The organism is Syntrophales bacterium, from assembly GCA_023228425.1.
Taxonomy (GTDB): domain Bacteria; phylum Desulfobacterota; class Syntrophia; order Syntrophales; family UBA2210; genus MLS-D.
In genome coordinates this window covers 57672-115342 of record JALOBE010000003.1, presented here as the reverse complement: position 1 = coordinate 115342, position 57671 = coordinate 57672, and the positions used below count along the sequence as shown (strand labels likewise).

Annotated in this window: 51 protein-coding genes and 2 tRNA genes (2 of these 53 cut by a window edge); 41 read left to right on the top strand and 12 right to left on the bottom strand. The window is 55.8% G+C overall.

Going from position 1 to position 57671, the window contains the following annotated elements; all coding sequences use genetic code 11:
• On the bottom strand, positions 1–589 hold the 5' portion of the coding sequence (locus tag M0Q23_02230; protein MCK9527466.1) for an insulinase family protein. It extends 2330 nt beyond the left edge of the window; the window shows 589 of its 2919 coding nt (coding positions 1–589); its start codon is at positions 587–589; its stop codon lies off the left edge, out of view.
• Between the two features lie 318 nt (positions 590–907).
• On the opposite strand from M0Q23_02230, the gene M0Q23_02225 reads away from it, so the two are divergent.
• Positions 908–1654 (top strand): hypothetical protein, encoded by a 747-nt coding sequence (locus M0Q23_02225; GenBank protein MCK9527465.1) that lies wholly within the window; start codon positions 908–910, stop codon positions 1652–1654.
• Between the two features lie 178 nt (positions 1655–1832).
• On the opposite strand, the gene M0Q23_02220 is transcribed toward M0Q23_02225, so the two are convergent.
• The gene (locus M0Q23_02220) at positions 1833–2384 is read right to left on the bottom strand and encodes an NUDIX hydrolase (protein ID MCK9527464.1); all 552 of its coding nucleotides are present in this window, start codon (positions 2382–2384) and stop codon (positions 1833–1835) included.
• 644 nt (positions 2385–3028) lie between these two features.
• On the opposite strand from M0Q23_02220, the gene M0Q23_02215 reads away from it, so the two are divergent.
• Both M0Q23_02215 and M0Q23_02210 read left to right on the top strand, forming a co-directional pair.
• Positions 3029–3676, top strand: coding sequence for an adenylate kinase (locus M0Q23_02215; protein ID MCK9527463.1), 648 nt, complete (start codon positions 3029–3031; stop codon positions 3674–3676).
• 16 nt (positions 3677–3692) lie between these two features.
• Positions 3693–5654: a UvrD-helicase domain-containing protein gene (locus M0Q23_02210; GenBank protein ID MCK9527462.1), complete on the top strand. Its 1962-nt coding sequence runs from the start codon at positions 3693–3695 to the stop codon at positions 5652–5654.
• Between the two features lie 9 nt (positions 5655–5663).
• On the opposite strand, the gene aspS is transcribed toward M0Q23_02210, so the two are convergent.
• The 4 genes from aspS to M0Q23_02190 all read right to left on the bottom strand — a co-directional run bounded on the left by aspS (position 5664) and on the right by M0Q23_02190 (position 11773).
• A complete protein-coding gene (gene aspS, locus M0Q23_02205) occupies positions 5664–7439 on the bottom strand; it encodes an aspartate--tRNA ligase (GenBank protein ID MCK9527461.1) in 1776 nt (591 codons plus the stop codon).
• Between the two features lie 98 nt (positions 7440–7537).
• Positions 7538–8863, bottom strand: a complete 1326-nt coding sequence (hisS, locus tag M0Q23_02200; protein MCK9527460.1) for a histidine--tRNA ligase — start codon at positions 8861–8863, stop codon at positions 7538–7540.
• Positions 8864–9002: 139 nt separating this feature from the next.
• Positions 9003–11498: a DNA internalization-related competence protein ComEC/Rec2 gene (locus tag M0Q23_02195; GenBank protein MCK9527459.1), complete on the bottom strand. Its 2496-nt coding sequence runs from the start codon at positions 11496–11498 to the stop codon at positions 9003–9005.
• Positions 11499–11605: 107 nt separating this feature from the next.
• A complete protein-coding gene (locus tag M0Q23_02190) occupies positions 11606–11773 on the bottom strand; it encodes a hypothetical protein (GenBank protein MCK9527458.1) in 168 nt (55 codons plus the stop codon).
• A 287-nt stretch (positions 11774–12060) separates the two neighbouring features.
• Here M0Q23_02190 and M0Q23_02185 point away from each other — a divergent pair, with 287 nt between their 5' ends.
• From M0Q23_02185 to rapZ, 15 genes are all read left to right on the top strand, one after another.
• The gene (locus tag M0Q23_02185) at positions 12061–13761 is read left to right on the top strand and encodes an ATP-binding protein (protein ID MCK9527457.1); all 1701 of its coding nucleotides are present in this window, start codon (positions 12061–12063) and stop codon (positions 13759–13761) included.
• Positions 13739–15109 (top strand): sigma-54 dependent transcriptional regulator, encoded by a 1371-nt coding sequence (locus M0Q23_02180; protein ID MCK9527456.1) that lies wholly within the window; start codon positions 13739–13741, stop codon positions 15107–15109. The genes M0Q23_02185 and M0Q23_02180 overlap by 23 nt, the downstream gene beginning before the upstream one ends.
• A gap of 44 nt (positions 15110–15153) precedes the next feature.
• Positions 15154–16167 carry a transposase gene (locus M0Q23_02175; protein MCK9527455.1) on the top strand — a complete coding sequence of 338 codons (1014 nt, stop codon included), beginning with the start codon at positions 15154–15156 and terminating at the stop codon, positions 16165–16167.
• Between the two features lie 18 nt (positions 16168–16185).
• The gene (gene xerD / locus M0Q23_02170; protein MCK9527454.1) at positions 16186–17073 is read left to right on the top strand and encodes a site-specific tyrosine recombinase XerD; all 888 of its coding nucleotides are present in this window, start codon (positions 16186–16188) and stop codon (positions 17071–17073) included.
• A gap of 304 nt (positions 17074–17377) precedes the next feature.
• Entirely contained in the window at positions 17378–19381 is a 2004-nt protein-coding gene (locus M0Q23_02165; protein ID MCK9527453.1) for a tetratricopeptide repeat protein, read from the top strand.
• A 101-nt stretch (positions 19382–19482) separates the two neighbouring features.
• Positions 19483–20310 carry a 3-deoxy-8-phosphooctulonate synthase gene (kdsA, locus tag M0Q23_02160; GenBank protein MCK9527452.1) on the top strand — a complete coding sequence of 276 codons (828 nt, stop codon included), beginning with the start codon at positions 19483–19485 and terminating at the stop codon, positions 20308–20310.
• Positions 20310–20849, top strand: coding sequence for an HAD hydrolase family protein (locus M0Q23_02155; protein MCK9527451.1), 540 nt, complete (start codon positions 20310–20312; stop codon positions 20847–20849). The genes kdsA and M0Q23_02155 overlap by 1 nt, the downstream gene beginning before the upstream one ends.
• 63 nt (positions 20850–20912) lie before the next feature.
• The gene (gene lptC / locus M0Q23_02150; protein ID MCK9527450.1) at positions 20913–21542 is read left to right on the top strand and encodes an LPS export ABC transporter periplasmic protein LptC; all 630 of its coding nucleotides are present in this window, start codon (positions 20913–20915) and stop codon (positions 21540–21542) included.
• Between the two features lie 22 nt (positions 21543–21564).
• Complete coding sequence (locus M0Q23_02145) at positions 21565–22068, top strand: hypothetical protein (GenBank protein MCK9527449.1); 504 nt, start codon at positions 21565–21567, stop codon at positions 22066–22068.
• Positions 22069–22109: 41 nt separating this feature from the next.
• On the top strand, positions 22110–22832 hold the full coding sequence (gene lptB, locus M0Q23_02140) for an LPS export ABC transporter ATP-binding protein (GenBank protein ID MCK9527448.1): 723 nt from the start codon (positions 22110–22112) through the stop codon (positions 22830–22832).
• A 36-nt stretch (positions 22833–22868) separates the two neighbouring features.
• On the top strand, positions 22869–24320 hold the full coding sequence (gene rpoN, locus M0Q23_02135; GenBank protein ID MCK9527447.1) for an RNA polymerase factor sigma-54: 1452 nt from the start codon (positions 22869–22871) through the stop codon (positions 24318–24320).
• Positions 24321–24417: 97 nt separating this feature from the next.
• Positions 24418–24960 (top strand): ribosome-associated translation inhibitor RaiA, encoded by a 543-nt coding sequence (raiA, locus tag M0Q23_02130; protein MCK9527446.1) that lies wholly within the window; start codon positions 24418–24420, stop codon positions 24958–24960.
• 18 nt (positions 24961–24978) lie between these two features.
• Positions 24979–25449 carry a PTS sugar transporter subunit IIA gene (locus tag M0Q23_02125; protein ID MCK9527445.1) on the top strand — a complete coding sequence of 157 codons (471 nt, stop codon included), beginning with the start codon at positions 24979–24981 and terminating at the stop codon, positions 25447–25449.
• A gap of 186 nt (positions 25450–25635) precedes the next feature.
• Positions 25636–26055 carry a hypothetical protein gene (locus M0Q23_02120; GenBank protein MCK9527444.1) on the top strand — a complete coding sequence of 140 codons (420 nt, stop codon included), beginning with the start codon at positions 25636–25638 and terminating at the stop codon, positions 26053–26055.
• On the top strand, positions 26052–26918 hold the full coding sequence (gene rapZ, locus M0Q23_02115) for an RNase adapter RapZ (GenBank protein MCK9527443.1): 867 nt from the start codon (positions 26052–26054) through the stop codon (positions 26916–26918). Before M0Q23_02120 ends, rapZ begins: the two co-directional genes overlap by 4 nt.
• Positions 26919–26942: 24 nt before the next feature.
• Here rapZ and M0Q23_02110 read toward each other — a convergent pair whose 3' ends face one another.
• Positions 26943–28271 (bottom strand): M23 family metallopeptidase, encoded by a 1329-nt coding sequence (locus tag M0Q23_02110; GenBank protein ID MCK9527442.1) that lies wholly within the window; start codon positions 28269–28271, stop codon positions 26943–26945.
• Between the two features lie 227 nt (positions 28272–28498).
• On the opposite strand from M0Q23_02110, the gene coaBC reads away from it, so the two are divergent.
• The 7 genes from coaBC (at position 28499) to M0Q23_02075 (ending at position 35303) form a co-directional block, all read left to right on the top strand.
• The gene (gene coaBC, locus M0Q23_02105) at positions 28499–29704 is read left to right on the top strand and encodes a bifunctional phosphopantothenoylcysteine decarboxylase/phosphopantothenate--cysteine ligase CoaBC (GenBank protein ID MCK9527441.1); all 1206 of its coding nucleotides are present in this window, start codon (positions 28499–28501) and stop codon (positions 29702–29704) included.
• Positions 29701–30471, top strand: coding sequence for a uracil-DNA glycosylase (locus M0Q23_02100; GenBank protein MCK9527440.1), 771 nt, complete (start codon positions 29701–29703; stop codon positions 30469–30471). Before coaBC ends, M0Q23_02100 begins: the two co-directional genes overlap by 4 nt.
• A 21-nt stretch (positions 30472–30492) precedes the next feature.
• Complete coding sequence (locus M0Q23_02095; protein ID MCK9527439.1) at positions 30493–31821, top strand: nodulation protein NfeD; 1329 nt, start codon at positions 30493–30495, stop codon at positions 31819–31821.
• Between the two features lie 27 nt (positions 31822–31848).
• Positions 31849–32601: a slipin family protein gene (locus tag M0Q23_02090; GenBank protein MCK9527438.1), complete on the top strand. Its 753-nt coding sequence runs from the start codon at positions 31849–31851 to the stop codon at positions 32599–32601.
• Positions 32602–32705: 104 nt separating this feature from the next.
• Positions 32706–33359: an MtnX-like HAD-IB family phosphatase gene (locus M0Q23_02085; protein ID MCK9527437.1), complete on the top strand. Its 654-nt coding sequence runs from the start codon at positions 32706–32708 to the stop codon at positions 33357–33359.
• Between the two features lie 64 nt (positions 33360–33423).
• On the top strand, positions 33424–35139 hold the full coding sequence (locus M0Q23_02080; GenBank protein ID MCK9527436.1) for an FG-GAP-like repeat-containing protein: 1716 nt from the start codon (positions 33424–33426) through the stop codon (positions 35137–35139).
• Positions 35140–35226: 87 nt separating this feature from the next.
• A tRNA-Met gene (locus M0Q23_02075) sits at positions 35227–35303 on the top strand.
• A gap of 223 nt (positions 35304–35526) precedes the next feature.
• Here the strand turns inward: M0Q23_02075 and M0Q23_02070 are convergent.
• Both M0Q23_02070 and M0Q23_02065 read right to left on the bottom strand, forming a co-directional pair.
• Positions 35527–36903: an HD domain-containing protein gene (locus M0Q23_02070; GenBank protein MCK9527435.1), complete on the bottom strand. Its 1377-nt coding sequence runs from the start codon at positions 36901–36903 to the stop codon at positions 35527–35529.
• Complete coding sequence (locus M0Q23_02065) at positions 36903–37637, bottom strand: hypothetical protein (protein MCK9527434.1); 735 nt, start codon at positions 37635–37637, stop codon at positions 36903–36905. Before M0Q23_02065 ends, M0Q23_02070 begins: the two co-directional genes overlap by 1 nt.
• Positions 37638–38372: 735 nt before the next feature.
• Here M0Q23_02065 and M0Q23_02060 point away from each other — a divergent pair.
• Positions 38373–38510 carry a hypothetical protein gene (locus tag M0Q23_02060; protein ID MCK9527433.1) on the top strand — a complete coding sequence of 46 codons (138 nt, stop codon included), beginning with the start codon at positions 38373–38375 and terminating at the stop codon, positions 38508–38510.
• A 128-nt stretch (positions 38511–38638) separates the two neighbouring features.
• On the opposite strand, the gene M0Q23_02055 is transcribed toward M0Q23_02060, so the two are convergent.
• Positions 38639–39037, bottom strand: coding sequence for a VOC family protein (locus M0Q23_02055; protein MCK9527432.1), 399 nt, complete (start codon positions 39035–39037; stop codon positions 38639–38641).
• Positions 39038–39700: 663 nt separating this feature from the next.
• Between M0Q23_02055 and M0Q23_02050 the strand changes: the two genes are divergently transcribed.
• A complete protein-coding gene (locus tag M0Q23_02050) occupies positions 39701–40120 on the top strand; it encodes a universal stress protein (protein MCK9527431.1) in 420 nt (139 codons plus the stop codon).
• Between the two features lie 33 nt (positions 40121–40153).
• The gene (locus tag M0Q23_02045) at positions 40154–40708 is read left to right on the top strand and encodes a DUF2062 domain-containing protein (GenBank protein MCK9527430.1); all 555 of its coding nucleotides are present in this window, start codon (positions 40154–40156) and stop codon (positions 40706–40708) included.
• A gap of 154 nt (positions 40709–40862) precedes the next feature.
• Here M0Q23_02045 and hrpA read toward each other — a convergent pair whose 3' ends face one another.
• Complete coding sequence (gene hrpA, locus M0Q23_02040; protein ID MCK9527429.1) at positions 40863–44639, bottom strand: ATP-dependent RNA helicase HrpA; 3777 nt, start codon at positions 44637–44639, stop codon at positions 40863–40865.
• 592 nt (positions 44640–45231) lie between these two features.
• Between hrpA and rpsF the strand changes: the two genes are divergently transcribed.
• The 5 genes from rpsF (at position 45232) to dnaB (ending at position 48927) form a co-directional block, all read left to right on the top strand.
• Positions 45232–45723: a 30S ribosomal protein S6 gene (rpsF, locus tag M0Q23_02035; protein ID MCK9527428.1), complete on the top strand. Its 492-nt coding sequence runs from the start codon at positions 45232–45234 to the stop codon at positions 45721–45723.
• A 2-nt stretch (positions 45724–45725) separates the two neighbouring features.
• Complete coding sequence (gene rpsR / locus M0Q23_02030; protein MCK9527427.1) at positions 45726–46001, top strand: 30S ribosomal protein S18; 276 nt, start codon at positions 45726–45728, stop codon at positions 45999–46001.
• Between the two features lie 56 nt (positions 46002–46057).
• The gene (locus tag M0Q23_02025) at positions 46058–47011 is read left to right on the top strand and encodes a YybS family protein (GenBank protein ID MCK9527426.1); all 954 of its coding nucleotides are present in this window, start codon (positions 46058–46060) and stop codon (positions 47009–47011) included.
• A gap of 84 nt (positions 47012–47095) precedes the next feature.
• Positions 47096–47542: a 50S ribosomal protein L9 gene (gene rplI / locus M0Q23_02020; protein ID MCK9527425.1), complete on the top strand. Its 447-nt coding sequence runs from the start codon at positions 47096–47098 to the stop codon at positions 47540–47542.
• A 20-nt stretch (positions 47543–47562) separates the two neighbouring features.
• Entirely contained in the window at positions 47563–48927 is a 1365-nt protein-coding gene (gene dnaB / locus M0Q23_02015; protein ID MCK9527424.1) for a replicative DNA helicase, read from the top strand.
• 45 nt (positions 48928–48972) lie between these two features.
• Here dnaB and M0Q23_02010 read toward each other — a convergent pair whose 3' ends face one another.
• Positions 48973–49836, bottom strand: coding sequence for an RNA polymerase factor sigma-32 (locus tag M0Q23_02010; protein MCK9527423.1), 864 nt, complete (start codon positions 49834–49836; stop codon positions 48973–48975).
• Between the two features lie 194 nt (positions 49837–50030).
• Between M0Q23_02010 and M0Q23_02005 the strand changes: the two genes are divergently transcribed.
• From M0Q23_02005 to M0Q23_01970, 8 genes are all read left to right on the top strand, one after another.
• Positions 50031–50909 (top strand): diadenylate cyclase, encoded by an 879-nt coding sequence (locus M0Q23_02005; protein MCK9527422.1) that lies wholly within the window; start codon positions 50031–50033, stop codon positions 50907–50909.
• 23 nt (positions 50910–50932) lie between these two features.
• On the top strand, positions 50933–53521 hold the full coding sequence (gene clpB, locus M0Q23_02000; GenBank protein MCK9527421.1) for an ATP-dependent chaperone ClpB: 2589 nt from the start codon (positions 50933–50935) through the stop codon (positions 53519–53521).
• Positions 53522–53821: 300 nt separating this feature from the next.
• Entirely contained in the window at positions 53822–54289 is a 468-nt protein-coding gene (locus M0Q23_01995; protein ID MCK9527420.1) for a DUF1844 domain-containing protein, read from the top strand.
• Complete coding sequence (gene ispE / locus M0Q23_01990; GenBank protein ID MCK9527419.1) at positions 54286–55137, top strand: 4-(cytidine 5'-diphospho)-2-C-methyl-D-erythritol kinase; 852 nt, start codon at positions 54286–54288, stop codon at positions 55135–55137. The genes M0Q23_01995 and ispE overlap by 4 nt, the downstream gene beginning before the upstream one ends.
• 27 nt (positions 55138–55164) lie before the next feature.
• A complete protein-coding gene (locus M0Q23_01985) occupies positions 55165–55920 on the top strand; it encodes a glucose 1-dehydrogenase (GenBank protein MCK9527418.1) in 756 nt (251 codons plus the stop codon).
• A gap of 46 nt (positions 55921–55966) precedes the next feature.
• Positions 55967–56041: transfer RNA gene (locus M0Q23_01980), tRNA-Gln, on the top strand.
• Between the two features lie 19 nt (positions 56042–56060).
• Complete coding sequence (locus tag M0Q23_01975; protein ID MCK9527417.1) at positions 56061–57005, top strand: ribose-phosphate pyrophosphokinase; 945 nt, start codon at positions 56061–56063, stop codon at positions 57003–57005.
• Between the two features lie 9 nt (positions 57006–57014).
• Positions 57015–57671, top strand: partial view of a 50S ribosomal protein L25 gene (locus M0Q23_01970; protein ID MCK9527416.1) — the 5' portion only. The gene runs 3 nt beyond the window's last position; 657 of the gene's 660 nt are visible here — the first part of the coding sequence; the start codon lies at positions 57015–57017; the stop codon falls past the right edge of the window.

The following is a 57671-nucleotide window of genomic DNA, read 5'->3' as shown; positions in this document are numbered from 1 at the left end:
GAATCACGTCGGGATCGCCGCCCGAATCAAAGCCGTAGGGAGTATCGGGAAACAACGAATGCTGGATGGTTTCACCCAGTATGGAATCGGGTGATGAATACACGCCTTTCATCTCGCTGAACACCACTCCCTGGTAGCGAAGAGGGTCAGCGGAGTCGGTGAGGGCGTAATGCCATCCCTCCTGTCGGAAAACGGCCGGCGTGATGCGGGGATGAAAAACGGCGTCCAGATAGACGTCGATGAGGTTGTAAAAATCCTGGAGGTTCTGACTTGCCACCGGATAGCAGGTCCTGTCGGGATAGGTGAAGGCGTTGAGAAACGTCTGAAGGGATCCCTTCAGAATTTCTACGAAAGGTTCCTTGATCGGATATTTCCGCGATCCGCAGAGGACCGAGTGCTCCAGGATATGCGCGACTCCCGTGGAGTCCTCAGGGGGAGTCCTGAAGGTGATGCCGAATACCTTGTTTTCGTCATCGTTGATCAGGGAAAGTAGCCGGGCCCCCGTTTTTTCATGCCTGTACAGCCGGGCCAGCGTCTTGAGCTCCTCCACGGGCCGTTCAAGGATGAGCTTGAAACCGTTTGTTTTCATTGTATTCTCCTTCTGTCAACGTCATTTCCACAGGTGACGAAATCGCAAAAAGCCGCCGGAACCGCAGCGTGCGGCGGCTTCGTGAAAGTCCGTGGACGCGGCAGGCGCATCCTGAAGAATGGACGTACTTCAGGGTACGACGCAGTGGCGGAAGATGCAACGCAGCGTTCGGACCTTTTACGAACTCGTCATACTTGATTCCGGCAACCCTTTCAATAGTTTCCGTCTATCCTGCCCTGTCTGTGTCACGTATTCCTTCTTGACACCATTCAAGCCGAGCCGCTATCATAGATAGACACCTTCCTCGAGGAGCCGGTGATGATCGATACCAGATATCGGGAAGCCCGTAAGATGGCCCTCGACATTGCCTCGAGCTTTGGCGACCCTCTTTTTTACCGCGAGCAGGAGGCGGCCTGTTCCCGCTCTTGCAGACACTTCGAAGAAAACGACACAGTGGGCTCCTGCCTGCGGCTCCTGGAGGGCAGGGAGACGTTTGGAGGGCATGGGGTGGTCCATGCAAAAAAGGTGGCCATTGACGCGGGGGCGATCATTATTGTAGAGGGGCAGAATAGACTCCCCGAGCCCGAACTGACCCGTCTCGTTTTTCTCGCGCACCTGGCAGGACTCCTTCATGATATCGCGCGGTCACAGAAAAACCACGCCCACAGGGGAGCCCTGGAGGCGCGAAATGTTCTTGCCGGCCTCGATCTTCCGGAGCATGAAATCCTCATCGTCACCGAAGCCATCAGAAATCACGAGGCTTTCAGGCCCTGCCGGTCTCTGGCGAATCCCGCGGCGCAGCTCCTATCGGATGCTCTGTACGATGCCGACAAGTTCCGGTGGGGTCCCGACAATTTCACCGAAATGCTGTGGGACATGTTGTCCCTTCGTCCCCTTTCCCTGCCGCGGGTGATGGAGCGCTTTCTGCCGGGGCTGGAAGGTGTCGAGAAGATCCGGGACACTTTCCGGTCCGCGACGGGTAAGACCTACGGCCCTGATTTTATCGACCGCGGCGTCGGAATCGGACGACGGCTGTACAAAGAACTGGCCCACATCCGGGATTGACGGCCTCGTACGGGCGTACCTCACAGTACGCTACGCCTCATTCTTCAGGGTGTGCGCGCCGTGCCTCAGGGAGCTTTTACAAAGCCGTCCTCTATCGGATGTTCTTCGACTTCGTACAAGTTCATCAGGATTGGCCATAGACAGAGTGGACTTCCTTCGCGCGTCCCGCGGAGACCCGTTACAAGAGTCCCCTGCTGATTGTCATGGACAGGTCAACCCAGCACTCCAGCCGTCCGGAATGAAGGGCCCTTTCAAGTTGCTTCAGAACCAGGCGGTCTGTGGGGAAGGCGAGGTTGTCCGGGATCGAATCCAGTGAAAAAAAAGCGGCCTCGCTTGCGTCGGAACCGGCTTTCAGCTCACCTCCCACAAGTTCCCCCCAGAACCAGATACCCGTGGTCTGACGGTCCCGGTCATGAAAATTTGAATGAGCGGCGAAAACCGGACCGGCCTTGACGATGAGCCCCGTTTCTTCGAGCACTTCCCGTTCAGCCGCGGCGCGTACGTCCTCATCCCATTCAAGGTGGCCGCAGGGTATACACCACATGCCGTCGTAAGAACCGACGCGTCGTACCAGCAGGATCTTCCCGTCCCTGACGACAACGACAGCCACGCCGACGGTGGGATTACGGTAAAACACCCGGCCGCACCGGGTGCAGGAGCGTCTGTTCCGATCCCGCCGCCCGCGCGCCTCGAGGTTTCCCCCGCATGAGGGGCAGTAATGAAAAAGCATCGATCGTCCTTCCTCTTGTGATGACAGGGCCTTTGAAAAACTGTCGATTGCGTCATGCCGGCCAGGGGGGGACATCGTGCGAAGTGACGGTAGTAAGGAACAATTTCCAGTCCCGATGTTTCCCGGAATGACACGATTCAAAAATCTGATGATGCCTGTAAAATATGCGTAATGTACGTGAAAATCCAGTTTTCTGCAAAAAATATTGAAAGTGAAATGTTCCGGTGGTACTTCCGGTGTGTGATGGCGAAAGAAGCGGTGCCGGACCATGGGAGCGAGACCACGGAAATAAAAAGCCGGTAGGACAGGTTAACACAGGAGGCCATCGAGCGGTACCGACAGGGAGATCACGAACGGGCGCTGGAGCCGGCTGACGACGCGTCGGCCTGTGCCGAAGACACCTTCGGCCCCGACCATGCCCCGGCAGCCGGGTTGTTGAGAAACCTGGCGGAGATCAGTGTAAAAACGGAACAGCACGGAGAGCCGATGAATATACTGTCCGGGCCGAGAGAATCGAAGGCGGTTAAAGAGCGGGAGGTCATTTTCCTTGACCGGCGGAAACCTTTGACCTATAAGCCTGACGCCCCCGTCTATTCTTTGATAATCTATTCCGGCACTGTTGCCGGCCACAGGAGGAACAAGCAATGAGAATCATATTACTGGGCGCGCCGGGAGCCGGCAAGGGGACCGTGGCGAAGCTGCTGGCGGACTATGACGGTTCTGTTCAGATTTCCACGGGAGATATTCTCCGGGCCGCCGTAAAAGCGGGAAGCGACCTTGGGAAGGAAGCCCGGGGTTACATGGAGCGGGGCGATCTGGTTCCCGACTCTCTGATCATGAAAATCATGGAAGCGCGCCTTCAGGAGCCGGACTGTGCCGGAGGCTTTATAATGGACGGCTTTCCCCGAACGATTCCCCAGGCGGAGGCGCTGAAGGAACTCCTGGAAAAGCTGTCGATCTCCCTCGACTTCGTTGCGAACCTTGAAGTTCCCCGGGATGTTGTCCTTGACCGCCTTACGACCCGCAGAACCTGTTCCAACCCCTCCTGCCAGGAGATCTACAATGTCAGGAGCAATCCCCCCGCCGAGGACGGCACCTGCAAAATATGCGGCAGCCCCGTGATTCAGAGAGACGACGAAACAGAAGAGGCGATTCTGAACCGGCTGGAAATCTATACGGCCAAGACGGCGCCCCTGATCGGTTTTTACGAGAAGGAAGGACTGCTCAGGAACTTCCGTTCTCTCAAGAGCGTGGACACGGTGGAAGATATCAAGAAAAGCCTGAGGGCATAGAATCGTCGCGTCGCCTATGATCGATTACAGGGAGGAACTCAACAGCGAGCAATACCGCGTGGTGACCGCCGATGCAGGACCGCTGCTTGTCATTGCCGGTGCCGGAAGCGGAAAGACCCGCGCGCTCACCTATCGAACGGCCTGGCTCATCGAGCAGGGTGTACGTCCCGACAGGATCCTGCTGGTCACCTTCACCAACAAGGCCGCCCGGTCAATGCTGACCCGGGTTGAGAGCCTGGTGGGGGACCGGGCCGGGATGGTCTGGGGCGGAACCTTCCATCACATCGGAAACCGGATTCTTCGACGGCATGCCCGTCGCGTCGGTTATGACGGCAATTATTCCATTCTCGACCGGGAGGACGCCCGGCAGTTGGTGGCCTCCGCCGTGGTTGAATCAGGTATTCCGTCCAGAGGTAAGCGCTTCCCCACGGCGGCGGTCCTGATGGACATGATTTCCCTGGCCGCCAACACGGACACATCTCTGGAAACCATCGTCCGGAAACGATATCCCGGAGCCTTCACATTCATGACCGACATCCTGAAGGTCGCCTTTCGATACCGTATCCGCAAGCAGGAGCTGAACGTCATGGATTTCGACGATCTCCTGCTCAAGTGGCGGGACCTCCTGGTGGAACATGAGGATGTCCACGCGGAATATGCCCGCACATTCGAACATATCCTCGTGGACGAATACCAGGACACGAATCGCATTCAGGCCGATATCCTGAACCTGACGGCCTCCCACCACGGGAACATCATGGTGGTGGGCGATGATTCACAGAGCATCTACTCATTTCGAGGCGCCGACTGTACGAACATAATGACCTTTCCTGAAATGTGGAAGAAGGCACGGGTCTTCAAACTCGAGACCAATTACCGGAGTACGCCCCCGATACTGAAGCTGGCGAACCTCTCCATCGTGAATAACCGGGAGCAGTATCAAAAAAAGCTGCGGGCAGTCAGAAAGGGGGGCGCGCGGCCTGTCTACGCGCCTCTTTCCGATGGAATGCACCAGGCCGATTTCGTGGCCCAGCGCATTCTGGAGATGGCCGATGAGGGAATTCCCCTGGATGAAATGGCCGTTCTCTATCGGGCGCATTTCCACTCCATGGAGCTGCAGATGGAGCTGGTGCGCAGGGACATTCCCTTCGTTGTCAGGTCGGGCATACGTTTTTTCGAACAGGCTCATGTCAAGGATGTAACGGCGTTCATGCGGATCGCCGTGAATCCCTTCGACGAACCGGCCTGGAAACGGCTCCTCGTCCTCTATGGGGGCATCGGAAAAGTCAGGGCCGACGCGATCTGGAGGCTGATTGCCGACAGCGACGATCCCCGGCGTCGTATTTTTTCCGATGATCTGGAGGCCGGCCTGTCAAAAGCCGTCGAGCCGGGACTGATGGAGTTCAGAACCATCCTGGATGACGTCTTCAAAACCGCCGGGTTCGATGATCCCCGACGGGTGATCGACCGTGTCCTGGCAGGGGGATATAGGAGATTTCTCAGGGAACGCTACGACAATTACCAGTCCCGGGAAGAGGACCTGAAACAACTTGCCGCTTTTTCACGACAGTTCGAGTCCCTGGAAGCCTTTTTGAGCGAACTCGCTCTCATGACCGGCCTCAACGAAGATGACGACGCGTCGCGTCGGCGGGAACAGGCGGAGCAGAAGGTGATCCTCAGTACCATCCACCAGGCCAAGGGCCTGGAATGGTCTGTTGTCTTCATGATCCGCTGTTCCGAGGGAGCCATGCCCCTGGAGCGGGCACTCAAGGAACCGGGCGGTGTGGACGAGGAAAGACGCCTCTTTTACGTGGCCGCCACCCGGGCCAAGGACCAGCTGTATCTCTGCCACACCCTTGTCGATTCAGGAAGGGGTGGCTGGGGCCGCCGCTTGAGCCCCTCGAGGTTCATCAACGAACTGGCACCCGCGAGACTTCCCGCGAAAGAACGACCCTTCGAACAATGGATTGTCGAGTAGGTTACCGGCCTACAGGACCCTAAGAGACAGTTCCATGAGCTGTTCAAGCGTCGCCGGTGACGGGGCGTCGGTGAGAAGGCACGTGGCTCTCTGCGTCTTGGGGAAAGCGATGACATCCCGTATGGATTCGGCGCCGGCCATGAGCATGATAATCCTGTCGAGGCCGAAGGCGATTCCTCCGTGTGGAGGGGTGCCGTATTCCAGGGCATCGATGAGGAACCCGAACTTGGTCCGCGTCTCTTCGTCGCTCAGTTGAAGGGCTTTGAATACCAGGGCCTGCACGTCACTCTTGTGAATTCGAATGCTTCCACCGCCTATTTCGGAGCCGTTGAGTACCAGGTCATAGGCGCGGGCGCGAACCCGTGCGGGGTCTTCAAGGAGCAGCGGCGTGTCGTCGGGGACGGGAGCCGTGAAGGGGTGATGGGTGGCCATGAACCGTTTCTCCGTGTCGCTGTACTCGAACATGGGGAACTCCGTTATCCAGGTGAAGGAAAAGCTGTCCGGCTCTATGAGACCGAGTTTCCGAGCCAGGTGGAGCCGCAGGTTGCCCAGGGCGTCGTTTGCCACACCTGCCGTGTCGGCCACGAAGAAGAGCAGGTCTCCCGGTGAGGCCTCCATCCGTTCATTGACGGCCGTTACTTCCCCGGGAGTCAGAAACTTGAAGATCGGAGAGGTCCAGTCGTTTTCATTCACCCGGGCCCAGGCAAGACCCCGGGCCCCGAAGTCACTCACGTAACCGGGAAGTTCATCCAGGTCCTTTCGGGAAAGGCGCCTGCCTTCCGCGAGACGCAGTGCCTTTATAACGCCTCCCCGGGCCGCCATGTCCGAGAAGACTTTGAATCCGCAGTGTTCAACCAGATCCGTTATAGTATGAAGCTCCAGGCCGAACCGGGTGTCCGGGTTGTCCCGGCCGTATCGATCCATGGCGTCGCTCCAGGTGAGACGTGGAAAGGGTGTGACCACGTCCAGACCGATACCGGCTTTGAACATGTGGGACATGAGGCCTTCCGTGACATTCATGATATCGTCTTCGGATATGAAGGACATCTCCATATCGATCTGGGTGAATTCAGGTTGCCGGTCAGCCCGGAGATCCTCGTCCCTGAAGCATTTGACGATCTGGTAGTAGCGGTCGAAGCCGGAGACCATAAGCAGCTGTTTGAACAATTGGGGTGACTGGGGCAGGGCGTAAAAGGAGCCGGGACTGATCCTGCTGGGGACAAGGTAATCCCGGGCTCCCTCGGGTGTGCTTTTGGTGAGAAAGGGCGTTTCCACGTCGATAAATCCCCGGTCATTGAGGTATGCACGGGCCGCCGCAGTGACGGTGCTCCTCAGGAGAAGGTTCTTCTGAACCTTCTCCCGGCGCAGGTCCAGGTAGCGGTACTTGAGACGGATCGTCTCAGAAATGTCGGCATCGTCATCGAGCACAAAGGGAGGCGTTTTTGATTCGTTGAGTATTTCAAGCTCTTCAGCCATTACCTCGATAGCGCCCGTTGGAAGGTTCGGGTTTTCCATTCCCGCGAGACGATTCCGCACTACCCCCTTTACGGCCAGAACGTATTCGCTTCGTATCTTGTGGGCTTCCTCGTGGGCCTCGGGGGACACTTCGGGGTTGAAAACGACCTGGGTGATGCCGTCACGGTCACGGAGATCGATAAAAATGACGCCTCCGTGATCCCGCCGCCGGTGTGCCCAGCCCATGAGTACCACCGTTTCTCCCGCCTGTGCGGTTCTCAGTTCACCGCAGTAGTGGGTTCTCTTTTCTTTCGTCATGAACGCTGTCACTGTCGTTACCTCGCGTTTTTTCAAGATTCCAGAACACCGGTTTGTCCCGCGCCCTGTGTGATAGCCTGTTTCCACTTCCGGGACGCGCCCTCGAGGCATCAGTTGGTGTCGGTAGTGGTGTCGGCGGCGCCGCCGATCCCGGAAGCGTCATTCGCCGCGACGGCGAAGCGGCCAAGCTCCCGGGCCGTGTCGACGGGGTTTTCCAGGGACAGAATCCGCTGTGTTCCTGTCTTCATGTCACGCAATTGAGCCTGTTTCCGGACCAGTTCGTCATCGCCGATAATGAGGGTGAAACGGCACCCGAGCCTGTCTGAACGCTTCATCTGGCCTTTCAGCCCCTTGCCGGAGAAATCCATTTCCGTAGTGATTCCGGCCTTCTTAAGAGACATGGAGAGAATGAAGGCAAAATCGTCTGCTTTCCGTCCCAGGGACGCTATGAAAAGCAGAGGGGTATCATTGCCGTTCCCGGGGCCGGCGGGCATGAGAGCAAGCAGTCGCTCCACGCCGATGGCAAAGCCGATGCCCGGGATGTCGGGTCCCCCGAGTTGCTCCGTCAACCCGTCATACCGCCCACCTCCGGCAACGGCATTCTGTGCGCCCAGTGAGGAGGAGATCACTTCAAAAGCCGTTCTGCGGTAGTAATCGAGACCGCGAACCATCCGGCCGTTGACGACGTAGGGCGCCCCGAGAGTTTCGAGGTATCGCTGGAGATCGTTGAAATGAAAAGAACACTCGTCACAGAGGGAATCGAGAATCAGCGGGGCTCCGTCGATCTGGGAGCGGCATTCTTCGCTTTTGCAGTCAAAAACGCGAAGGGGATTGGTGTCGAAGCGGCGGAGGCAGTCCTCGCAGAGCCCATCCTTTCCGGCGTCCAGAAATCCCCGGATGCGGTCCCTGAAGGCAGGCCTGCAGGCGGGGCATCCCAGCGAATTGATTTCCAGGTTGAGATTCGGAATGGCCAGTTCTTCAAGGAAATGAAGGAGCATGAAAATGAGTTCCCCATCGACCCGGGGATCTTCGGATCCGAGGAATTCAACATTGACCTGGTGAAACTGGCGGTAGCGACCCCTCTGGGGACGTTCCCGCCGGAACATGGGGCCCATGGTATAGAGCTTCAGGACCGTATCGGCCTGGTAGAGATGATGTTCCAGGTACGACCGGATGACGGACGCGGTGGCTTCCGGTCGAAGGGTAAGCGAGTCGCCGCCCCGATCGGTGAAGGTGTACATTTCTTTTTCGACAATGTCGGTGGTGTCTCCGATACCGCGCCTGAAGAGGTCCGTCTTTTCGAGGATGGGCACACGGATTTCCCGAAGACCGAAATCGGTGAAAATGCGCCTTGCCGTATCTTCCAGATGCCGCCAGGCACCCGTTTCATCAGGCAGAATGTCTTTGAACCCCCGGACGGAGGTGATCAGTGGCATGCTCCGGTGCTCCCTTGGAATTACAGGCAAAATCACATAGCACAGGTTATGGCGAAAGGCAATGCAAAGAATGACGAACTTGTACAAACCCGAAAACGTCCGATAGAGAACGGCTTCGTAAAATGGTGCCGGATGAAGGTCAGTCAAGATCGGCGGCCGGTGCGCAGGGGATAAAACAGGACACGTCAACGACATCCCCATCGGTGCCCACCGTGACGGCACCGTTGAGATCGGTCCGGTAGAGAGTGGTTCCCGCTTCACGGTACCGTTCGATGACTTCGGGGCGTGGGAAACCGAAGATGTTATCACGACCGGCGCTGACCACGGCAATGTCCGCCCCCAGGGTCTCGAGAAAATCGGCCCGGCTCGAAAGGGCGCTGCCGTGGTGGGGAACCTGCATGACCGTGCTTTTCAGCCCGGCACCATCTTTAATAAGGAAGATTTCCTGTTCCCCCGTGATGTCGCCCGTGAGAAGAAAGCTGACGGCACCCCAGGTGATTTTCAGGACGAGGCTGTAACGATTGTAATCGTAGCCCGCCGGGAAGTCTATTCTTTTGCGGCTTTTCTCCCGGGGGTTGATAACGGAGATCAGGGCGCCTCCCATCAGGCGATCCGGAGAGCCGCTCCAGAGTACGCGGTGCTGAATGCCCTTTTTTTCAATGGCCCGGGAAAAGCGCCGGTAGCTCTCAGAGTCCGCTTCGTCTCCGTTGGACCAGACTTCTCGCACCCTGAATGCTTCCAGTATGTAGGGAAGTCCCCCGATGTGATCATGGTCAGGGTGGGTCAGGACCACAACGTCGATGGTCCGGATTCTTCGGTGGTGCAGATAGGGAGCGACCACGTTTTTCCCCACATCGAAGGTGGAATCGAAAAAACCGCCGCCGTCAACGAGCATGACGGTCTTGTCGGGGAACGTGACCAGAGCGGAGTCACCCTGGCCTACGTCGAGGCAGGTCATTTCCAGCCTGTTCGAAGGAATCCCTGTCCGTACCAGGTGCAGCTCATGGCCAAGGCCGATAGCGGCTATGGTGATCATGGCCGCCATCGTCGGCAGGGACTGTCTCCCCGCGGACCTCCACGACGGGCCGGCCCGAACGGCGTCGAACAGTTTCAGGACCAGAAGAAGGACAGCGTAAAAGCAGACGACGGCGGGGATGCCCGGTGACGGGAGGTCCATGCTCGACCAGGGAAGCCCTTCGAGGAACCGGATGATCCACAGGAGGGGCGTAAGAAACAGGGAGGCTGCTTTGAACAGGGCCACAGAAAGCCACGGCAGGAACGGCGCCAGGAAAGCCGCCGCTATTCCGGGAGGAAGGACGGCAAAGCCGACCAGAGGGACCACCAAGGCGTTGGAGAGGAGTGTTACCAGGGACAGCCTGTTGAAATAAAGAACGATGAGAGGCGCTGTCCCGATGGTGGACGTAGTGGTGACGACAAGAGAGACAACGACGGCTTTCAGGAATCTTCGGTTGTCAAGCCTCCTGAAAGCGGGGAGGGCGCGAGGCATGACCAGAAGGATAGCCGCCACGGCGGCAAAGGAAAGCTGGAATGAAACATCAAAAAGGGCGGCCGGGGACAGGGTGAGGACGGCCAGGGCCGTCAGGGAGAGCGTGTTCAGGGGTGTCGCCGTTCGGGAGAACAGGAGTGAAACGGCGAGAAGACTTATCATGAGCGTTGCCCGGACGGTGGAGATGCTGAAGCCCGCTATGAAGGCGTAGTTTAGGACGAAGAGGAGAGAACCGCAGGCGCAGACTTTCAGAAGGTTGGCTTTCAGCAGGAGCGGGCTCCAGGAGGTCATGATGAGCCTGATGAGAACAAAGGCGAAGAAGGCCGCCATACCTATATGGAGTCCTGAAATGGCGAGGATATGGGCCACCCCGGTCCTGTTGAACCCCTCCCGCAGGGCCGGGGGTATTCGTTCCTTTTCACCCAGGATGAGCGCTCCCAGAAGTTCCCTTGCCGGGGGACCGGTCGCCCGGGCAATGAGGGTTCTCACGTCCCCCCTGATGTGTTCGATAGCCGCTTTCACCGGGTTTCCGCCGCCGCGTCTCAAAAGGACGATATCGGTGGCCCGGCTTACCGAGGCGACGATGGACATCCCTCTCAGGCTGAGATACCGCTGGTAATCGAATCCTCCGGGATTTCTGAAATTTTCCGGTTTTTTCAGACGAGCCGTAAACCGCAGGTAGTCACCGTAGGCAAAATCCTCCGGACTGTTTCGAACTGTCAAGAGGACGGTTCCCCGCTGGGGATGCCTGCCGTCTTCATCGACGCGGGCCGTCACCGAAAGGATGACCCTCGTCTTTCCGTCCATGACGTGCGGGGGGGCGGCGATGTACCCCTCCAGCGTGCTTTTCTTGTTCCCCCCTTGTTCCGTCAGGAGGAGCAGGGTCTTCGTGTCCGGTTTTTCCTCGGGATTCCTTATGCCCTGGCCGGCCAGAAACCCCGTGAAAAACCAGGCGAAGACGAGGCAAACCAGAATGATCCGATGGTTCCCTCTGCGCAGGGCGGCCAGGATGGCGACACAGGCGGCGAGTACCTGGACAAGCCCGAGGGTTTCCGGCAGGGGCAGACGGGAGCCCAGCGCAATGCCTGCCATAAACGGCACGCAGAGTGCCGCGAGGGGTATTTTCATGAGAGAGGCCCCTGTAGGGTGATGAGATCACATATCCCTCGTGACATGGCGGACGCCGGTGGTACGAGAGATCTTTTTAGTTCCGCCATGTCGAGGAGCGTTTCAGATCAAATCATGTCGAAGAGCGTTTTAAGCTCCGTCATGTCGAGATGCGTTTTAAGCTCCGTCATGTCGAAGAGCGCTTTAAGTCCCGTCATTTCGAGGAGCGTTTTAAGCTCCGTCATTTCGAGGAGCGAAGCGACGAGAAATCTTTCTTTAGGAGTGGGATCTCGCAAGATTTCTCCCTGCGGTCGAAATGACAGAGCGTGAGCGGATGAACGGGCAGATCCGGGTGGCCGAAATGACAGGCGTGAGCGGTCTAGATGAAAAAATGACGGGTATGCAAGGGTCTCGACTCAAGAAATCAGAGAGGGAATCGGAAGAAATAACTATCGTTTCTTTGTAGTGGTTTGGGAGGGCATTGTCAAACAGAAAACTTCACGATCTGGACAATCGGCGGATGAAAGTGTACAATCGCCGTCCTGCGAAAGCGAAGACGGACAGGCGGGAGAAAGGATCCATGATGACAGCGGCGGTACCCATGGTCGATCCTGTCGGGGAGGCGCGGTTTCGGAGGCTTATTTTCGTCCGGCTTTTCATTGTTTCCTTTCTTCTTGGAATCGCCGCCCTCATCCAGACCGGCGGTGATCTGGACATTCCGGGCCGTTCTCTCTATCTGGTTTTCGCCATTATCGGGACTATCTACGTTCTGTCCGTTTTTTACATGATCCTTGCCCGCTACTGGGACCGCCCTCTTTTTAACCTTTCGCTGCAGGCCATCATCGACGTGATCCTCATAACGGCCCTGGTCTATGTGACCGGGGCCGTGGAGAGCATCTATTCCATTCTGTATCCGCTTGTTATTATCTACGGCGCGCTGTGCATGGGCAGACGAGGCGCCATCATGATAGCCTCTTTGAGCGCCATCTGCTACGGCGGTCTTCTGGACCTGGAATATTTCGGTTACATCAATCCCGCCCCGGGAAATCCCTATCCCTCTTCCAGTGCGGGGTACGTGTTTTCACGCCTATTCATCCATATCGTTTCATTCTACATTACTGCCCTGCTGGCTTCCTATCTGGTAGAGCGGGAACGGCAGACAAAGTTCCTCCTCACCGAACAGGAGGATTCCTTCAAGAGGCTCGATCTGCTCCACAAAAGCATCATCGAATCCGTCAACGTTGGAATCATCACGGTGGACCAGAGCGGGATGGTCAGATCCTTCAACCGTGCCGCCGAGGAAATAACGGGCCAGCGGCGGTATCAGGCAGTGGGGAGAGACCTTGATGGTGTCATGCCCGGAATCTCATCAATCATGGCGGGTCGCAACGAGAGAAGAACGGTCGTGGAAGCAACGGTTGCCGCCGCGGACGGCCGTGACATGGTCCTGGGCTGCTCCCTTTCACCTCTTATCGACTCTTCCCTGACCCCCATGGGAAACATCATTATTTTCCAGGATCTGACGTTTCTGAAGGCCATGGAACGGGAAGTGGAAAGAAGTAAAAAAATGGCATTTCTCGGTGAGATGTCGGCGGTACTGGCCCATGAACTGCGGAACCCGCTGGCGTCGATCAGCGGTTCGATTCAGCTTCTCAGGCGTGATCTGCCCCTCGGCAAGGGAGACAGGAAACTGATGGACATCATCGAGCGGGGGCAAAACCAGCTCGAAACGCTGGTCCGGGATTTTCTTTTTCTGGCTCCGTCAAAAGGGGCTGTGCGGGTCGACGCCATCGACGCCATCGACGTTGTCGATATGATTAACGAGGTGCTGGAGTCGGTCCGGTTGAGTGAGGATTGGAACGGCGATGTTTGTGTAACGAGGCGGTTCAAATACCGGCGGCTGATTCGCGGGAACAGGAAAGAAGTGCGCCAGGCCATCCAAAATGTCATGACAAACGCCATGCAGGCCATGAATGAAGGCGGTGATCTCACGATAGAAACGCGTCCCGGTAAGGACGGGGACTGTGTTGAAATCGAAATTCGTGATACGGGATGCGGTATCGATCCGGGGAACATGGTGTATGTGCGAGACCCCTTTTTTACGACCAGGGAGGGAGGAACAGGGCTGGGGCTTGTCATTGTTGAAAAGGTCATGGAAAGCCACGGCGGCTATTGCCGTATCGACAGCAATGCCGGTGAAGGGACCCGCGTGGTGATGGGATTCCCCGCGGCGGAAGAGGTGCCGGAAGAGGAGAAAACTGATGGCGAACATCCTGGTAGTTGACGATGATCAGGGAATGCGGGATTTGCTGGAAATTATGCTTGCCCGGGAGGGACACACAGTGGCTACGGCGCCCGGGGGGAGGGAAGCCCTTCACATCTTTGAAAAGAAGCCCTTTGACCTGGTTATAACCGATCTGCGGATGCCCCGCGTTGACGGCATCGGGCTGCTCCGTTCCATCAAGGAACTGTCCCCCGAAACGGTGGTAGTACTCGTTACTGCCTATGCATCGGGGGAAACCGCCCTGGCCGCGATGAAAGAGGGGGCCTACGATTACCTGGAGAAAAACTTCAACATTGACCGTCTTACGAGCCTGGTGAATGATGCTCTTGAAAAGAAAGGCTCCCTCCAGGAGGAGGCTCGGTTCATGAAAACCCTTGAGCAGTCTCCCGGTTTCAGCGGCATGGTAGGGAAAAGCAAGGGAATGCTGAAACTGTATTCCATGGTCAGAAAGGTGGCCGATACGGGCGCCAATGTCCTCATACTCGGTGAAAGTGGAACGGGCAAAGAACTGGTGGCCCGGTCCATCCACGAGAACAGCCCGCGCAAGACCTGTTCCTTTGTCGTCATCAACTGCGGGGGCATTCCGGAGACGCTGCTGGAAAGCGAACTTTTCGGCTACATGAAGGGTTCCTTCAGCGGCGCCTACGGCGACAAGCCGGGTCTCTTCGAACACGCCCAGGGCGGTACGATTTTTCTGGATGAAATCGGCGAGCTTTCACCGTTCCTTCAGGTGAAACTTCTTCGGGTTGTCCAGGAGAAAACCTTCAGGAGAATAGGCGGGGCCGATGACATCACCGTGGATGCCCGTATTATTTCGGCAACCAACCAGGACTTGGAAGCGAAGGTGGCGGCTAAAGAATTCAGGGAGGACCTTTACTATCGTCTTAACGTGATCCCCCTGAGAATCCCGCCTCTTCGGGAGCGCCGTGAAGATATCCCCCTTCTGGTGAACTATTTTATCGAAAAATACGCCGGGGAACTGGGAAGAAGCGTTCAAAAAATATCGGATTACGCCCTGGAACTTCTGTTGACGTATCCCTTCCCGGGGAATGTGAGAGAGCTGGAAAACATTATCGAGCGCAGCGTGGCCATGGAGCGCTCAGCCATCATCCTCCCGGAGAGCCTGCTTCTTTCAGGGACCGGCCTGCCTGATTCCGCGGGTGATGCCCCCGAATCAATCCCCGCCGAGGGGGTCGACCTGAACCAACTCCTGGAACGGTACGAAGCCCGCCTGATTGAGGAGGCCCTGAAAAAAGCCGACGGGTCAAAAAGCAAAGCGGCCCGGCTCCTGAAGATTACCCCCGATTCCCTCCGCTACCGCATAGAAAACAAGGGGGGACGTACTTAACTTATTAACTTGACGGAACACGAACCCATCACTAGTATCAGGTCATGCCACGAAAACCTCGCATAGATGCCCCTGGGACGCTTCATCACGTTATTGCCCGGGGGATTGCCCGGGAAGAGATTTTTAGAAGCGATCGCGACAGGGCCTCATTTCTTGATCGCCTGGAAGCTGTCCTTGAGGAGACCGAAACAGCCTGCTACGCCTGGGCGCTGATTCCCAACCATTTTCACCTTTTACTTCGAACGGGTACCGTTCCGCTTTCCACGGCAATGCGCAGCCTGATGACAGGTCACGCGGTGAGTTTCAACCGAAGGCACGGGCGCTGCGGTCACCTCTTCCAGAACCGCTATCGATCTATCATATGCCAGGAGGATGCTTACTTTTTCCAACTGGTGCGCTATATCCACCTCAATCCCCTGCGAGCGGGCATAGTAGACGACATGGACGGGCTGAGTCGATACCCTTTTTCCGGTCACTCCGTTCTTATGGGCACCCACACCAAATCCTGGCAGGAGAGTGAAGAGGTGCTGGCACATTTTGGCGAAACACTCCCATCGGCCCGAAGAAACTATCGCGACTTTGTCCTCCAGGGGATAGATCAGGGAAGACGATCCGACCTGACCGGTGGAGGACTCCTTCGCAGTGCAGGCGGATGGACGCCGGTACGTGAATCGGGGAATGCGGGAAGGGGCTTCAAAACCGATGAACGGATTCTGGGTGACAGCGATTTTGTTGCCCGTGTTCTCGCGACCGCCCAAGAAACCTTTGACCGACGTCACTCAATAAAGAGTCGTGGAATTTCCCTGGACGTCATTGTTACCCGGGTGGCGGAGCTGCTTGATATGGCCATTGAGGATGTGGTGCGCAGGGGAAGGTTTAAAGATACGGTATCGGCGCGCAGCCTGGTGTGCTACCTTGCTGTACGCGAATTGGGGATGACGATGACATCCTTGGCGGAATACTTTGCTATTTCGACCGTCGCGATAAGCAAATCCGTCAGGCGAGGTGGAGAGATCATAAAAGAACGCGGCATCGACACCGGCAAGTTAATAAGTTAAGTACGTCCCCATTGGGTTATGCATGACCATATTGACAGATTCATCAGCTACTTGGCTGTCGAGCGGGGTCTTGCCCTGAACACGCTCGAGGCCTACAGCCGTGACTTGAACCGTTTCGCGGGGTTTTTCCAGGAGCGGGGTGTCGCACGGATCGAGGATATCGATTCCACCGCCGTGGTCGATTTCCTCGAGCAGTTGCGCGAGGAGGGTTTGGGTACGAATTCCATCAACCGGGCCCTAGCCGCTCTTCGGGGCTTGAACCGCTTTCTGCTCGACCGCGGTATCATTGCGGTCAATCCGGTTGCCCATGTGGAACTGGGCAAGATATGGATACGTCTTCCTGATACACTTACAAAATTTGAAATGGCGTCGCTCCTGGAAGCACCGGGAAACAGAACCCCCCTGGCTGTGCGGGACAGTGCCATGATGGAGCTCCTGTACGCCACGGGCGTACGGGTGTCGGAACTGGTGGGACTCTCGCTGAACAGCTTTCACTGGCACGTAGGTTACGTGCAGGTGACGGGAAAGGGAGGAAAAGAACGTATCGTTCCCCTGGGAAGCACCGCTGCAGCCCAGGTCAGACGTTACCTGGACGATGTACGGCCCGGTCTCCTCAAGGGGAGCGCCGAGAAGACGCTTTTCCTGAACAGGTCGGGCAAAGGCCTGAGCCGCCAGGGTTTCTGGAAGATTGTAAAAAAGTACGCCCGAAAGGCAGGACTCGAGAAAAAGGTGTATCCCCACACCTTCCGCCATTCCTTCGCCACCCATCTCCTGGAGGGAGGTGCCGACCTGCGGTCCGTGCAGATCATGCTGGGCCATGCCGACATCGCTACGACCCAGATATATACTCATGTGACAAGGGAATATCTGAAAGAGACGCACCGGAAGTATCATCCTCGGGGATAACAAAACAGCATCCCGATCTCGGTCCGTGCCGTCACAAGGCCGGATCCGGATTGAAGGCCGATACAAATCTCGGTTCGACAAGTGTTCAGTGACATGGTAATATTTTATACGTATGATCATCCAGGGGTGATGAACTCGTGAACAGTCGAAAACGCCCGATGGAGGGCGGCTCTGAAAAAGGTCCTTGAGGCACGGCGGGCGCATTCCGGGGATGGGGCGTACTTCGGAGTGTGTCGCGGTGACAAAAGAGGGGGCGCAATGAAGCATCCGGCACCTTTTTACGAAGCCGTCAAAGGTACGTGATATGGACTATTACTATCGCCGTAACGAAAGAATAAAAGCCCGGCAAAGCCGGAAGCCCGTGAAGAGACGCTCACGGTGGCTTCTCGCGTCGGTGATTATCCTCATCACAGTGGTGGGAGCCGGTCTCTTCCTCTTCCTGACACGGTCCGGCGATGAGGGGGCCGCTGCCATGGCGGAACGGATCAAGCGGATTGTCATGGTCAATATTTTCGGTGAGATGCCCCGCTTTTACAGCCTTGATATTGAAAGAAACGGCCAGGACGTCAGACTTGAACCGGGCGACCACTTCGAAGTGACCTACCGCGATGAATTCTTCATCAAGGAAGTCCGGACCGACGTTCTCCTCGGAAGGGGTGTGACCGTTGAAGTGGATGGGACGGGGCATTCCAACGACATGGGGCTGCTGCTGAAGGGGGAACCTTTAGTTGATCAGGCCATGGAGGACAGTTCAAGGAAATTTTTTATCACCCTCCGCCACAACGGCAGGGATATTTACTCCATACCGATGGATGTGAACATCCAGCCCCAAGACTGGCTGAGAATGGCCCGCGGTACGGAAAGCACGGAGTCCCGCATCGAATTTCTCACGCAGGCTGTCTCCCTGAGGCCCGATGACGTGAATGCCCGTAAAATGCTGGCCCACCTGTATGTGGACGCCGGCAAGACAGACGAAGCGGTTGCGCAGTACCGGGCCGTCCTTTCCCGTAGTCCTGACGACATTCACGTGCTGGTTGAACTGACGAAACTCTATGAGAAAACAAAACGCTATGAGGACGCTCTGACGGTATACCGGCGCCTGATCCGCCTCGATTCGCGCGACGCGACGGCCTATGCCGGCATCGGCCGCATCTATGAGCAGATGGGAAACCGGCCTCGGGCCGCGGCAAACTACGAAGCCTCTCTTCGACTCGATCCCACCGTCACTCCCGTGAGGTACCGTCTGGCGGAGATGTACGAGAAAACGGGTGAAAAGGATAAAGCCGCCGACGCATATAAAGCGGTGCTGGATACCATGCCCGACAATGACGCTATTGCGGGCATACTTGCCGGACTTTATCTCGAACTGTCGCGTTACGAGGAAGCCATTGAACTTTACCGGGTCTTCATCAGAAGAAATCCAGGCAACGCCGCTGCCTATGCCAACATAGCCCTGGCCTACTCTGAAGCGGGTGAACCCTCGCGGGAGATAGCAAACCTGGAAAAGGCATTGTCCCTGGATTCAAATGATTCCGTCATAGCCTTCAACCTTGCTGTCGCCTACGAAAAGGCCGGACGGCATGATGACGCCGTCCGGACCTATCAGCGGGTTCTGAAGCTGAAACCTGACGATCCCGAGGCGCTGGAGCGGCTTGCCCACCACTACCTGACACGAAAAGACTATGCGAAGGCCATCGGTGCCTTCAGGAAGATTATCGGGTTTTCACCCCGGAATGCCGCGGCTCACAGAGGTCTGGGGTTTGCCTGCCAGGAGACGGGTGATTACAAGAACGCCGCCGCGGCCTATGAGCAGGCAATCAAGCTGGGCATGAAGGATGCCGACATACGGTATAATCTCGCCGTGGCCTACGATCAGATCGGAAAGAAAAAAGAGGCCATCGCCGCCTACGAGTCCTACGCAGCCCTGCAGCCCACCGTTGAGGTGCTGGTTATCCTGGCCGATGCCTATGTCGGGGAAAGCAACTTTGCACAAGCGGTCTCAACCTATGAACGTCTTGTCGGCATGGACGGAAGAAACCCGGGATTTCACCGGGGTCTGGGTCGTTCGCTGTACCTTCGTGGAGACTTGGATCGCGCGATCGACTCCTACAAACGTGCCATCGCCCATGACCGTGAGGACTACAGGCTCTACCTGGAACTGGCCGAATGCTATGAAAAAAAGGGTCTGTATGAAGACGCCCTGAGGGAATATTCCTACGCCTACCGCCTGAACCCCGAGTCGGCGCAGGCCATGGAAAAGATTCCTGAGATGCGCATAAAGCTGCTGCAACTGAAGCATCAAGCCTGACGGCTTCGTTAGAAGTCCGGATGTTGTGTTGCGCTGCATCCTTACGAGCACACCTGCCGATACGGCAGGCGAATCGGGACCGGAAAGAGAAGGAGGACCCTATGGCGGGATTTTCAATAGGCGATTTTTCCATCGGCGAGGGGCATCCGCTGGTCCTGATTTCCGGGCCCTGTGTCATTGAAAGCCGGGACGTGGTAATGAAAACGGCCGCTTATTTGCGGGATCTGACGGACCGCCTGGGCATACCCCTTATTTTCAAGTCTTCCTACGACAAGGCGAACCGCTCCTCAAAGGACTCCTTCCGGGGGCCCGGCCTTTACGAGGGACTTCGGGTGCTTGCCGATGTGAAGGAACAATTTGAAGTTCCCCTTCTGTCGGACGTTCACCGCTTCGATGAAATCGACGCGGCCTGTGAAGTCCTGGACGTGGTGCAGGTTCCCGCTTTCCTGTGCCGACAGACCGATTTTGTAAGTGAAATTTCCCGGAAGGCTTGGGCCGTCAACATCAAGAAGGGCCAGTTTCTGGCCCCCTGGGACGTCGCCAACATCATCGACAAGGTAGTCAGCTCGGGCAACAAAAGAATCATCATAACCGAGCGGGGCTACACCTTCGGGTACAATAACCTGGTGGCGGACATGCGATCTCTCCCCCTGATGAGAAGGAGTGGATATCCCATTGTCTTCGACGCTACCCACAGCGTTCAGCTACCCGGCGGGCAGGGGACGTCTTCCGGCGGAGACCGTGATATGGCGTCGGCCCTCTCGCGGGCGGCCGTCGCCTGTGGTGTGGACGGCGTTTTTCTGGAGGTTCACCCCCACCCGGAAATGGCCCTCTGTGACGGGCCAAACTCGCTCTCTCTCGACATGCTGCCTCCTCTCCTGGCGGTGTTGAAGGAGATAGACGCGATTGTCGGAAAGGATACAGCGTGATGAGGGCTATCAGTGACAATCTGACTGCACAAATCGCCGACATCAGCCTTCTCATGACGGACGTCGACGGCGTTCTCACCGATGGCGGCATCATTATGGACCACCAGGGCAGGGAATTGAAAAAATTTAATGTTCGTGACGGTCACGGAATAAAAATGCTTCTTCGCTACGGAATCGGCGTCGTCTTCCTCACGGGACGGAAATCTGCCGTAGTGGAGAAGCGGGCACTGGACCTGGGAATCACCGAAGTGTACCAGGGCGTCAAAAACAAGGGACCCTTCCTGATCGACTATTTGGGCCGTACGGGACTCCTCCCCGGTGAAATCGCCTATGTGGGTGACGACATTGTGGATATTCCCGTTTTCAGGATTGTCGGGTTTTCCGTAGCCGTCGCCGATGCCGGTCCCGAGACCAGGGCCTCCGCCGACTACGTCACAGAAGCCCGGGGCGGCGGGGGTGCCGTGCGGGAAGTGTGCGAACTGATTCTCAAAGCGAAAAGTAAGTGGCCCGACGTGGTTCGTCGCTACGGAATCGATTGATGGAAGAGCTTCGTCTCGGCGGTTGCACTTTACTTCGACGCCCAGGGGTGCTATACCTCCGTCATGCAGGGGCGGTGCCCCTGTATTGAATTTTACGGTCCCGGCGGTACCGGTGTGGGGCGTCGAAACTCGAAAACATTGATTCTCGCGGGCGTTCTGGCGGTTATGGTAATCGGGGCGATCCCGGTGGGGAAGTTTTTTGTCGGCAATCGGCCGATACGATCAGCTGTGGAGGTTCTTTCCGAAGCTGCAGATCTCGAAGTGAAGGATTTCCGCTATGCCCAGGTAGGGGATCCCGATTTTCAATGGGAGGTGAGAGCGCGGCGGGCCTGGTACCGGAAGAAGGATGAGGAGGTTCATCTCGAACAGCCGGAAGTGAAGCTCATTTCCAGGAGCGGTATGGCATATTCCATGACCGGTGAGCAGGGGATACTCCACAGCGAATCGGGAGACATGGAAATTTCAGGAAACGTTGTCGTCGTCCTTGATGGGGGCGAGCGGCTGGAAACGGAAACCCTGCGCTACCGGTCGTTGGACAGGCGGGTTTTCACCGGGGACGATGTGATGATGAAAAATGCTTCGATTGAGATTACCGGACGGGGCATGACCTTCGCCCTTGAAGAAAATCAACTGGTTCTGTTGTCTTGTGTAAAGGCGGTTATCACCGATGCAGCGCTGTTACCACGCCGGTAGGCCGATTTTTGGACGCGGGTGGGTGATACCGCGCGTTCTGCTTGCTCTGACCTTGGTGACCGGTTCATGCCTCGCGGCATGGGCGGTCCAGCCCGGCCGGATGAGCGGCCCCATAACGATCGTTTCCGATCGCATGGAAACCCTTGACGACGGCGCGGTCATCATCTTCTCGGGAAGCGTGAAAGCCTTTCAGGGTGGTGTGACCGTCGATTCCGACACGCTTCGAATCCGGTATCGTCCGGGATCCCGCCCCGACAATGGATTGGCCGGAAGCGGGATCGAACAGGTGGAGGCCCTTGGAGCCGTGGTGATCAGAAGCGAACAGGGCACCATGACAGGCGATCACGCCATCCTGGAGTATGAACAACAGACCATTGTCATGACCGGCGATAAGGCCCGTCTTGAAGACGGTGAGAATATCGTCGAAGGCGGCAGAATCACATGGAACATGACCGAAGGCCGGGGCATGGTGGATGATCTGAAAGGGGGACGGGTCACGGCGACGATTCATTCGGAAACCCGGTAAGTCCGGTGAAGGACTGAACGGCATCGGGCCGTGACAGGCTGATGGTCAAGTTGCTGGCGAAACAACTGGTCAAAATATATAACGGGCGGGCCGTGGTCAACGGTATCGACCTGGATGTCGAAAGGGGTGAGGTTGTCGGCCTGCTCGGTCCCAACGGAGCGGGGAAGACGACTTCATTCTACATGATCGTGGGCCTGGTGAAGCCCGATTCCGGAGCTGTTCTTCTGGATGACGATGATATAACTGATCTTCCGATGTATCTCCGGGCGCGGAGGGGCATCAGTTACCTGCCCCAGGAACCGTCCATATTCAGGAAGCTCACGGTGGAGGAAAACATTCTCGCCATACTTGAAACCCTTGACATCACCCGCGCGGAACGCCGGAAACGGCTGGAGGAACTGTTGGGTGAGTTGAACCTGACACAACTGGCGGGAAACATGGCCTATGCGCTTTCGGGGGGCGAACGGCGCAGGGTGGAAATTACACGGGCCCTGGTGACATCCCCCCGGTTCATGCTTCTCGACGAGCCCTTTGCGGGCATCGATCCCATAGCTGTTGCCGATATTCAAGGCATCGTCAGGAGGCTCAGGGACAAGGATATCGGTGTTCTGATATCCGATCATAATGTGCGGGAAACCCTGAAAGTCTGTGACCGTGCCTATATCGTTAACGAAGGATCCATCCTGATGGAAGGTTCTCCCGGCGCCATAGCCGCCAGCGACGCGGCAAGAAAAATATACCTGGGAGCGGATTTCGACCTTTAGGCTGCCGGCGGAATTGTCCAGCGACAGAAACAAATCATGGCCTTTGAACTCAGACAGAACCTCAAGCTGACGCAACAACTGATCATGACGCCCCAGCTCCAGCAGTCAATAAAGCTTCTGCAGTTGTCCAGACTGGAGCTGGTCAGTGCCATAAACCAGGAACTCCTGGAAAACCCGATGCTTGAGGAAGAAACCCTCGACGCCGAAACTGCCGTTGACCATGTGCCCGACATAGGTGAAGACGACGGAAGACCCGCGGAAACATCCAAAGAGATAACGGGTGAAGGTGACGGAAAGGACGACTTTGACTGGGACGGCTATTTCGAAGACTACGGTGTCGTAGGAGTCAATTTTTCACAGGAAATCGCCGAGGCCCCTTCCCTGGAGAACATGTCTTCAAAAGAGGAGACCCTCGTTGATTACCTCCTGTGGCAGTTCAACCTGTCACGGATGACGGAAGAGGAAAAAGAAAGGGCCGTGGCGGGTCAGATCATCGGTAATCTCAATGCCAACGGGTACCTGGCCGCCACACTCGAAGAGATAGCCGCTGCGACGGGTGAGGATACGGGCTTCGTGGAGACCGTGCTCTTCCGTGTCCAGGAATTCGACCCCCCGGGGATTGCCGCCCGGGACCTCAGGGAATGCCTCCTGATCCAGCTGCGACACATGGAATCACCGGACCCTCTGGCCGGGACAATCATAGAAGAGCATCTCGACGATCTGCAAACCAACAATTATGACAAGATAGCGAAACAGCAGAAGGTGTCCGTCGAGGACGTCATGGCGTCGTCGTCGCTGATTCTCGGTCTCGATCCCAAGCCGGGCCTGCGCTATAACCGGGAGAGGTGTGATTATATAATCCCCGATGTCTACGTTTACAAGGAGGGAGATGAATTCAGGATATCCCTCAACGAAGACGGCCTTCCGCGGCTCAGGGTCAGTGCCCTGTACAGGAAAATGCTCGCCCTGGAAGCAAGCAGTGCCAATGAAGCGAAAAACCGTGAATACATTCGGGAGCGGCTCCAGTCGGCCCTGTGGCTGATCAAGAGTATTCAACAGCGCCAGAAGACCATCTATCGGGTATCGGAAAGCATCGTGAAGCACCAGATCGATTTTTTCGAGCGGGGCATTGACTATCTCAAGCCTATGGTACTCAGGGACATTGCCGAGGACGTGGAAATGCACGAGTCGACAATCAGCAGGGTGACCTCCAGCAAATACATGCATACCCCCCGGGGTATTTTCGAGCTGAAATATTTCTTCAGCAGCGGCATCCAAAGGACCGAAGGCAATGCCATAGCTTCTGAAAGCGTCAAGGATCGCATAGCGAAACTGGTGGCGGGAGAGGATCTGCGGCGACCCTATAACGACAGCCAGATAGTGGAACTGCTGAAGAAGGATGGTATCAGAATAGCCCGGCGTACCGTTGCCAAGTACCGGGGGGTTCTGAATATTCTTCCTTCCCACAAGAGAAAAAAATACTATTGACATTTTGAGGGGAATCCCATAGGGAACAACATTTCGTTTCTGAAAGACCGTCGCTGGTTCGGCTGGCCATAACGGGTACCAAGAGAGGAGAATGTCCATGCAGATTTCTTTTACCTTTCGCAATGCGGAGTCAGGGGATGGGTTCAAGGAATATATAACAAAGAAACTCACCAAGCTTGAAAGGTATATAGAAAAACCTGTAGATGTACGGGTGGTTCTTTCGGTGGAAAAGTACCGTAATTCCGCCGAAATAAGTCTTGTCATGGCCAAGGGTTCAACCATCAATGCCCGGGAAGAGGCGACGGAGATGATACCCGCCGTCGATGCCGCGGTGGATAAAATTGAACGTCAGTTGAAGAAGCATAAGGATAAGTTGAGAGGCCGCAAAGAGGGAGCTCCGAAAGAGATTGCCCGGGGTCTTGCCTCACTTCCCGATGAATCCGTCGAAGAGGAAGAGGGATATCGCGTGGTGGAGACGCGGAAAGTCATTCTCAACCCCATGTCTGTGGACGAGGCTATTTTCCGGATGGAGGAGTCCCGAAACCAGTTCATGCTGTTCCGTGACGCCGGTTCGGAGAACGTGACGGTCATTTACCGCCGTGATGACGGAAATTACGAGCTTATCGAAGCGACGGGCTGATTTCCGGGTGGATATGTCATGAGTATACACGTACGGGAACTGATAGAGATGAACTGTATCGTCGATGAATTGAAGTCAAAGACGAAACGGGAGGTTCTTTACGAGTTGTCCGGTCCCGTGGCAGCCAGCCTTCCGGAGGAGGATGCGGACGCCATCGTTGAAGTTCTCCTGGAGAGAGAAAAACTGGGGAGTACCGGCATCGGTGAAGGAGTCGCGATTCCCCACGGAAAGTTGCAGGGTCTGGACAGGCTGGTCGTTTCATTCGGCAGAAGTTTCGACGGTGTAGACTTCGACGCCCTGGACGGAAAACCGGTCAGTATTTTCTTTCTGCTTCTGGTGCCGGACAACTCGGCGGGCAGGCACCTGAAGGTGCTTGCGAAAATTTCAAGAATGCTCAAAGATTCCGATTTCAGGAAGGATCTCATGGAGGCGGGATCACGGGAACGCCTCTTCTCACTCATTGCCGAAAAAGATCAAGCCTGCGAGTAGTAGATGCGCACCCGCCTGCATTGCGTCCGTCCATTGTTTCTCTGCAGCCGGACATGGGCGGGATTCAGAATCCCTCCCGGGTATCATTGGTATGTCAAAAGCCGTCTGACGGCATATCTTCGAAAACACCTTCTCGGAACAGTCTACGTTCACGCCACGCTGGTGAATGTGTCGGGTGCGGGTGTAATGATTCGGGGGGCAAGCGGTTCGGGTAAAAGTCGCTGTGCCCTCGAACTGATTCGTCGGGGCCACCAGCTTGTGGCCGATGACCTGGTCTGTGTCAGGCGACGTGGGAGAGGACGGCTGCGCGGGAGCAGCCACCAGGGTATAAAGGGCTTGATCGAAGTGCGGGGAAGGGGTATCGTAAATGTATGTGAACAGTTCGAAGCGTCGGTGGTCAGCGGGTCCTCCCCCGTCGACCTGGTGTTCGATCTGACGGGGATGCCCGGTCGCCAAGGGATCGGGGCGGAGCCCTGTAGCCGGTTTCGCCTTCTCGGCAGGGATCTGCCGGTTTTCCGATGGTCAGGTTCCTCCGGGGACGACCCGGCGGATAGTGTGGAACGGGTGGCGGCCGACAGACGTGTATGGGCGGGAGCCGTTCTATGAAGTCCATCAGAGTTGTGATCATCACGGGTCTTTCCGGGTCGGGGAAAAGTACGGCTCTGCGGGCCCTGGAAGACATCGGTTTTTTTTGTGTCGACAATCTGCCGGCAGCGCTTTTGCCGAAATTGCTGGAACTGCAGGTGGGCTCCTCGGGAGAGATAACGAAAGTGGCCCTGGTGATGGACCTCAGGGAAAAGACCTTTCTTGAGACTTTTCTCGCCATAGTTTCGAAACTCAAAAAGAAATGCTATCCTATTGAAATCCTCTTTCTCGACTCGAGCGACGAGCGTCTGTTGAATCGCTTCAGCGAAACCCGCCGGGCTCACCCGCTCTTTACGGGCGGCAGCCTGCTCGAGAGCATCAAGGCGGAACGACGGGAGATGATGCCCATCAAGGAGATGGCAAATAATGTCGTGGATACGTCGCTTTACACGATCCACGAACTGAAAGAACTGGTACAGCGCTACTATCTTGACACGCTGAAGGGCAAGAAGCTGACGGTGAACCTCATTTCATTCGGATACCGCTACGGGTTGCCTTCCGACGCGGACCTTGTTTTCGATGTGCGGTTTCTCCCAAATCCCTATTTCATAGCATCCCTGCGGGAATATACCGGAAATGACCCGGAGGTGGAGGAATGGGTTATGAAATGGGATGATACGCGGAAATTCCTGGACTCCCTGTTCGATATGCTGTCCTTCCTGATTCCTCTTTTTGAAAAAGAGGGGAAGGCCTATCTCACCATCGCCACGGGATGCACCGGTGGAAAGCACCGGTCCGTGGCGGTCACGAACAAGATAGCGCGCTTCATGAAAGAGAAGGGTTACGGGACCAACCTTTCCCACCGGGACGTGAAACGGTCGTGAGGCGATGCCGGGGGGATCTGTTTGTCAGGGGAGAGCCGCCTTGTTGAGTATGTTGTCGTTTATCCAGCCCTGGTCCCACCACTCGACGGGGTTGACGAACTGCGTTCCCAGATAGATGCCGAAGTGGAGGTGGTCACCGCCGGCAAGGCCCGTCATTCCGGAACGACCGATGGGATGTCCCTTCTCCACACACTCGCCTTTTTCAACGGTGATTGACGAAAGATGGGCATAAAAGCTGAAAAGCCCCAGACCATGGTCGATGACGACCATATTGCCGTAAATGCCCAGGTATCCCCTGTAGGCAACGATGCCGGAATTGGAGGCTTCAACGACGGCGTTTATCGTTGACGCCAGGTCGATGCCGTCATGAAGGCTCCCGGTGACGGGCCGGCCGTTATACGTATAGGTTCTGCGGTCACCGAATCCGGCCATGGTGGCGGCATTGCTCATGCGGAGGAACCGTCCCTCCCAGAGTTTCCGGGGTTCGCTTCGAGAACAGATTTTCTGGATTTCCCGATCGTTTTCTTCCCTCAGGACTTCGTTGACATAAATAAAAGCATCCAGTGGCGAGACATTTTTCAGCGCGGGGATGCGGCTCGTAAACTCAGGCATGAGGCTTTCGAGGAACCGGTCACTCAAATCCAGCGTTCTGTCGCGGAAGGTCTTGGTCCGTACATGGTAGTGGAACGTTGAAAATGCTTCATTACCCGCCCTGTCACGGGCCGTTATACCGAGTTTGACGGTGTTCCCCGTGGCATCGACAGGTATGCTGAAAAGGACGGCATAACGGGGCTGCTCTTCCGCCGGGTCGAAGGGATACCCGGGGAAAAAGGTTTCGTTCACCATGACTCCCGTTGTGTCCACGGTCTCCGAAAGCCGGTACACGATAAGGCAGGATCCGCCGGGATTGATATAATGGGCGGAGGTCATCGTCGATATCCCGGGAGGCGTGTGATCCACCACCACGTCCATGACCATGGAAGTCTCATTTTTTCTGAAGGAATAATCAACGGCCGAAAAAAGCAGCCTGGCCGGCCCTTCCGCCGGATCCAGGCCGGGCTGATCGAAAGCCAGGCGAAGGGTTTTCTGTGTTGTGCCCGGTGCGGGAAAGTTCATCCCCCCCAAAAGCTGTCGTTTCCCGTTCTGCTCGATAAAAGCCGTGATCTGCCGCAGTCCCCGCCCTTCATCAGAAAAGCTCACGGACAGGGCGCTTTCGGGCCCAAGGTAGCGCACCTCTTCAGACACCACGATTTTCGGGATTTTCCCCTCCAGGTGGATCGAAGCCTGCCAGCCCCCCAGCACCAGCACGAGAGCCACCACTATGCCTGTGACGTATCGAATCCATGTTCTCATCGTGTTTCACCTCGCCCTGTCTTGTGGGAGGACTATAATAAACAGGGGTCTATTGCAAGAGAAACCGGATCCCTTCACTCACACACACTTGACGAACTCGTCACACTTTACTTCTGTTGTTTTTCGGAGTATATTATTGCATCCAAGGCAGGACGGCCTGGATACCGACAGTTCCGGGCGGGGGTTTCAAAAACAGGTAGTGAGAGAAGGAATATGAGGAGGACAGCATGCTGAAGGGAGCACGTATTCTCCTTGGAATTACAGGCGGAATCGCCGCCTACAAGACAGCGGAACTGGTGAGGATGCTGGTCACCGGGGGCGCGAGGGTGAAGGCCGTCATGACGGGCAACGCGCACTATTTTATTACGCCCGCCACCCTGGAGACTCTCACTGGTGACCGGGTGTACCGAGATACTTTCGAGCCTGCCGGGGAGCGGGATATTGCTCACATCAGCCTTGCCCGGTGGGCAGACGTGACCGTCATCGCTCCTGCCACGGCCAACATTATCGGGAAGGCCTCCGCGGGAATTGCCGATGATCTCCTCAGCACCACCCTTGTCGCTCTGAAAACACCTGTCCTGATCTGTCCCTCCATGAATACGGACATGTATACCAACCCGATTTTCCGGGACAACCTGACCAGGCTGTCGAACTTCGGTTATCACATCCTGGAGGCGGCTTCGGGGGCACTTGCCTGCAAGACCGAGGGTCCCGGCCGACTCCCGCCCCTGGAAGACATCGTTGAGGCTGTTGAAACAATCCTCGCGAAGAAGGATCTTTTCGACGTATCCGTTCTGGTGACGGCTGGTCCTACCCGTGAACCCTTCGATCCCGTACGCTACATTACAAATCACTCCACGGGGAAAATGGGTTACGCTCTGGCCCTGATGGCAAAACGCCGCGGCGCACGCGTGACCCTCGTCAGCGGTTCCGTGCCCATGGCGGCTCCGACAGGTGTAACCTGCGTACCGGTAACAACGGCCCGGGAAATGGCCGACGCCGTCCTGAAGCGTCTGGATGATACGCAGGTGCTCATCAAGGCGGCCGCCGTCGCGGACTACCGGCCGGCGCGGCCGTCGACGGGAAAAATCAAAAAAAAAGGAGATTCTTTCTCAATTGTCCTGGAGAGAAATCCCGATATCATTGCCGAGGCCGGTCGACGCAAGGGAGACATGATCATTGTCGGCTTCGCCATGGAAACGGACGATCTCGTTTTAAACGCGTTGAAAAAGCTGGAGGAAAAGAATCTGGATCTTATCGTCGCCAACGACCTGCGCGAGCCGGGAGCGGGATTCGGTCATGACACCAACGTGGTCCGAATCCTGGACAGAGAAGGCGGCGTTGACGTTCTTCCCCTGATGGACAAGAAGGATGTGGCCGACAGAATCCTCGACAGGGTAGCCGCGTTGCTCGAAGGACGGGGGGGCTCATGAGGCCGTACGGGAATGGGGCGCCTGATGTTCCGCCTCGCACAAGCTTCCATGAAGAGGAGCTTCTCGAACTGGCACGGTCATTGAGGGTACGCCTCGCCGAATGTCTGCTGAAAGAGGACGTGGGGGGGCTCACCCTTTCCGGCAGGAGGTATCGTCTTCCTGCCGCGACAGCCGGGGATGAGCGGGAGAACAGGGGAGTCCATCCCGGGAGATCTCTTGAAGAAATCCGGACCGACCTGGGGGATTGCAGACGATGCGGACTCTACAAGACCCGCCGGAATATTGTTTTTGGAGAGGGGAATCCCCGGGCGCCCCTCGTTTTTGTGGGAGAAGCGCCCGGCGCTGATGAAGACAGGCAGGGCCGTCCCTTCACAGGCAGGGCCGGTCGGCTTCTGACGCGGATCATCGAGGCCATGGGGATGAAACGGGAGGACATATACATCTGCAACATCCTCAAGTGCCGCCCGCCGGAAAACAGGAACCCCGGACCCGACGAGATCAGCGCCTGCGAACCCTTCCTGAAGAGACAGATTGACGCTATTCAGCCCCGTGTTATCTGTGCCCTGGGGACCTTTGCCGCTAAAACGCTGTTGGGAAAGGATGCTCCCATCACCGTGCTGAGGGGGACCTTTCACGAATATCGGGGAACTCCTCTCATGCCGACCTATCACCCTGCCTATCTCCTGCGGAACCAGGGCGCGAAACGAAAGGTCTGGGAGGACATGCAGATGATCATGAATCTGCTGTCGTTCCCGGCGGAATCATGAAAGAAAGGAAGCATGACTTCCATGACATCTGACACACCACGTTCGCTGTTCCTGTACATGATGGTCGTCCTGCTGGCGGCATGGGTGTTCTGTACGCCTCTCGGGGCATCCGACAGGGGAGGCTCCGCCGTTTTTGACGTGATCACCATCGATGGCGCCATCACTCCCGCGGTGGCGAGCTATGTCGTCAAGAGTCTCGAGGAGTCGCAGGTATCCGGCTCGGCGGGTCTCATCATTGCCCTGGACACGCCGGGAGGACTTGATACGTCCATGCGCGACATCGTTAAATCCATTCTCAACGCTCCCCTGCCGGTGATCGTGTATGTTTCCCCATCGGGGGCCCGGGCGGCCTCGGCGGGTGTCATGATTACCATGGCCGCCCATGTGGCGGCTATGGCTCCGGGAACAAATATCGGTGCGGCCCATCCCGTTGCCATCGGCGTGGGCGGCAAGATGGACGAAACCATGGAGAAAAAGGTTGTCAGCGATGCCGTGGCCTATACCGTGGGCATAGCTGAACGACGAGGTCGAAACGCCGAATGGGCCGAGGCAGCCGTTCGTGAAAGCGTTTCTATCACGGCTGAAGAAGCCAGGGAAAAAAACGTTATCGATGTGGTGGCCCTGAATATGGAGGATCTCCTCCGGCAGATCGACGGCAGGGACGTCGAGTTGCCGCCGGGTATGACGACCCTGGCGACGAAGGGAGTTGTTCTCAACTACAAAGGCATGGGGTTGAGAGACAGGATATTGACAACTATCGCCAATCCGAATATAGCATACCTTCTGCTTCTCATAGGGTTGGCGGGGCTCTACTTTGAATTTTCAAATCCCGGCGCTATTCTGCCCGGTGTGGTGGGGGCCATATCACTGCTCCTCGCCTTTTTTGCCATGCAGACATTGCCCGTAAACTATGCCGGGATTCTTCTTATCGTACTGGCGGTAATACTCTTCGTGGCGGAAATCATGGTGGCGAGTTACGGCATGCTTTCAGTGGCAGGCGTCATTTCACTGGTCTTCGGGTCGCTCCTCCTGTTTGATTCCGCCGATCCCGCGCTCAGAGTTTCTTTCAAGGTAATGATTCCCGCGATCATCGTGGTGAGCGCCTTTTTCATAACCGTCATCGGTATGGCCGTCAGGGCCCACAGAAGAAAGCCGGCCACGGGGATGGAAGGGATGATGGGCGCGACGGGCCGGGCCGAGACACCTGTCCATCGGGCGGGCACGGTCTTCGTCAAAAGCGAACACTGGAACGCCGTGAGTGTCCGGAGAATCGAAGCGGGGACCCCTGTCCGGGTAATCGGCATGAAAGGGCTTGTGCTCGAGGTGGAGCCGCTGGAACAGAACGACTGAGGTAACTACAAAAGGAGGAAACGAGTCATGGTATATACTCTTGCGCCGATACTGGTCCTGGTGGTGCTGTTCCTGGCATCGGCAATCAGGATACTCAACGAGTACGAGCGGGGCGTTATCTTCAGACTTGGAAGGGTCATTGCCACAAAGGGGCCCGGCCTGATCATCCTGATTCCCATTGTCGACCGGCTTGTCAAAGTGGACATGAGGACCATAACCATGGATGTTCCGCCCCAGGACGTGATTACCCGTGACAACGTCTCGGTAAGCGTCAATGCCGTCATCTATTTCAGGGTGATTACGGCCAATGACGCTGTCATAGAAGTTGAAAACTATCTTTACGCGACATCTCAACTCGCCCAGACAACACTGAGAAGTGTCTGCGGTGAGGTTGAACTGGACGAACTGCTTTCAGAACGGGAGAAGATCAACGAACATCTCCAGCAGATCCTCGACCGGAATACCGATGCATGGGGTATCAAGGTGAGCAACGTGGAGGTCAAGCATATCGACCTGCCTGAAATGATGAAACGTGCCATGGCGAGGCAGGCCGAGGCGGAACGCGAGCGGCGCGCGAAGGTCATTTCCGCGGAAGGTGAATTCCAGGCCGCGCAGAAACTCAACGAGGCGGGTGTTGTCATCGCGAAGGAACCCATAGCGCTCCAATTGAGGTATCTACAGACCCTGGCGGCAATTGCCACAGAGAATAATTCGACGACGCTCTTCCCCATACCCATCGATTTCTTTCAGGCCTTCATGAGAAAGTCCGACAGGGAGTAAGTAAGAGCTGTTCGGGTCCGGGCCGTATCAAGGGCACGGCCCGCAGGGCAGTGGGGGGAGTTTTCTTTGTGACCGGTACTTTAGATCAGACGGGAAATTCAGTAATGCCGGATAAAAACAGGACGTTATTGTTCTGTGACTTTGACGGGACAATCAGTCCCCGGGACATGGGCTACGGCATCCTCAGCAGGTTTTCCGTTCCCGAGGAGTGGGAACGCATCAACAGGGCCTACGAAAAGGACCACATCGGCTCCCAGGAAGCCTACCGGAGGGTTGCACCGCATCTGAGAGCGACCCGGGAGGAAATGGTGCGTTATGTGCTGGAGGCGGGCGAGCTGGACCCTCATTTCAAAACCTTTTGCCGGTTTTGTCATGACCGGGGGCATGACGTCATCATCGTGTCCGACGGACTCGATTTCTACATAGAGGCGATTCTCGACAAGTACGGGCTTGACGGTCTCGATTGTTACGCCAACAGGGCCGTCTTTCAGGATGACGGCGTTCTTTCCTTTGAATTCCCCCACAGGAACGAAGACTGTAATCGATGCGGTAACTGCAAGCGATCCATCATGCGGAGAATGAGGGATCGCTACCGTGAAATTGTCTATGTGGGCGATGGAAGCTCCGATCTGTGTCCCGCGCAGGATGCCGATCGCATCTTTGCCCGGGACCTTCTCTACAGCGAGTACCGTGCCCGGGGGAAAGATTGTTTTTATTACAACGATTTTTCTGATATACAGAAACACTTGGTCACATAGCGTCGCCCCCTGCGGCGGAGCCGGCTGAAAGATACGATACGTACAATACGGCGAGGAGACTCCGATGAAGAAGTACGCAGTAACCCTGGCAGCGATTGTTTTGATTCTCCTGGTTTCATTGTCCCCGCTCCGGGCTTACGGCCAGGAAGAACGAAAGTCACTGGGCATTCTGCCCTTCACGATACACAGTTCTGAAGATATAGAATATGTGCGAAGCGGAATATGGGACATGCTTATTTCCCGTCTTTCCGCTGCGGGAGAGATCGATGTTGTTGACAAGCAGGCGATTGTCGGTGCCCTCACGGCGAGGGGCGTGACGGAACTCGAGGTGTCTGACGCCTACGAAATCGGCCGGAATCTGAGTCTCGATTATGTTCTATGGGGCAGTATCACCAAAATCGGAAGCAGCATCAGCCTTGACGGACGGCTGCTCGACGTGGCGACTCAAACGGCACCGGTGGGCGTTTCAGAGCAGACGCGGGGCATGGACGACGTTATTCCCAAAATCGGAGATCTGTCCCGACGGGTCCACGCCCACATTCTGGGGAGAGATCTCCCCGCCGCAGCGCCGCCCGCACCGGTGGTGTCCAGGCAGGTCCAGCAACAGCCTCAGGAGCGGACTCCCGGAGCGGGAGAACCCGTGGATGTATTGAGATCGCACCAGGGAACCCTGACGGCCATCATCAACCCTTCCTACATAATGAGTCCCGATGTGCTGGACCGTGAGGGCTTCTTCATGAGCCCCCGATATCCGAAGAAATTCAAAGGAATGGATATTGGTGACGTGGACGGTGACGGAAAGAATGAAGTGGTTGTTATCGACCGGAACACGGTTATGATCTACCAACTCCGGGATGAGGGATTTGTTCTGAAGCACTCCATAACGGGATCATCTGCCGACAATCACATAGCCGTGGATGTAGCTGATATAAATGGAAACGGCACACCGGAAATCATCGTGACGAGCATGATGCGGACCCGCCTCAATTCCTTTATTATTGAATATCGTGACGGTGCCTATGAAACCATCGCGGCGGGTCTTCCGTGGTTTTTCAGGGTCATTGAATCATCCAATGGCCCCCAGTTGCTGGGTCAGCAACTGGGGATGGACCATCCCTTCGAGAAACCCATATATCAGGTTATCTGGGATAATGGTTCCTATCGCCAGGGACGGCGGATGTCCATTCCCGAAGGCCTGGCCGTTTACGGGATGACCATGGCAAGTCTAGACGGCGGGAGAACGGAGCGAGTTATAGCCCTGGACACGTATGACCGACTGAACGTCTACCAGAAAACTACCAAGCCACTGTCCAAAATCCATGTATTCGGGGGATCTTCCGATCTTGTCTGGAAGAGTAACGAAGCCTTCGGCGGAAGCGACAACCTTATTGATTTTGAGTTGCGGCGTTCGGGCGTGGCCGGGTCTGAAAAGCTGGGAGAAGAGGAAAATGTGTACGCTAACGTGAGGATCCTGACTTACGACCTCAAAGGAGACGGAAAAAACGAGATCATCATTATAAAAAATGAATCCACAACGGAACGGTTGCTGCGCAATGTGAAAATATTCAACCGCAGCGAGATATACGGCTTCAGCTGGGACGGATTGGGGCTGCTTGAGAATTGGAAGACACGGTCCATTCAGGGCTATGTGACGGATTACCAGTTCAAGGACCTCAACAACGACGGCAGGAATCAGATCGTTCTTGCGTTGGTTCTGCCCACGCGGCAGAGTGTGGTAGTGGCCTATGACCTGATCCTCCATGACGGGCGGTCGGATTGAACCGGTACAGAGCCGGTTTTCCAGGCCACCAATGGACTTGACAGGAACAGGGTTCTGATGTAATAACCGCCGTTCCTGCGATACAATGGCGGTGTAGCTCAGCTGGTTAGAGCATACGGCTCATATCCGTAGTGTCCGGGGTTCAAGTCCCTGCACCGCCACCATAAAATCAAGGGGTTACGAGGCATGATCCTGTAGCCCCTTTTCTTGCGACAACGAAGTGACAACAATAAGACAGACTTTCCAACCACATCAAGACGGCAACCTTGACGTCTAGGTGTGATACCCCACAATTGACCACCCTGAGCCGGGCTTCTTCCTTGTGCAGCGGCATTTGATCCATCGATTACTGCAGGGGGATAAGGAGAGGACATAGGGGGCCGCAGGTCATACATCCGGTAGTTGATATCCCTTCTCCCGAAATAATCTCAAACAGGCATCTACTACATCTGCATCGTAAAGAACTTCCCTGTTCTTTTCTATCTCTCCCAATGCCGCATTTACACCCAAGGCAGGTCGATAGGGACGGTGGGACGCCATTGCCTCTACCACATCAGCGACTGCCAATATCCTTGATTCAATGATCATCTCCTCTCCCTTCAGCCTCCGGGGATAACCGGAGCCATCCATCCTCTCATGATGCTCATACACTATTCGTGCGACAGGTTGAGAGAAATCGACCCGCTTTAAGATGTTGTATCCCGTATCGACGTGCATTTTCACAAGGTCGAACTCTGCCTCCGTGAGCCTGCCCGGCTTGCTGAGGATTTCTGCCGGGATGGATATTTTGCCGATATCGTGGATGATGCCGGCCATGTGAATGCCTTCAATCTGATCGGATGTCAAACCCGTTTCTATCGCTATGGACCGCGCCAAATCCGCTGTACGGCGTTGATGTCCAGCGGTGAAAGGGTCCCGTGCTTCAACGGTTGCTACTATTACGTTTGTAATGGCACTCAACGCTTTTCGTACCCGTTCGATACTTTGTTTGAGACTCACTTCATTCTTTTTTCTATCAGTGATATCAATTTCAACACCGTCCCACTGCACCTGGTACTCGGACAAACGCTGCGGCGTCGCAATAAGATTGACCCACCTTATTTCGCCGGATGGCCTTCTGATACGCACTTCGACGTTGAAGATCGACATGTTTTTCAGCGCTGCGGCCTCATTCTCTTTCACCAAATGACGGTCCTCGTCGACAATCTGTTCATACAACAGTGTTGCATCGTTTAACGCTTGCTCGACCGTAACACCGCGGATCTGCTCAACGCCCGCGCTGATATAGGTGAATCGACACCCTTGACCTTTCTCGTCCGAAACAATCTGATAAACGAGACTATCCGGCAAATTGTCGCTTATTTTGCGCAGTCGTTCGTAAGTCTCACGAAGCGTCAATTCCGCCTTCTCTTTCATGGTTGTGTCTCTGACAAGAGCAAGCATGACCTGCTTGCCTTCCTGTTGGGCCTCAATAATGTTTATTTCCACCGCCACGTGGCTTCCGTCTTTTCCAAAAAGCGTAACTTCACCGGGGCCTGTTGATTTGCCTCCAAAACATGTGTGAAATAACTCCATAGCACGTAGCAGGCTGCTTTCCGTCAGGAAATTTTTACCTAAAAGCACTTCGCGTTCGTATCCTGAAATTCCCCTCCATGTCCGGTCCAGGCAGAGAACGTTGCCGTCCATGCCAATAACATAAGCCTCGCCCAGCGCAGCTTGCAGATATTTCTTTAACAACTCGAGGCGCTTACAAAACTCTCTCATTATTCATTACCCTCCTGTCCAAATCGTCCCCGAAAAACCGTACTCATCAAAGCTGTTATTGTGACTATACCGGCAGGGTGATTTTGAGAGCCGACCTTTATTCCCAAAGGCAGCTTTTGCACGGTGCGCTTTTCCGCGAGCTTCACGTCCTGCATTTTCTTTCGCAGGGCGCTGATCGGTATGAGTGCGACAAACCGGATAAAGAGCCTGTTACCCGTAGCCGCTGAGTTATGGGCGTGAAGGTACTTCATGTCAAAGGTGAACCTATTGGTATCTGCTGTGACGGCAGGGGAAGTGGCGGGGATATGAAGAAAGCAGTGCTTGCGCTTCCCACCCCCGGGATAGGGGTTGCCGCGAGCGTAGAACGCCTCGTCGGCAATAATCATAGGGTGTCTGTCGGGATTCTGAATGCTCTGGCGGACCGTGAGGTCGTCCTGCTCCGCTTTCTTCAAGTCCCATTCCTTGAAGAAGGTCGTCCGGCTGTTGGCGGAAAGGCCTTTTAGAGTATCACTGATACGCTGGATGGTGAGGGATGCTTCACAGGGGTGATCATGGTTCTTGCTCCAGGGTTTGCAGGATATGAGAGAGTCACCCTGGGAGGCGATGTAACAGGACGGGAGCAGTGCCTGTCGCCAAGTATCGGGAAAGGCCTTGTTCAAAGCCTTGTCCCCTCCCGGCTCAGACACAACCCAGTCGAGAATCACCGTCGTTCCGACCACCTTCGTGTCTGCCATGACAGCGGGGTCATGGACCGCTGTCTGATCGGGGCGCAGTCGTTTCGATGGGATGATCGTGCCCGATCCACGATGGCGTTTGCCGATACAGACTCATGTGCTGTGGGGCTGCCTCTTCCTGTCCCAAGCAGCGAGAGTCTCACAGAAGTAGGTGATATCGATTGTCTTGTCTTGCAATAGGCAGGATATCCCATGGAACAGCTCCCGGAAACGTGGACACCATAGTTACTGTTTCCGGAAAGAATTGCAAGCGGAAAATGAGTATTGGCGCTAGTTTTATGAAATCGGCTCCTCCCATAGTTAACAAATGGAGGGGAATTGAGAGCCCCGTCGGTGTCGGTTGCCCCCTGACCGTCTCTAGGCAAAGAATCTTTGCGACTAAGACACGAAGGAAGAAGTCATCTCGGGATAGAGCGATTTCTATACTTTTTCGGTAAGAGGATGGGACAAAAGAAAGCCCATTCCAGGATTCGCGAGAAATGGGCCTTTGAAGGAAACCGTTCTGTCTGAAGGTGTCTTGGGTTCTATTTCGTTTTTGCGAGAGCGGATGCCTTTTTCGCCCCGTTACATGAAGGATGTAATCGAGGAGGATCTGTTCCAGCTCCGCCGTGATCTGTTCACCAGCCTCGACATGGTTTTTTTCACCACGTTGCTTCGCCTTGAAGGTAACGGAGGGGAAACGCCGGGCCGGCCGGGCCACAGCAAGGATGCGGATGGTCCGATATCAAGCAGGATATGAAGGCCCTGCAGGAGATCATCCTTGACGACACGGGGAAGAAACTCTCCATCCGAAGGCAATGCCTCGGTTCCTGCGGAAAAGTCTTTCAGGCCGTCGGTGTGGAAATGCCCCGGACGATACGGGAAGTGTCGTGACAGTATCCGACTTTCAAAGAGCAAACACCACATGTGGTGCCGAGAACTATGTGAGGGCGCCTGTGTCCACGAAGCAGAAGAACTATTTTTTATGAGCTCGTCATTTTTCGCAGGTGTTAAACTCCAGCTTAAAATACATTGTCAGTCACGGAAGCCGGATAGTTTTCCCGCACCGGTTGGAACAGCTCCAGAAGCACATTATCAGGAGCTGGTGCCATTACATATTTCCAGAATCCAAAATCGGCAATGTCTTTGCGGAATTGAACGCCGCGGGATTTCATGTGGGCTACAAGGGCTTCGAGGTCGTCCGTCTCCATTCCAAGATGATGAATCGCACCTCTGACCTCGTCGCGGGGAGGTTGGTCATAAAAGTGCAGACGGCCCTTTCCTATCTGCAGAAAAACGTTACGCGCCCCGGCCATTTCAATGTCGGCCACGATTATTCCCCCAAACATTTCCTGATAAAACTCAAGACTGGCATTGATGTCGGAAGCAAACAAGTGGGCATGATGAAAATTGACGATCATTTTCTCTATCCTCTTTCTGTTAACTACGTCCATGCTAAAAATTATAAATATTCAGACGGCCATGTTTGTAGCATACCGTTCTGCAATGTCAACTTCTCAGTACCATAGGCGTACGTATATGACATCACGCAGCACATAATTCCGGAGATGGGGGCGTTGCCTGTAGCGATGTTAGTTCGGTCTCCTTCTCCGGTTGTGCCGGCGCGTCCATCCTCAACGCCGCCCGCTTACGGCACGTCAGTTGTATGATGCAGGTCCGCCGGAGGCGGGCTGGGGCGCTTTTTAGGAAGCCGTCAAGGATGGAACAGGCCCCAGGTGCGGCACTACCCAGACAAGGAATTCCGCCGCCGTGATACCATTGCGTCAATCATCCGTCGGGCCACGCCCTTCTTTACCTCCAACCACGCGGCGTTTATAGCGCCACAGATCATGAAATACCGGTCCCCCCGCGTTCGTGCCTGATTTCCCGTCCATAGTGTGACGGTATCGGTGGCCCCCGATTACCTTCACCCATGAAAGCATGAAACAACAAACGGGTATACCCTTTCTTACGGAGGTGACACAAAACTCTTGACGTTACCGTTCTGTTTTTAATAGTAATGTGTCGTGCAGCTTCCGTCGCGAGACACGAAAGACGGGAAAAACGACAACAGAGGGGGGACCATGTTCAAACGCGTTCTGGTACCTGTTGATTTTTCTGAAAAATCGAGGACATCCCTGGACATAGCGATCGATATGGCCAGGCATTATCAAGGTGACATCGACCTTCTTCATGTGATAGAGACCCTCGTGGATGTCGAGTTTTCAGAACTCGAGGAGTTCTATTCGAAACTGGAAAAGAGGGCCTTGAAGAACATGAATGCCCTTGTCGCGACCCACAAGGATGCTTCTCCCGTCATTAACGTCACCGTCGTTTTCGGAAACCGCACCCAGGAAATTCTCAAGTTTGCCGACCAGAGAAAGACGGGGATCATCATCATGCACTCCCACGTGGTTGACCCGGAACGGCCGACCCAGAGTTGGGGGACCATAAGCTACAAGGTTGCCCTGCTTTCACAGTGCCCTGTCATGCTCGTGAAGTAGCCCCGAGGGTTCCATCCTGTTGAGGACATGCCTGTGATCCCTGGAACCACCGCTGAGCGCATCCGGAAAAAACTTCGGGAGAAACTGCTCTCGTATCGCGGAAAACTTCGCGGAGAATATGTCCACCGGATCCTGGGTGACCGCCTCTTCGACCGCGAGATCTGGCGCATGAGTGAGCGCTCGCTGGCGGGCGGTCTGCCCCTGGGTCTCTTTATTGCCTTCACACCCACCATTTCCGTGCAGATGCTGTTGAGTGCCATTCTGGCCATCTGGCTCAGGGTCAATCTTCCCATAGCTCTGGCCGCATGCTGGGTCACGAACCCTCTGACAGCGGTCCCCGTCTACGGGCTGGCATTCAAGCTGGGCCGATGGCTCGTCGGTTGTCTCCCTTCCTTTATCAAGGCCTACGGCTTTCGCGGTCCCACGGCTCATTATTTTGCCAACGGACTCTACCTGGTCATCGGGGGAATAGTACTGGGTACCCTGGCGGCCTTGATGGGATACGTTCTGGTGAGACTCGCCTGGCGAGTATTCAAATGGCGCGAAAGCCCCGACGAGGGGGACGACGAGGACGAGGATCCGGATTGAAACCATGTTCCGTCAAAGGCATCGGCACAGGAACCCGGCCTCTTTTGTTGCCGGTGAGCCTTGACCCGCGTCGGTACAAACAAGCCCCGAATGCCATCGATGCAAACCGGCACTGCCAGGCGCGAGAGGGAGGAGCTTCCCCGCAGCGGAGAGGTCAGATCATGGCATGCAACGTTTCGAGGTGTCTCTGGAGTCGCTTTGACGACACGGGAGCGGCCCGTTTCACTTCGGGGGCGAAGAGGGAAAGGGCATATTCTTCGAGCATCCATGAAAATTCCTCCAGGGCCCGCTGCTTTTCCGGTGAGCTGAAGGCCGGGAGCGTAACACGGATCTCTTCCAGGGCGGCAATGAAAGGGGCCAGGTTCCGGGCCTTCGCCTCGTCTTTGTCCAGGTGGATGATGCCCCGGTCGGCCCTCATGGCGAGTCCCCGAATATAGAAGGGCAGGCGAACCAGACGGTCCGTATCGTACCGCCTGGCGAAGTCGGGAGGAACGAGCCTGTCCAGATGATTTCTCAAACGATCGATGAACGTGACCGCCCGCGTGTTTGTGCCGTTGAGGGCCGCCAGGTCCGCCAGGCGGAGGCGTGTTGTTCCGTAAAGCCCGAGGACCGGCTCGGTGAGAGAGAGAAGACGGGTCGATGCTTCATGAATACCCCTGCGGACCGCGGCTGCTTCGTCGAGGAATGCCTTTTCGGTGCGCGCCGTTCCGTCCAGGAGCTCATCGAGCACCCGTTCCGCCAGCATGCGGGTGATCAGCCTCGATCCCCCCATGGGAACGGTGAGTTTTCCTGTCGAATCGGGCAGGGCGAGGCATTGCATCAGATATTTGAAGTCCTTGGCGAACTGAAGTTTATAAAGTCCGCGAACTCCCTGCCGGTGCGCACGGGTTGCCTCCTCCTCGACATGAAAGAGCCGGAGATGGATTCCTCCTTCTCCTTCGCTTAAGGCGGGGAATGCGCACTCTCGACGATGGCGGTCTCCGTATTCGACACGTTCGGGAACATCACCGATGTCCCAGCGGGTTACGGCGCTTCGCTCCCAGGCACGGCGCTCCTTTTCAAAGAGGCCTTCGAATGTTTCGGTCGCGATTTCTCCGGCAAGCTCCGCCACATCCCGGGATGCCTTGAGTTCCCTGTTTCCCGGACCCGTCAAGGCGTACCGTATTTTCAGGTGTTCCGGCAGCTTGTCCACGGGCCAGGCCGTGGCGGGTATGGCAACGCCGTACCGTCTCTGTATGCTGTCGGCGAGAACCTGTACGAGGGAACCCTCGTCCCTGCCGGCCGTGTCCTTGACGACAGCGTCGACAGTCCCCGCCAGGGGAATCAGCCTTCTCCGGTATTCCTTGGGAAGTCCCCTGATGAGGACCGCTATCTTTTCCCTGAGAAGCCCCGGTATTTTCCAGTCAGGGGATCCGTCCCCTACGACACCGATATGGCGGACGGGAATCTTCAGAGTTACCCCATCATTTTCAGATCCCGGGTCGAAGTGATAGGCAAGGGAAAACCTTCTGCCATCGAGACTGACCTGGTCAGGATAGTCCGCCAGTTCTTCCGGCGGAAGTCGGCGCCGGACATCTTCCTCGTCCATGCGAAGGAACTCGTCGGAACCGCGTTCCCGTATCATCTTTTTCAGGGTCCTGGCGTCAGAGACATCGCAGAGGCGCCGGCGGTAAAAATCCACCAGATCCTCTTCGTCCACCAGCAGGGTACGTTTCCTGATCTTGTTTTCCATGGTCAGCACCCTGTCGATACAGGCCCGGTTATGCTTGAGGAAGGGAAGCACGGGTGAGAGAGCTTCCTCGACGAGCGCCTCCCGTATAAAAATATCCGTTGCTTCTTCAGGGTTTACACGGCCGAAAGAGATGGTCCTTCCCGACACGATGGGCAGACCGAAGAGAGTGACCTGTTCGCGGGCCGTCACCTCTCCCCGGTCGGCGTCGTAGCCTGGTTCTGACCAGGTTTTCCGGCAGAAATCAGCCCCTGCCTCCTCCAGCCATTCGCTTTTGACGGAGGCATTGATCCGGGCGAAGAGCCGTGAAGTTTTTACCATTTCAGCCGAAACGATCCACGATCCGCCTCGGTTGTAACAACCCGATCCCGGGAAAATCATCGCTTCCCGTCCCCTGGCAAAGTGATAGATGTTTTTTTGCTTTTTCATGGCGAATTGAGAGATGTAGCCCGCCAGGATGGATCTGTGAAGCGCTTCGTACAATTCTTCTCCCGTCGGGCGGCGTTTTCTTTTCTGGGTTCCCAGTTCCGATTCATTCAGAATAGCCTTCAATTCTTCCTGAACGCTTCTCCATTCTCTCATCCTCCGGTATGAAAGGAAATGGTCGCGGCACCACGCCCGTTTGCGGTTTTCCGTGGCGCCCGCCCGGGAGTCATCCCTGAAAGCGTGCCAGATGTTAAGAAGGGTTATGAAGTCCGATGACGGGTTGATAAAGGGTTTCAGAGCCTCGTCGGCTTGCCGTTCTCTGTCCTGCGGGCGCTCCCGGGGATCCTGGACGGACAGGGCCGCGGCGATGACAAGCGCCTCTTCCAGGCAGCCTTGGTCCCGTGCATCCAGGATGATCCGGGCGATTCTCGGGTCCAGCGGCAGCCTGGCCATGTGGGTTCCGCGCTCCGTCAACAGGTAATCAGAGCCCCGAGGCTCTATGGCGCCGAGTTCAAGAAGGATGTCATAGCCGTCCCGTACCGCCCGCGGACCGGGTGGATCGATAAAGGGAAAGACCGATATATGGCCAAGCTTCTGGTGCATCATGCGGAGAATCACTTCCGCCAGGTTGGTACGCAGGATTTCAGGTGGTGTGTTACGGGGGCGATTTTCGTAGTCTTCCTCGGAATAAAGGCGGATGCACACACCGCTTTCAACGCGCCCGCAACGTCCTTTCCGCTGGATGGCGCTGCTTTGCGAGATGGCCTTCACGGGAAGGCTCTTGGTTCGTGTCTGGGGGCGGTATTCAGCGATACGGGCAAGACCCGTGTCGATGACATACCGGATTCCCGGTACTGTGATGGATGTCTCCGCCACGTTGGTGGCTACAATTATCTTGTCCTCCCGGGTGGACTGGAAAATGTGCTGTTGGCTCTCCGAGGGAAGTCGTGCGTACAGAGGCATCACACGGGTATTCCGGTAGTCCCTCCCCGAAAGCGTTTCGCAGGTATCCCGGATGTCCTGTTCCGTGGGCATAAAAATCAGTATGTGACCGCGGAGCCCCGCCCGTTTCAGTTCATCCACGGCTTTCAGAGCCGCCTCGATGAAGTCGTCGCCGCCCTCATCGAGGTCGGCCGGATCAAGGGGCCGGTACCGCACTTCAACGGGGAAGGTGCGGCCTGATACTTCTATCATGGGAGCCCTGTCAAAAGCCCGGGAAAACCGTTCCGGGTCGATGGTTGCCGAGGTGATGATCACCTTCAGGTCTCTTCGTTGTGTAATGATTCTTTTGAGGATGCCCAGGATCAAATCGATAGTGACGCTTCGCTCGTGAGCCTCATCGATAATGAGTGTGTCGTATCGTCGCAGGAGCGGATCAGACCGGGCCTCCATGAGCAGTATGCCGTCCGTCATGATCTTGATGCGCGTCCCGAGGCCCGTCCGATCCTCGAAGCGGATCTTGTACCCCACGGATTTCCCCGGTTCTTCCCCCATCTCTTCCGCTATCCTGCGGGCGATTGAAACGGCGGCAATCCGGCGGGGCTGGGTGCAGCCGATGATTCCCTTCGTGCCGCGACCCGCTTCGAGACACATCTTGGGAATCTGGGTCGTTTTACCCGATCCGGTTTCTCCGGTGATGACCACCACCTGGTGCCGGTGGATGGCATCAACGATGTCGTCACGCCCCTCCAGAATGGGGAGCCCCGGTGGGTACACAAGGAGCGGCTGGTGTTTCGGGCGGGGCGGAGTATTTCGGTTTTCCGGCAATGTTTTCACAATTGAGACCATTCAGACATTTCAAGGGTTTCTCGTGAAGAGCCTGCAGGCGGTTTGATTTTTTGTCCTGCCGTATGTATACATTTTTTACGGCTTTGTAAAATGGTATCGGAGACATGCCTCCGGTATTATAACCGGATGCCGTTGCGCGCTCTACCCCTCGCCACCGCTGCGCGCCCTGTGCGTGCTTCATTCCCTGGGATGTGTGCACGCGTCGTACCCCAAGGGCCTGTTTACGGAACCTTTCATTGTGTCATTGAGAGGAGCGCCCGGGATACCGCCGTTTCAGTGACTACCCGGGGTATCGTCATTTCGGGCGGCACTCAAGGAACCGTCATTTCGAGGAGCGAAGCGACGAGAAATCTTTCTTTCCTGCCGTCATTGTGAAAGATTTCTCCCTCCGGTCGAAATGGCGACCGGGAGGTCGGAGTTGACGACGGGGAGGTGGACGGTTCCAGCGATTTTTACGAGACCATCAAAATATATCTTGCTTTATCAGGACCGGTGGTATAGAAATCCGGTTTTCACATCGGAAGTCTCCTTCCCCGTGCCCGCTGCGCGGGGTTTAGAGCCGAGAGGAGGATCACACATTGTGAAACGGTATGAAGTAGTCTACATCGCTTTCCACGACATGTCGGCCGATGAGATCGACGAACAGCTGGAACGGTACCTGGCAATCGTTGCCGAATACAAGGGAGTCGTCGTCAGCGTTGACAGGTGGGGGAAGCGCAGACTCGCCTATCCAATCCAGAAGCGCCGTGAAGGGTATTATGTTCTGATCGACTTCGTCGGTGACAGTGGCATTATTCCCGAGATGGAGCGCCGGTTGCGGATTGATGACAAGATTCTGCGGTTTATCTCTGTAAAAAAGCAAGACAGGGTTGATCTCGAGGAAATTGAACGGGAACGGGCCGCAATCCGTGAAGCGGAAGCTGCCCGGGAGATTCCTGCCTCTGAGACTGTTCCGGAGTCCGGGGAGCCGGATCAGGAGGATGGTGGGCTTTCGCCGGAGACGGAAAGCGAGCCGGTGCCGGGATCGACGGAAGCAGCCAGTGAAGAAAACGTCGAAACGGAGGAGGATTAAGCATGGCACATCCCGCATCGAGACGACCGGCAAGGGGTTCCCGCGGACCGAGGAGAAGATTTTTTCACAAGAAAAAAGTATGCAGATTCTGTGGTGATTCAACCCTGAAAATCGACTATAAGGTACCGGAGGCTTTGAAGAATTTTATCACGGAACGAGGCAAGATACTGCCCCGGAGAATATCCGGCACCTGCGCCAAACATCAGCGTGAAGTGACCGTTGCCATCAAGAGAGCACGGAATCTGGCCCTGTTGCCTTTTATCGTGGCGGAAGCATAAGATAGCCGGGAGCCCTGTTCCGCGCCCCCGGTACGGGGACTGCCGTTCGAGGGATCGTGGTTATCACCGAATTCGTATTCGCCGTTGCCGTAACGCTTGCCCTTTTTGTAATCCTGGCATCCATACCGGTACTGGCACAGATTGGAACCGTGGTCACGCCCCTGCCGGTACTCTATTTTTATTGCCGGATGGGCCGGTTCAGGGGCTTGTTGTACTACGTCCTGACACTGTTCCTTGTTTTCTGGTTTCTCACGTCTTTCGAAGCCCCCGTCGCGACGAGTTATTATTTTATCCTCAGCTCGCTGGGACTGATTCTCTCTGAAGTGCTCAGACTGGATCTCTCAATAGAAAAAACCGTCCTCATTACCTCGGCCGGTCTGCTGATCCTGGTCGTGGCGGTTCTATCCTGGCATGGTGTCAGCAGCGGCCGCGGTCTGTCTTTCCTCGTTGAAGAGAACGTGGCCCGCATCGTCCGTGAGAACATAGAATTGTACGCGGGAACAGGCGCCCCGGCGGCCCACGTTGAAATGATCAGGAGCAAGGAAGCCCGGATTACTGCCGTCCTGCTGGGCGTCATCCCCTCCCTGGTGATCACGGGATGTGCCGTTGTTTCCTGGGTCAGCCTGTTGGCGGGATCGATCCTTTTCCGTAAGAGGAATATGTGGTATCCCGATTTCGGCGACCTTACCCGGTGGAAGCTGCCGGACGGTATAGTCTGGGTCGCGGTGATTACCTTTGCCGTTGCTCTGATTCCCTGGAAGGCAACGCTGCTCATCGGTATGAACGGTCTGATAATCATGCTTTTTTTGTTTATGCTCCAGGGGTTTGCTGTTATTTCCTGTTTTTTTAAGGTGAAACAGGTGCCGCTTTTCATTAGAATCGCCCTGTACCTTATGATACTGATTCAGCCGCTGTTGTTCCTTCCGGTGGCGGTGCTGGGCATTATAGATATGTGGGCGGATTTTCGTAAACCGGCTTTTTCGTCACCGGATTTCCCTGAAGACACCTGATGAACGCGCGGTGCTCCGTCGAAAGGGAAGAGAGATAAAAACCGGCAGCCGCCTGCGTGCTGTACGGGAGAAGGAGATGAACCGATGAAGGTTATTCTGAAAGAAGATGTTGAATCCCTGGGGAAAGCAGGGCAGGTCGTGAACGTGTCCGCGGGCTACGCGAGGAATTACCTGATACCCGGGAACATGGCCCTCGAGGCGAACACCAGGAACATCAAAGTCCTGGAACGTGAAAAAGCCTCGATCGAGGCACGGGTTGACAAGGAGCACCGACAGGCGGAAGAGACGGCGCAACGACTGCAGTCCCTGTCCGTGACCATCGAACGCAAAATCGGAGACCAGGGCAAGCTTTTCGGCTCCGTGACTTCCCGGGATATCGAAGAAGCCTTCGCGGCGCAAGGTATTTCCCTGGACCGGAAGAGTATTGTTCTTGAAGAACCCATCAAGGAAGCAGGCGAATTCGAAGTCAAAGTTAAACTCTACCCGAAGGTGGTGGGAAACCTGAACGTGCGGGTCGTCGGGGAGTCCTGAATATCCGCTGAGGCTCGGCCATGTCTGTGAAAAAAGACGTCGATTACTCACTCCACAAAATTCCGCCCCAGAATCTGGACGCTGAACAGTCCGTGCTGGGGGGAATGCTGCTGGATAACCACGCAATCAATGCGGTGGTCGAGGTTCTCGATGCCGGTGATTTTTACAGCGAGGCCCATCGCAGGATTTATACCGCAATCCTCGAACTGTTCGAGCGCAACGAGCCTTCCGACCTGGTGACGCTCAGCAACATACTGCGGGACAAAAAAGAAATCGACCGCGTCGGCGGCGAAGTCTACCTGGTAAACCTCGTCGACCGGGTTCCCTCGGCGGCGAACATTGTCCATTACGCCAAAATAGTCAAAGAAAAGTCAGTGCTTCGAGGTCTTATCGGGGTGGCCACAGAAATTCTTTCCAAGAGCTACAATCCCGGTGCCGACGTGGACAGCGTTCTTGACCAGGCTGAGCACGCCGTCTTCGATATATCGGAACACAAGATAAAACCTTCCTTCCATCCCATCAAAGGAATCATCAGGGACAGTTTCAAGACGATTGAAACGCTGTATGAGAAAAAGGCCCTCATAACCGGGGTATCCACGGGATACGGCAAAATCGATGAACTGACCGCGGGTCTTCAGAAATCGGATCTCATCATTATTGCCGCCCGTCCCAGTATGGGGAAAACGGCCTTTGCCCTCAATATAGCCCAGCATGCGGCGATCGAGCAGAACATACCTGTGGCGGTTTTTTCCCTTGAAATGTCCAAAGAGCAGCTCGCGTTCCGGATGCTTGCCTCAGAGGCCCGGGTGGACGCGCAACGCCTCCGGAAAGGGTTTCTGGGAGAGATGGACTGGCCCAAGCTTACCACCGCGGCGGGGAGACTGTCCGAGGCACCCATCTATATCGATGATACCCCGGCTATATCCGCCCTGGAAATGAAGGCCAAATCGCGTCGTCTCAAGGCCGAGGCAGGTCTGGGTCTGATTATCCTCGATTACCTGCAGCTCATGAGGGGGCGGGACCAAAATATGCCCCGGGAACAGGAGATATCCGACATCAGCCGTTCGCTCAAGGCTCTTGCCAAGGAACTCAACGTTCCTCTCATCGCGCTGTCACAGCTCAACCGGCAGGTGGAATCCCGGTCCGACAGAAGGCCCTATCTGGCGGACCTCCGCGAATCAGGCGCCATAGAACAGGATGCCGACGTGATCATGTTCATTTACCGGGACGAGGTTTACAATAAGTCCGAAGACAACCCCGAACGGGGTTTCGCGGAAATCGACGTGGGGAAGCAGAGGAACGGCCCTGTGGGCAAAGTGAAGCTCACCTTTCTCAAGGAGTACACCCGTTTTGAAAATCCCGCCTGGGTCCGTGACGAGTACTGAAAAGCCGGCTTCGCCGCCCCATCGGGCGATCCCTCATGATGTGGATCAAGACCGGGATTCCACGCCATCATCACCACCGAAGTACGGCAGGGCGAGCCTCATTTTTTTGAGGGCCTCTTTTTCAATCTGGCGGGCCCGTTCTCTCGTGATATTGAAGGTGTCGCCGATTTCCTGAAGCGTCTTCGGCTCATCCACCATGATGCGGTTCCGTATGATGTAGCTCTCCCGTTCGTTCAGATTCGCGAGCGCGCCGGCGATGTTTTTTTTGACCAGGGCCCGTTCCTCTTTCCTGATGAGCAGATCCTCCTGACTGCTTCCCGTGTCCATGAGCTGGTCGATGAAAAGAGACTCACCATCGCCGTCCAGCGAGGCGTCGAGAGACACGTCCCGATTCGACAGGCGCAGGTCCATTTCAGCCACTTCAGACTCCTTGACGTTAAGCAACTCGGCGGCTTCACGAAAATCCGGGTTTTCCCGGGAGAGGCGTTCCAGGTTCCTTTTGACCTGGTTCAGTTTGAAAAAAAGCTTTCTCTGGGCCTGGGTGGTTCCTATCTTGACGAGGCTCCAACTCTTGATGATATAGTTCTGCATGTAGGCCCGAATCCACCAGACAGCGTAAGAAATAAGGCGGTACCCCTTGTAGGGATCGAATTTCTTTACGGCGTGCATGAGGCCGATATTGCCCTCCTGGATGAGATCGAGCAGCCTGACGCGGTAATTTTTGTATTCGTGGGCGATTTTCACGACGAAGCGAAGATTCGACGTAACCAGGCGCTCCGCTGCCTCCATGTCGCCGTACTTCCTGAAGCGGACGGCCAGATTGAACTCCTCTTCGGGATCGAGAATCTGGAATTTCTGTATTTCCATCATGTAGTGATCCAGCGTATCTGTAACAGCCGGAAGATTCATGGCGGTTTCTCCTCAAGCGTAATCTGTAATTTTAGTAAAACTACGGGATTAGTCAAGACATATAATAACCATCAGAAATCAATTGAGAATCGTTGCGTGACGTCTCCCGGGCATGTCCAAGAGCGATCTTGACATCCGCCGGAGCTGTGGTTAGGTTATACAAACTGGAAATTATGAAAGAAACGTGGCATGCGATGGATGAAATGAATACGATGATTCTCGATTTTGCGGCGAAGCTGGAAGAGAAAATAGCGGCCAGGGCCGTCCTGGTCAACAGGGATCTCTTTTCTGAAATCAGCGTCATTCCCGAACAGATTCTTCCGGCCCACATGCTTTTCGTAGTCCGGCAAATCGAAGGGCGCGACGAGGAGGAACCGGGACCCGGTGTGGAAGGAATCATTGCCATTCCCGATGTCAATGTCACCCGCATAAGCCAGATGAAAATAGCCATCATAAAAGGCATGGCCGAAGGGCGGTTCGGAAGGGGGGACAAACTGGTATGCCTGACGGGTATTCCCCGGCTGGGATACATAGACAGTATCTTTGTCATAGATGTCGATAGTGAGTTTGAAATCCTGGCGTCGGAGGATATATCCGATTTTTTTCAGGGTGTTCATCCCGAAGTATTCGATGTGATACTCAACATCGCCTTGGAGCTTGCGTCTCAGGGTCGGGAAGGACGACCCGTGGGGACGATATTTGTCATCGGTGACCATGAAAAGGTCCTTGAGCTGTCCCGGCAGATGATTATCAACCCCTTCATGGGATATCCGGAAGAACAGCGAAACGTCATGGACCGGGAACTCCGTGAAACGATAAAGGAGTTTTCAGCCCTGGACGGAGCCTTTGTGGTGCGGGAGGACGGGGTTCTGATGACCGCCGGAAGGCATCTGAACGTTGCCCTGGAGGACAGCAAGGAATTTCCGAAAGGCCTGGGCAGCCGCCACATAACGGCCGCGGGAGTGACAAACGTCACCAACGCCATAGCCATCGTTGTTTCCGAAACAACGGGGACGGTGAGGATATTCAGGAAAGGCAGGATCTTCGTCGATATTGAAAAAGCACTGGCATAAGGAAAAACAAAGGAGACCAGATCGTGAGATTTGACAAGTTTACATTGAAACTTCAGGAAGCGTTCCAACAGGCCCAGTCCCTGGCGGCAACGGAGGGGCACCAGGGCATCGAGGTGGAGCATATCGTGTTGGCGCTCATGGAACAGCCTGAAGGTATCGTTCCGGAAATACTTAAAAAAATAGGATCCGACCTGAAAAGAGTCGAAAGCGAACTCCGGAAGGCGCTGAAAGCTATGCCCTCTGTTTCGGGGCAGGCGGCGGGTCAGCGATATATAACACCGAGGCTCAACGGCGTCATGGACAGGGCCTTCGCCGAAGCGGAGCGCCTCCAGGACGAGTACGTGAGTGTCGAGCATGTTCTCATGGCCGTCGTTGACGGCGACAGTGGCCCGGCGGCACAGATACTCAAGGGTCAGGGCGTCACGAAGGACGCGCTCCTGAAGATGCTTGTGGACATCAGGGGCGGACAGCGTATCACGGACCAGAATCCGGAAGACAAGTACCAGGCACTGAAACGCTTTGCCCGCGATTTCAACGACGCGGCCCGAAAGGGTAAATTTGACCCCGTTATCGGTCGGGATGATGAAATCCGGCGCGTAATGCAGGTACTGTCACGGAGAACAAAGAACAACCCCGTCCTGATCGGAGAACCGGGCGTGGGAAAGACAGCCATCGTCGAAGGGCTCGCCCAGCGCATTGTCAACGGGGATGTTCCCGAGAGCCTGAAGGACAAGCAGGTTGTCGGCCTCGACATGGGGGCCCTCGTGGCCGGCGCGAAATACCGTGGTGAATTCGAGGACCGCCTGAAGGCGGTTCTGAAGGAAGTGACCGAGGCGGACGGCCGGATCATACTATTCATTGACGAGTTGCACACCGTGGTCGGCGCGGGCGCGGCGGAAGGCGCCGTGGATGCCTCGAACATGCTCAAGCCGGCCCTGGCCAGGGGAGAACTCCGCTGCGTGGGCGCCACAACCCTGAACGAATACCGCAAATACATCGAGAAGGACGCCGCCCTGGAACGCCGGTTTCAGCCGATACTGGTACAGGAACCCTCCGTAGAGGACACCATAGCGATTCTGAGGGGCCTCAAGGAGCGCTATGAAGTTCACCACGGCGTCAGGATCATGGATTCAGCCATTGTCGCGGCGGCAACCCTGTCGGATCGGTATATAAGCGACCGTTTTCTTCCCGACAAAGCGGTCGATCTGATCGATGAATCCGCCTCGCGGTTGAGGATTGAACTCGACAGCCTGCCTGCTGAAATCGATGCTATAGAACGAAAGATCATGCAGTTGGAAATTGAGCGGGAATCCCTGAAAAAGGAATCCGACACGGCATCGAAGGAACGCCTGTCGAAACTTGAAAAGGAAATTGAAGACCTCAAAAAATCAAGGGATGGCATGAAGGAATCCTGGTTGCGGGAAAAGGAGGCGATCAAAGCCATACAGACGATCAAGGAACAGCAGGAGGAACTCAAAACAGAAGAGCAGAATGCCCAGCGTGAAGGAAACCTCGCCAGGGCGGCGGAAATCCGCTACGGCACGCTGGTTCAGCTCAACACCGAACTTGAAGCCCGGTTGAAGGAGCTCGGGGAGCTCCAGGCTGAGGGAAAAACGCTGAAAGAAGAGGTCGATGCCGATGACGTGGCGGAGGTTGTGGCGAAATGGACGGGTATTCCCGTGAACCGCATGATGGAAAGCGACATCCAGAAACTTCTGCATATGGAAGAGCGGCTCAGCCTCAGGGTCGTGGGTCAGGACGAAGCCATCAGCGTTGTGTCGAGGGCACTGCGCCGGGCCCACTCGGGGCTCCAGGATCCCAACCGGCCCATTGGATCATTCATCTTCATGGGTCCCACCGGCGTGGGCAAGACGGAGCTTTCCAAAGCTCTCGCGGAGTTCATGTTCGACGACGAGCATGCCATGATCAGGATCGACATGTCCGAATTCATGGAAAAACATTCCGTGGCGCGTCTTATCGGCGCCCCCCCGGGATACGTGGGATATGATGAAGGGGGCTTCCTTACGGAGGCCGTCAGGAGACGGCCCTACGCGGTGCTGCTCTTCGACGAGATTGAAAAAGCCCATCCCGACGTGTTCAATATTCTGTTACAGATACTCGACGACGGGCGTCTGACCGACGGGCACGGCCGCACGGTGGACTTCAAGAACACCATCGCCATCATGACATCCAACATCGGCGGGCAGTGGCTTCAGGACGCGTCCCTGACCAGGGAGGAACAGGAACGGCTTACCCTCGAAGCGCTTCGTGCCACCTTCAAGCCCGAATTTCTCAACCGGCTGGACGATATTATCACCTTCAGAGCCCTTAGCATGGAGGACATCAGCTCGATAGTCGAAATTCAGGTGAGGCTCTTGAGGGAGCGGCTCCAGACCCGTCGGATGGATCTCGAACTTACGGAAAACGCCCGGCGGCACATTGCCGAAGCGGGTTTCGACCCGGCCTACGGTGCCCGGCCCCTGAAGCGTGCGCTTCAGAAAATAGTGGAGGATCCCCTGGCGACAAAAATACTGGAAGGTGCTTTTTCAGAGGGGGACACGATCATCGGCGACGTGGATCAGTCGGGAAGAGTAGTGTTTACCGCCACTTGAGAGAAGGAGTTCCCGAAGCCCCCTTTCCGGAAGTACGGCGGCACCGGAAGTGAGCTTTTTTGTGACAACGCCACACATCTATGTGTCGGAACAACACGGCGCCCGGATACATCCGTCGTGGGGATGTACCGGGCGCGAAAGACAGTACCGGCAAAGACCTTTAGGAACACTATCGATTGTGTCGTTTTGACCGCGGGGAGAAATCCTGTTCGCCGGCGTTAGAAAAGAACGATTTCTCATCGCTTCGTTCCTCGAAATGACACACCACAAAGGTTTCCGGCAGCACCTGTGGAGGAAGATATGTCTGAGAATGATGAAGAAAAGGGGTTTGTGATCAGGGATAGACGGATATTCAGCGACGAGCGCGCGAAAGAACGGGATGAACAGGCCCGGAAAGAAGATCCGGGAGAGCAGGCTTCGAAAGAGACTCCTGAAGAGGAGAAACGGGGAGACGGGCCTTCCGGAGAAGACGGGGGGCCTCCTCCCGTCGGGGAACAGCCCGGGTCGGCACAGGGTGCCCGGGAGCTGCCGAAGATCGATTTTTCGGGCTTCATTTTCTCACTCTACGCCTCAGCGGCCTTTCAATTCGGTGATATGGCCGACCCGGCCACGGGTAAACAGGAGAAAAATCTCCCCGCTGTGAAACAGATGATCGAACTTATTGCGATGCTCAAGGAAAAAACCGAAGGTAACCTCACGGAAGACGAGAAACGAACGATCGAAACGCTGCTTTACGAGCTCAGAATGCGGTACGTGAAGGAATCGTGAGCCCCATCGTTACCAGGAAGTCCCCGGCCAAGGTCAATCTTGTTCTGAAGGTCCTGGGGAAACGGGCCGACGGATTTCATGAAATAGCCGGCCTCATGCAACGGATCAGCCTCTGCGACGAGATGTCATTCTCGCTTGGAGGCGACGGCATTTCCCTTCGCTGTTCCGGAGCCGACCTCCCTGAAAACGCTGACAATATAGCCTTTCGTGCAGCAGTCCTCTTCAGGGAGGCAACGGGAGTTCCCCGGGGAGTTTCCATAGAAATCAGAAAAAGGATCCCCCTTGCCGCAGGACTTGGAGGAGGAAGCTCCAACGCGGCGACCACCCTGACAACATTGAACGACATGACCGGGGCCGGACTGAACGGGGAGGATCTGACGGGCATGGGAGCCGCTCTCGGATCGGATGTTCCCTTTTTCATCCAGGGGGTCTCATCATGCTGGGCATTCGGCCGCGGAGAACTCCTCCGGCCTGTGGAAAACCTGCCGACCCTCTGGTTCGTGATCTGCAACCCCGGCGTGCCTCTTTCAACGGTTGAAGTCTATGGGGCATACAGAATTGGATTGACAAACGAACGGATACAATATACGATCCCGCGACTTCAAACGGTGCGTCAGATCACGGACGGACTCGAAAATGATCTTGAGAGGGTGTCGGAGCGGATCTGTCCTGCCATATCGGATATTAAACAACGCCTTATGGCCGAGGGAGCGCTGGGTGCCCTGATGTCGGGAAGCGGCCCCACGGTATTTGGAATCTTCGAGTCACCCATCGACGCCGAACACGCCGCGAGTCGTATGAGAGAAAAAAAAGGTGCCCCCTTTACGGTGAGCGCCCGTTCGATGTGACCCATGTCCGGAAGGAGGGGGTATGACATGACCTGTTCCCTGGAAGGAAAAAAAGCCCTCGTAACGGGCGGCAGCCGCGGCATCGGAAGGGCGATAGCCCTGGCCCTGGCGGATGCCGGAGTGGATGTTGCCGTGGCGAGCAGGAAGATGCCCGACCTTGAACGTGTGGCCGAAGAAATAAAGGGACGGGGCAGAGAAGCAATCGCCGTTCCCGCCCATGTGGGACGGCTGGACCAGATTTCGGAGATGGTCGAAAAAGTCAGGAACGTTTTTGGAACCATCGATATTCTGGTGAACAATGCCGCCACGAACCCCACCATGGCCCAGGCCATCGATGTGGACGAACGGGGCTGGGATTCGATCATGAACCTCAATCTCAAGGGCCTGTTTTTCACGAGCCAGTACGTGGCGCGGATCATGGGCGAGCGGGGTGGAGGGTCGATCATCAACGTATCTTCTGTCGAGGGAATCACTCCGGGGATTCTTCCGGTCTACTCGATCAGCAAGGCTGGCGTCATATTCGCGACGAAAGTGATGGCCAGGCAATGGGCCCACATGAATATACGGGTAAACTGCATCGCTCCGGGATTAACAAGGACCGAGTTCAGTCGCGCTCTCTGGGACAATCCCGACATTCTCGGCGCGGCCCTCACTATGACGCCCATGGGTCGCATTGGAGAACCGGAGGAGATGACGGGAGCCGTTCTGTTCTTCGCGTCCGATGCTTCATCGGGCTATGTCACGGGACAGGTACTCGCCGTCGACGGGGGGAATACCATTTAGGAGAGCGGGAATAAATCCGGCCCTCAGAGGTTAACACTACGCCTGTTGGGGCGTCGTCAAGCGGTAAGACACAGGATTTTGGTTCCTGCATTCGGAGGTTCGAATCCTCCCGCCCCAGCCATAAGGAAAAGAGAACGACTATGCTCGAAAGGATGAGGGTTTTTTCAGGTAATTCAAGCCTCGAGCTGTCACAGGCCATCTGTGAGAAGCTCGGTATCGCCATGGGCAAGGCCAATGTGTCCACTTTCAGTGACGGCGAGACCCGGGTGGAGATCAGTGAGAATGTAAGAGGCATGGATGTTTTTGTAATACAGTCGACGAGCAACCCCGTCAACCTGTACCTTATGGAGCTCCTGGTCATCATTGACGCCCTGAAACGGGCCTCGGCGGATCGTTTGACGGTGGTTATCCCCTATTACGGATATGCCCGCCAGGACCGCAAGGCCGCGCCCCGGGCCCCCATTACGGCGAAGCTGGTGGCTGATCTTCTCACGGCTGCCGGTGCGAACCGCATCCTTTCCGTGGACCTCCACGCCGGCCAGATACAGGGATTTTTCAATATTCCCGTGGACAACCTCTATGCCATGAACATTCTCCTGGAGTATCTCAAGGTAGCCTATCCCGATAACAACGTAGTGGTGTCGCCCGACACGGGCGGTGTTGCGAGGGCGCGGGCACTGGCCCGACGCTTTGACCAGACCCCCCTGGCCATCGTGGACAAGCGGAGGGATTCTCCGAACGAGTCGGAAGTAATGAACATAGTGGGCGACGTGAAAGGGAGGCGTGCCATCATCATCGACGACATGATAGACACGGCGGGAACGATGGTTCAGGCCGCTGAAGCCCTGCTGGCAGAGGGGGCCTCTGAAGTCGTCGCCTGCAGCACCCATCCCGTTCTTTCCGGGCCGGCCATCGACAGGATTCAGGCGTCACAAATCCGGGAGGTTATAGTAACCGACACCATCGCGCTTCATGAGAAGGCCCGTGCCTGCGACCGGATCAGGGTCCTCACCGTATCGGGGTTGATCAGCGAGGCCATCAAGCGGATCTATTACCACGAGTCAGTCAGTTCTTTATTCGCATAGGAGACAATGATGAAAACAATCGAGGTGGAGGTAACCACCAGAGCAGACACGGGCAAGCAGGCAGCCCGAAAATTGAGGGGAGAGGGCCGGATCCCCGCTGTTTTCTACGGATTCGGCATTGATTCCTTGCCTCTTTCCCTGAATGCCGCGGATTTTTTGAAAAAGCTCGGCAGCGACAAGCCTGAAGGGACCTTCGTGAAGCTGAAGGTGAAAGATGACGCGGGGGAGGTATCCTCAAAACTTGCCGTTGTCAAGGGATTCCAAGTGGATACGCTGAAGAGGAGCCTGGTGCATGCCGATTTTTACGAGATCAAGATGGATCGTGAACTGACGGTCGATCTGCCCGTTCACCTGGTGGGACATCCCCTTGGTATTGAAGATGGAGGGGAGATCCGTGAATTGAAGAGGGAAGTGAAGGTTTCCGGGCTCCCCGGTTCCCTGCCGGACGTCATAGAACTCGATATCAGCGGTCTTGTGATCGGTGATACTCTCAAGGTCGGCGATATCTCTCTGGCGGAGGGAGTAACCGTGCTTGACGGAGAGGATGTGGCGCTTGTGACGGTCGCCGCCGTGAGAGTCACTGAACTCGAGGAAGAGATTGCCGAAGAAGTTTCTGATGATGAGGCCGAGAGAGAGGAAAGCGAAGAGTCGCAGCCGAATATCCGG

Excerpts from the sequence above, each read along its gene's own strand:
- M0Q23_02225 (MCK9527465.1), top strand. The coding sequence starts at position 908 with ATGATCGATACCAGATATCGGGAAGCCCGTAAGATGGCCCTCGACATT.
- M0Q23_02220 (MCK9527464.1), bottom strand. The coding sequence starts at position 2,384 with ATGCTTTTTCATTACTGCCCCTCATGCGGGGGAAACCTCGAGGCGCGC.
- M0Q23_02215 (MCK9527463.1), top strand. The coding sequence starts at position 3,029 with ATGAGAATCATATTACTGGGCGCGCCGGGAGCCGGCAAGGGGACCGTG.
- M0Q23_02210 (MCK9527462.1), top strand. The coding sequence starts at position 3,693 with ATGATCGATTACAGGGAGGAACTCAACAGCGAGCAATACCGCGTGGTG.
- hisS (MCK9527460.1), bottom strand. The coding sequence starts at position 8,863 with ATGCCACTGATCACCTCCGTCCGGGGGTTCAAAGACATTCTGCCTGAT.
- M0Q23_02195 (MCK9527459.1), bottom strand. The coding sequence starts at position 11,498 with ATGAAAATACCCCTCGCGGCACTCTGCGTGCCGTTTATGGCAGGCATT.
- M0Q23_02185 (MCK9527457.1), top strand. The coding sequence starts at position 12,061 with ATGACAGCGGCGGTACCCATGGTCGATCCTGTCGGGGAGGCGCGGTTT.
- M0Q23_02180 (MCK9527456.1), top strand. The coding sequence starts at position 13,739 with ATGGCGAACATCCTGGTAGTTGACGATGATCAGGGAATGCGGGATTTG.
- M0Q23_02175 (MCK9527455.1), top strand. The coding sequence starts at position 15,154 with ATGCCACGAAAACCTCGCATAGATGCCCCTGGGACGCTTCATCACGTT.
- xerD (MCK9527454.1), top strand. The coding sequence starts at position 16,186 with ATGCATGACCATATTGACAGATTCATCAGCTACTTGGCTGTCGAGCGG.
- M0Q23_02165 (MCK9527453.1), top strand. The coding sequence starts at position 17,378 with ATGGACTATTACTATCGCCGTAACGAAAGAATAAAAGCCCGGCAAAGC.
- kdsA (MCK9527452.1), top strand. The coding sequence starts at position 19,483 with ATGGCGGGATTTTCAATAGGCGATTTTTCCATCGGCGAGGGGCATCCG.
- M0Q23_02155 (MCK9527451.1), top strand. The coding sequence starts at position 20,310 with ATGAGGGCTATCAGTGACAATCTGACTGCACAAATCGCCGACATCAGC.
- lptC (MCK9527450.1), top strand. The coding sequence starts at position 20,913 with ATGCAGGGGCGGTGCCCCTGTATTGAATTTTACGGTCCCGGCGGTACC.
- lptB (MCK9527448.1), top strand. The coding sequence starts at position 22,110 with ATGGTCAAGTTGCTGGCGAAACAACTGGTCAAAATATATAACGGGCGG.
- rpoN (MCK9527447.1), top strand. The coding sequence starts at position 22,869 with ATGGCCTTTGAACTCAGACAGAACCTCAAGCTGACGCAACAACTGATC.
- raiA (MCK9527446.1), top strand. The coding sequence starts at position 24,418 with ATGCAGATTTCTTTTACCTTTCGCAATGCGGAGTCAGGGGATGGGTTC.
- M0Q23_02125 (MCK9527445.1), top strand. The coding sequence starts at position 24,979 with ATGAGTATACACGTACGGGAACTGATAGAGATGAACTGTATCGTCGAT.
- M0Q23_02120 (MCK9527444.1), top strand. The coding sequence starts at position 25,636 with ATGATTCGGGGGGCAAGCGGTTCGGGTAAAAGTCGCTGTGCCCTCGAA.
- rapZ (MCK9527443.1), top strand. The coding sequence starts at position 26,052 with ATGAAGTCCATCAGAGTTGTGATCATCACGGGTCTTTCCGGGTCGGGG.
- M0Q23_02110 (MCK9527442.1), bottom strand. The coding sequence starts at position 28,271 with ATGAGAACATGGATTCGATACGTCACAGGCATAGTGGTGGCTCTCGTG.
- coaBC (MCK9527441.1), top strand. The coding sequence starts at position 28,499 with ATGCTGAAGGGAGCACGTATTCTCCTTGGAATTACAGGCGGAATCGCC.
- M0Q23_02100 (MCK9527440.1), top strand. The coding sequence starts at position 29,701 with ATGAGGCCGTACGGGAATGGGGCGCCTGATGTTCCGCCTCGCACAAGC.
- M0Q23_02095 (MCK9527439.1), top strand. The coding sequence starts at position 30,493 with ATGACATCTGACACACCACGTTCGCTGTTCCTGTACATGATGGTCGTC.
- M0Q23_02090 (MCK9527438.1), top strand. The coding sequence starts at position 31,849 with ATGGTATATACTCTTGCGCCGATACTGGTCCTGGTGGTGCTGTTCCTG.
- M0Q23_02085 (MCK9527437.1), top strand. The coding sequence starts at position 32,706 with ATGCCGGATAAAAACAGGACGTTATTGTTCTGTGACTTTGACGGGACA.
- M0Q23_02080 (MCK9527436.1), top strand. The coding sequence starts at position 33,424 with ATGAAGAAGTACGCAGTAACCCTGGCAGCGATTGTTTTGATTCTCCTG.
- M0Q23_02070 (MCK9527435.1), bottom strand. The coding sequence starts at position 36,903 with ATGAGAGAGTTTTGTAAGCGCCTCGAGTTGTTAAAGAAATATCTGCAA.
- M0Q23_02065 (MCK9527434.1), bottom strand. The coding sequence starts at position 37,637 with ATGGCAGACACGAAGGTGGTCGGAACGACGGTGATTCTCGACTGGGTT.
- M0Q23_02060 (MCK9527433.1), top strand. The coding sequence starts at position 38,373 with ATGAAGGCCCTGCAGGAGATCATCCTTGACGACACGGGGAAGAAACTC.
- M0Q23_02055 (MCK9527432.1), bottom strand. The coding sequence starts at position 39,037 with ATGATCGTCAATTTTCATCATGCCCACTTGTTTGCTTCCGACATCAAT.
- M0Q23_02050 (MCK9527431.1), top strand. The coding sequence starts at position 39,701 with ATGTTCAAACGCGTTCTGGTACCTGTTGATTTTTCTGAAAAATCGAGG.
- rpsR (MCK9527427.1), top strand. The coding sequence starts at position 45,726 with ATGGCACATCCCGCATCGAGACGACCGGCAAGGGGTTCCCGCGGACCG.
- rplI (MCK9527425.1), top strand. The coding sequence starts at position 47,096 with ATGAAGGTTATTCTGAAAGAAGATGTTGAATCCCTGGGGAAAGCAGGG.
- dnaB (MCK9527424.1), top strand. The coding sequence starts at position 47,563 with ATGTCTGTGAAAAAAGACGTCGATTACTCACTCCACAAAATTCCGCCC.
- M0Q23_02010 (MCK9527423.1), bottom strand. The coding sequence starts at position 49,836 with ATGAATCTTCCGGCTGTTACAGATACGCTGGATCACTACATGATGGAA.
- M0Q23_02005 (MCK9527422.1), top strand. The coding sequence starts at position 50,031 with ATGGATGAAATGAATACGATGATTCTCGATTTTGCGGCGAAGCTGGAA.
- M0Q23_01995 (MCK9527420.1), top strand. The coding sequence starts at position 53,822 with ATGTCTGAGAATGATGAAGAAAAGGGGTTTGTGATCAGGGATAGACGG.
- M0Q23_01985 (MCK9527418.1), top strand. The coding sequence starts at position 55,165 with ATGACCTGTTCCCTGGAAGGAAAAAAAGCCCTCGTAACGGGCGGCAGC.
- M0Q23_01975 (MCK9527417.1), top strand. The coding sequence starts at position 56,061 with ATGCTCGAAAGGATGAGGGTTTTTTCAGGTAATTCAAGCCTCGAGCTG.